This is a genomic window from Pseudomonas sp. UBA5568 (assembly GCF_002425525.1).
Taxonomy (GTDB): Bacteria; Pseudomonadota; Gammaproteobacteria; order Pseudomonadales; family Pseudomonadaceae; genus Aquipseudomonas; species Aquipseudomonas fulva.
The window spans coordinates 56,703-111,747 of the sequence record NZ_DIMK01000006.1 but is presented as its reverse complement, the minus strand read 5'-3'; the positions used below and the strand labels follow the sequence as shown (position 1 = coordinate 111,747).

The window sequence follows — 55,045 nt, the reverse complement described above, 5'->3', positions numbered from 1 at the left end:
AAAATCACACAGGGCTCGGCTGGCACGTTTTCAGCGCCGGTAATCTTGTAATCGATGCCTACGATGACGCGTGCCAGGAAAATAGCGCAGCGGCACCAGTACACATTGATGAATTTGTAGCGCTTGGGGAACGACAGAAACGGCGCAATGAAGAAGCTCAGCGAGCACCAGAGCAGCGAACTGGTACCCAGCAGCAGGTAAAAAAGAAAGACTCTGATCGCCTGCAGGATCGACATAGTGGTTTGTACCATTGCGGGACCTGCCCGCTTTTAGAAAAGTGCGCCCAAGGGCGCACCGTTTAGATAAGTGCCCTGGCGATGGCAGCCAGATCGTCATAAATCAGGGTTGAAGCCGGAACGCCCTTCTCAAGGGTACGTTCGCCTTTGCCTGTCTTTACCAGAACAGGTTGTGCATCGACGGCCAGCGCAGCCTGTAGGTCACTTTGGCTATCGCCCACGAACCAGATGCCCTCAAGGCTTGCCTGGTAGTGCTCGGCGATGGCCCGCAACAGGCCCGGCTTGGGCTTGCGGCAATCGCAGCCTTCATCGGGGCCATGCGGGCAATACACGATATGCCCCACCTCACCGCCCTGCTCGGCCACCAGCATGCGCAAGCGCGCATGCATGGCCTCAAGGGTCGCGAGCGGGTAATAGCCACGGGCGATACCGGACTGGTTGGTGGCCACGGCCACCGTCCAGCCCGCTTTGCTCAACTGCGCGATCGCCTCGATGGCGCCAGGGATGGGCACCCATTCATCCAGCGACTTGATGTAGGCGTCGGAGTCCTGGTTGATGACCCCGTCACGATCGAGAATCAGCAGTTTCAAGGCTTACCCCAGCAACGAAATGTCGGCCACGCCGAGGAACAGCCCACGCAGACGGCTGAGCAGGGCATATCGGTTGGCACGTACCTTGGCGTCCTCGGCATTGACCATCACAGCCTCGAAGAAGGCATCGACCGGATCACGCAGGGCGGCAAGGCGCGCCAGCGACTCGCTGTACTGACGTGCAGCAGCCATCGGTTGCACAGCCTGATCGGCTTGCTGGATGGCCGAGTACAGCGAGAACTCGTTGGCATTGTCGAAGTACTTGGGCTCGACCTGTTCGGCGATGGCGCCTTCTGCCTTGCTCAACAGGTTCGACACGCGCTTGTTGACGGCGGCCAGTGCCTCGGCTTCGGGCAGCTTGCGGAAGGCCTGGACCGCCTGGACGCGCTGATCGAAGTCCAGTGCGGAACCTGGCTGAAGCGCGCGAACCGAGAGGTAAGTGGCGACGTCGATGCCTTCGTCTTCGTAACGGGCACGCAGCCTGTCGAAGATGAACTCCAGCACCTGGTCAGCCAACCCGGCAGCCTTGACCTTGGCCCCGTACTGCTTGACCGCGAACTGCACGGCACCGGTCAGGTCCAGGTCCAGCTGCTTCTCGATCAGGATGCGCAGCACGCCCAGTGCGGCGCGGCGCAGGGCGTACGGGTCCTTGCTGCCGGTGGGCAGCATGCCGATGCCGAAGATGCCCACCAGGGTATCGAGCTTGTCGGCGATGGCGACGGCAGCACCGGTCAGGGTCTGAGGCAATTCGGCGCCTGCACCGCGCGGCATGTATTGCTCGTTCAGCGCCAGCGCCACATCCTGCGGTTCGTCGTCGTTGAGCGCGTAGTAGTAGCCAGCGACGCCTTGCATCTCTGGGAACTCACCGACCATTTCCGTAGCCAGGTCGCACTTGGACAGCAAGCCGGCACGCGCGGCTCGTTGCGCATCGCCGCCAATCAAGGGCGCAATGAACGCTGCCAGTTTCGATACCCGCTCGGCCTTGTCATAGACCGTACCCAGCTGGGCCTGGAACACCACGTTCTTCAAGCGCTCGTTGAAGGTTTCCAGCGGTTGCTTCTTGTCCTGCTTGAAGAAGAACTCGGCGTCGGTCAGGCGTGGACGCACGACCTTTTCGTTACCCTGCACGATCTGCTTGGGGTCGCGGCTCTCGACGTTGGCCACGGTGATGAAGCGCGGCAGCAACTTGCCTTCGCTGTCGAGCAGGCAGAAGTACTTCTGGTTGTCCTGCATGGTGGTGATCAAGGCTTCTTGCGGCACCTCCAGGAAACGCTCTTCGAACGAGCACACCAGCGGTACCGGCCACTCCACCAGCGCGGTCACTTCGTCCAGCAACGCGGGTGGCACGATGGCGGTGCCTTCCTGCTGCATGGCCAGCTCGGCGGTACGTTTGGCGATCAGGTCGCGACGCTCGCTGAAATCGGCCAGCACATAGGCCTTGCGCATGTCCTCGACATAGTTGGCCGGGGCGCTGATGGTGACGCTTTCCGGATGGTGGAAGCGGTGCCCGCGCGATTGGCGGCCGGCCTTCTGGGACAAGAGGGTGCAGTCGACCACCTGATCGCCCAGCAGCATCACCAGCCATTGGGTCGGACGCACGAACTCTTCACGGCTTGCCGCCCAGCGCATGCGTTTAGGGATAGGCAGGTCGTTGAGCGAGTCTTCGACGATGGTCGGCAGCAGGCCCGCGGTCGCTTTGCCGGGGATGTGCTGGGAGAAGCGCAGCTTGGGGCCGCTACGGTCGATGTCGGCCAGCTCCACACCGCACTTCTTGGCAAAGCCCAGTGCAGCCTGGGTCGGCTCGCCTTCTGCGTTGAAGGCCGCCTGCTGGGGCGGGCCGTCGATGTTGATGCTGCGGTCAGGCTGCTGCACATCGAGTTGGCGGATCAGCACGGCCAGGCGGCGCGGCGCGGCGTAGACCGATTTGCCGGTGTAGTTCAGGCCTGCAGCTTGCAGGCCTTTTTCGATGCCGGCCAGGAACGCGTCGCCCAGGGTCGCAAGGGCCTTGGGTGGCAGCTCTTCGGTGCCCAGTTCTACCAGGAAATCTTGAGCACTCATTGTGCAGCCTCCAGCTTAGCCAACACTTCGTCACGCAGTTCGGGGGTCGCCATCGGGAAGCCCATGCGCGCACGGGCCTGCAGGTAGCTTTGCGCCACGTCGCGGGCCAGGGTGCGCACCCGCAGGATGTAACGCTGGCGCTCGGTCACCGAGATGGCACGGCGGGCATCGAGCAGGTTGAACGTATGGGATGCCTTGAGGACCATTTCATAGGTCGGCAATGGCAGTTCCAGCTTGATCAGGCGGTTGGCTTCACTTTCGTAGAAGTCGAACAACTCGAACAGTTTCTCGACGTTGGCGTGCTCGAAGTTGTAGGTCGACTGCTCCACTTCGTTCTGGTGGAACACGTCGCCGTAGCTGACCTTGCCGAACGGACCATCGGCCCATACCAGGTCGTAGACCGAGTCCACGCCCTGGATGTACATGGCCAGGCGCTCCAGACCATAGGTGATTTCACCGGTCACCGGGTAGCACTCGATACCACCGACCTGCTGGAAGTAGGTGAACTGAGTCACTTCCATGCCATTGAGCCAGATTTCCCAGCCCAGGCCCCAGGCCCCGAGGGTTGGCGATTCCCAGTTGTCTTCGACGAAGCGAATATCGTGCACCAGCGGGTCCAGACCGATGGCTTTCAGCGAGCCGAGGTACAGCTCCTGGAAGTTGGCCGGGTTGGGCTTGAGCACTACCTGGAATTGATAATAGTGCTGCAGGCGGTTGGGGTTTTCGCCGTACCGCCCGTCGGCAGGGCGACGGCTTGGCTGCACGTAGGCGGCGTTCCAGGTTTCTGGACCCACCGCGCGCAGGAAGGTGGCGGTGTGGAAAGTGCCGGCGCCTACTTCCATATCGTAGGGCTGAAGCACCACACAACCTTGCTCGGCCCAGTAGTTCTGCAGGGCGAGGATCAGGTCTTGGAAGGTACGCACGGCTGGCGTAGGCTGGCTCACGAAATTCACCTGTATCTGGGGATGCGGATGTAAAGAGCGGGAGTATAACCTGATTCGCCTCGCCCTCTACTCATTGGAGCCTTATGCCACGCTGCTTTTGGTGTACCGACGATCCGTTGTACCAGGCCTACCATGACCAGGAATGGGGAACGCCCCAGCGTGACCCGGCGTTGCTGTTCGAGATGCTTTTGCTCGAAGGGTTCCAGGCAGGCCTTTCCTGGATCACCGTGCTGCGCAAGCGCGAGCGCTATCGTGAAGTGCTGGAGGGTTTTGATCCTGCGAAACTCGCGGTGATGAGCGACGAGCGCATCGAGGCGTTAATGCAGGATGCCGGCATCATCCGCAATCGGCTCAAGCTCAAGGCTGCCAGGCGCAATGCCCAGGCCTGGCTGGCTGTGGATAACCCGGCCGAGTGGCTGTGGTCGTTCGTCGGTGGCGCCCCGAAGATCAACCATTTCAGCACCCGCAGCGAAGTCCCGGCGGTCACCGAACAAGCCCAAGCCATGAGCAAGGCGTTGCGCAAAGCCGGCTTCACCTTCGTCGGCCCGACCATCTGCTATGCCTTCATGCAGGCGACCGGCATGGTCATGGACCACACCACCGACTGTGATCGCTACGCCGACTTGTCCCACTGAAGGGTTACAATGCCCGTCTTGCTGAAATAAGGAACTCGCCTGTGGAAAAGTTCAAGGGCGCCCTGATGGTCGGGGTGCTGCGACTGTTCGCCAAGTTGCCTTGGGGTGCGGTGCAACGCGTCGGGGCCGGCATCGGCTGGCTGATGTGGAAAATACCCAATGGCTCGCGCAACGTGGTGCGCATCAACCTGGCCAAATGCTTCCCCGAGATGGACCCGGTTGCCCGTGAGCAACTGGTCGGCCAGGCCCTGCGGGACATCGGCAAATCCTTCGTCGAAAGCGCCTGCGCCTGGATCTGGCCTCCACACCGCTCGTTGGAGTTGGTCAAGGAAGTGCATGGGCTTGAAGTGCTGGAGCAGGCCCTGGCTTCTGGAAAGGGCGTTGTGGGCATCACCAGCCATTTGGGCAATTGGGAAGTGCTGAACCACTTCTACTGCAACCAGTGCAAGCCGATCATTTTCTACCGGCCCCCCAAACTCAAGGCGGTGGACGACCTGCTGCGCGAGCAGCGTGTGCAGATGGGCAACCGTGTGGCGCCTTCGACCAAGGAAGGCATCCTCAGCGTGATCAAGGAAGTTCGGCGCGGCGGCCAGGTCGGCATCCCGGCCGATCCCGAGCCGGCCGAATCGGCGGGTGTATTCGTTCCCTTCCTGGGCACTGAAGCGCTGACCAGCAAGTTCGTGCCGAACATGCTCGCCGGCGGCAAGGCAGTCGGGGTTTTCCTGCATGCTCTGCGCCTGCCTGACGGGTCAGGCTTCAAGGTGTTTCTGGAAGCCGCGCCGGAGGCGATGTACAGCACCGACGTGAACGAGTCGGCGGCCGCGATGAGCAAGGTGGTCGAGCGCTATGTGCGCGAGTATCCCAGCCAGTACATGTGGAGCATGAAGCGCTTCAAGAAGCGTCCGGCGGGTGAGGCGCGCTGGTATTGAGGCGCGCATCGCCGGCAGCGGCTGTCTGGCAGCCGACGTGTCGGCGACAGCGCACTCAGCGTTTGTCGAGTTTCTTGAGAAACACCGTCATTTCTTTCTCGGCCTGCTTGTCGCCATGGGCCTGCGCCGCCGCGATGCCATCTTCCCAGGCCTTGCGCGCCGCTGGCAGGTCCCCCAGTAACTGGTAGGCCTTGCCCAACAGCTTCCAGGCTGCCGAATAGGTGGGGTCCTGCTCGACACAGCGAGCCAGGTGCACGGCAGCCTGGGCACCATCGCCTTCGTCGAGCCACGCCTTGCCCAGGCCAAAGCGCAACAACGGGTTATCCACACCCTTGGCCAGCATCTTTTCCAACGATTGGCGCATGTCCCGCCTCCTAGAAGAAACTCAAGCCGACGTGGAACAGCTTCTCCACATCCCGAATGTGTTTCTTGTCCACAACGAACAGGATCACATGGTCACCTGATTCGATGACTGTCGTGTCGTGCGCGATCAGCACACTGTCGTGGCGAATGATGGCACCGATGGTCGTCCCCGGGGGCAGGGTAATGTCCTCGATCGCCTTGCCCACCACCTTGCTCGACTTCGCATCACCGTGGGCCACAGCCTCGATGGCTTCGGCTGCACCACGACGCAGCGAGTGCACGCTCACGATATCGCCACGGCGCACATGCGCCAGCAAGGTACCGATGGTGGCCAATTGCGGGCTGATGGCGATGTCGATTTCACCGCCCTGCACCAGGTCCACATAGGCCGGGTTGTTGATGATCGTCATGACCTTGCGCGCACCCAGGCGCTTGGCCAGCAGGGACGACATGATGTTGGCTTCGTCATCGTTGGTCAGGGCCAGGAAGATATCGGTGTCGGCGATGTTCTCTTCCAGCATCAGGTCTTTATCCGATGCGCTGCCCTGCAGCACCACGGTACTGTCCAGCGTATCGGACAGGTACCGGCAGCGTGCCGGGTTCATCTCGATGATCTTCACCTGGTAGCGGCTTTCGATGGCTTCGGCCAGGCGCTCGCCTATCTGCCCGCCGCCGGCGATGACGACACGCTTGTTGGTTTCATCGATACGGCGCAGCTCGCCCATGACCGCCCGGATGTCCTTCTTGGCGGCGATGAAGAACACCTCGTCATCGGCCTCGATCACCGTATCACCGCGCGGTGTGATCGAACGGTCACGGCGGAAGATCGCCGCCACCCGGGTTTCCACATTGGGCATGTGCGCGCGTATCTGGCGCAGCTGCTGGCCGACCAGCGGGCCGCCGTAATAGGCCTTCACGGCCACTAGCTGCGCCTTGCCCTGGGCGAAGTCGATCACCTGCAACGAACCGGGCTGTTCGATCAGGCGCTTGATGTAGTGGGTGACGACCTGCTCCGGGCTGATCAGCACATCGACCGGAATGTGGTCGTTGTCGAACAGCTCTTCACGGGTCAGGTAGGCCGACTCGCGCACCCGGGCGATCTTGGTCGGTGTGTGAAACAGCGAGTAGGCCACCTGGCACGCGACCATGTTGGTCTCGTCGCTGTTGGTCACGGCAACCAGCATGTCGGCGTCCTCGGCGCCGGCCTGGCGCAACACCGTCGGCAGCGACCCGCGCCCCTGCACGGTGCGGATATCCAGGCGATCACCCAGGTCGCGCAGGCGGTCGCCATCGGTGTCGACCACGGTGATGTCGTTGGCCTCGCTGGCCAGGTGCTCTGCAAGCGTCCCGCCCACCTGGCCGGCGCCCAGGATGATGATCTTCATCCGCTACTCTCCAGTGTGCTCAACCGCGCGAGGCGGCAATCTTGATCAGCTTGGCATAGTAGAAACCGTCGTGGCCGCCTTCCTGAGCCAACAACTGGCGTCCATGCGCCTGGCGCAGGCCCGCTTCGGTGGCCAGGTCCAGCTCGCGTGCGCCTGGCGTGCGTGCCAGGAACGCGCCGATGACCTCGGTATTCTCGGTCGGGAGGCTGGAGCAGGTGGCGTACAGGAGCATGCCGCCCACCTCCAATGTCGGCCACAGGGCATCGAGCAACTCGCCTTGCAAGGCCGCCAGCGGCGCGATGTCTTCGGCCTGGCGGGTGAGCTTGATGTCTGGATGACGACGGATTACGCCAGTCGCCGAGCAAGGCGCGTCCAGCAGGATGCGCTGGAACGGTTTGCCGTCCCACCAGCTGGCCGTGTCGCGGGCATCGCAGGCGATCAGCTCGGCGTCGAGCTTCAGGCGGTCGAGGTTTTCGCGCACGCGTACCAGGCGCTTGGCTTCAAGGTCGATGGCCACCACGTGAGAGAGCCCGGCTTGGGCTTCAAGCACATGGCAGGTCTTGCCCCCAGGGGCGCAGCATGCGTCGAGCACGCGTTGACCGGGCGCCAGGTCCAGCAGGTCGGCGGCCAGTTGCGCGGCTTCGTCCTGGACGCTGATCCAGCCCTCGGCAAAGCCTGGCAGACCGCGTACGTCCCGCGGTTCGGCCAGCACGATACCGTCACGGCTGTACGCGCAGGCCTGGGCCTGGACGCCTGCATCGGCGAGCAGCTTCAGATAGCCGTCGCGGCTGTGGTGGCGGCGGTTGACGCGCAGGATCATCGGCGGGTGCGCATTGTTGGCGGCGCAGATGGCTTCCCACTGATCCGGCCAGAAGGCCTTGAGCGCCTTCTGCAGCCAGCGTGGGTGCGCCGTGCGCACCACAGGGTCGCGCTCCATGTCGGCCAGCATCGCTTCGCCGTCGCGCTGAGCACGGCGCAGCACGGCGTTCAGCAGCCCCTTGGCCCAGGGTTTTTTCAGCTTGTCGGCGCAGCCCACGGTTTCACCAATGGCGGCGTGAGCCGGGATGCGTGTATAGAACAACTGGTACAAGCCAATCAGCAACAATGCCTGCACGTCGGCATCGGCGGCCTTGAAGGGCTTTTGCAACAGCTGCGCTGCCAGCAGGTCCAGGCGCGGCTGCCAACGCGCGGTACCAAAGGCCAGGTCTTGGGTCAGCCCGCGGTCGCGGTCCTCGACCTTGTCCAGTTGCGCGGGCAGAGAGCTGTTCAGGGAGGCCTTGCCGCTGAGCACAGCGGCAAGGGCACGGGCGGCAGCCAGGCGTGGGTTCATTGGCCGAGCACCTTGCCGGGCGTGAATTTCTCTTTGCGGCTGTTGAACAGGTCAGCGAAGGCCAAGGCTTTACCGCCAGGCAACTGCAGGCGGGTCAGGCTGAGCGCCTGCTCGCCGCAAGCCACCACCAGGCCGTCTTTGCTGGCCGCCAGGATTTCACCGGGTGCGCCCTGCCCTGTGGCCAGGCACGCACCCAGCACCTTCACGGTTTCCCCGTCGAGCGTGCTGTGGCAAATCGGCCAGGGGTTGAATGCCCGGATCAGGCGCTCCAGCTGTTCAGCGGGCAGCGACCAGTCCAGACGCGCCTCGTCCTTGTTCAGCTTGTGCGCATAGGTGGCCAGGGCATCGTCCTGTACCTCGCCGTGCAAGGTGCCATCGGCCAGCCCGGCGATGGCCTGGATGACGGCCGGCGGTCCCATTTGCGCCAGGCGATCGTGCAGGCTGCCGCCGGTATCAATGGCGTTGATCGGGGTGACGACCTTGAGCAGCATGGGGCCGGTGTCCAGGCCCGCTTCCATGCGCATGACGGTTACGCCGCTTTCGGCATCGCCCGCTTGCACGGCCCGCTGAATCGGGGCCGCCCCGCGCCAGCGTGGCAGCAGGGACGCATGGCTGTTGATGCAGCCAAGGCGCGGGATGTCGAGCACCGCCTGGGGCAGGATCAGGCCGTAGGCAACCACGACCATCAGGTCGGGTTCCAATGCTGCCAATTGTGCCTGGGCCTCGGCATTGCGCAGGCTCGGCGGCTGCATCACCGGGATGTCATGGGTTACGGCCAGCGCCTTGACGGCGCTGGGCATCAGCTTTTGACCGCGGCCTGCCGGGCGATCGGGCTGCGTGTAGACGGCCACGACTTCGTAAGGGCTGTCGAGCAGGGCCTTGAGGTGTTCGGCGGCAAACTCGGGAGTGCCTGCAAAGACGATGCGCATGGTGTTCTCGCTGCAAAAAGAAAAAGGCTTGCCGGAGCAAGCCTTCTGGAAGGTGGGAATCAGGCTTGCTGGCGGTGCTGTTTTTCCAGCTTCTTCTTGATTCGATCCCGCTTGAGCTGCGACAGGTAGTCGACGAACAGCTTGCCATTGAGGTGATCGAATTCGTGCTGCACGCACACCGCCAGCAGGCCTTCGCATTCCAGCTCGAACGGTGTGCCGTCGCGATCCTGGGCCTTGACCCTGACACGCAGGGGCCGGTCTACGTTCTCGTAGAAGCCCGGCACCGACAGGCAGCCTTCCTGGTACTGGCCCATGTCATCGGTCAGTTCCTCGACCGACGGGTTGATGAAGACGCGTGGCTCGCTGCGGTCTTCGCTGAGGTCCATCACCACGACTTGCTGGTGCACGTTGACCTGGGTCGCAGCCAGGCCGATGCCAGGGGCTTCGTACATGGTTTCAAACATGTCGTCGATCAGCTGGCGCAGGGCGTCGTCGAACGCCGTCACCGGTTTGGCGATGGTGCGCAGGCGCGGGTCCGGGAATTCGAGAATGTTCAAAATGGCCATAAGGTCAGGCAGTCACTGTGCGTTTGGTTGAAAACTGAACACACATAATAAAGGGAAACGCGGACTTCGGCACCTGGCAAGCTCGTCTAGGGTGACTATTGGCGTGATAGCCCCCAGCCAATGGACAGCTTTTCAAAGTGTTACTCACAGAGTTATCCACAGGCTGCGCAGCCTGAATCAACCGTTTTGCATCAAGGATGATTGCCGATGTCTGATTGCTCCTTATCCACTTGCCCACCTGCGGAACTGGAGGCGCGCTTGCGCCTGCATTGCCTTCCCGAGACCGGCTTGCGACGCTTTTCTACGCTGATCGAGGCCTTCGGAAGTGCCTCATCGGCGCTCAGTGCCCCCGGCTCGGCCTGGCGCGCACTGGGCATTCCCCATGCCAGTATCGATGCAAGGCGCAGCCCTGAAGTGCGGGATGCGGCCAGTGCCGCAATGCGCTGGCTAGAGCGTCCGGGCCAGCAATTGCTGATGTGGGACAGCCCAGACTACCCCCCGCTGCTCGCCGAAATCGACGACGCCCCGCCGCTGCTGTTCGTGACGGGGAACGCATCGCTGCTCAGCCGCCCGCAGTTGGCGATCGTGGGCAGCCGCCGCGCGACGCCGCCGGCGGTAGACACGGCCGGAGCGTTTGCCAGGTACCTTGCCCAGGCAGGCTTCGTCGTCACCAGCGGCCTGGCAGTAGGCATTGATGGCGCCGCTCACCGCGCTGCGCTGCAGGCTGGAGGGGCCACGATAGGCGTACTGGGCACAGGGCTCGAAAAACTTTATCCACAGCGGCACAAGCAGTTGGCCGAGGCGATGATCGACAACGGCAGTGCACTGGTGTCGGAGTACCCGCTCAACGCCGGGCCGCTGCCGGCTAACTTCCCCCGGCGCAACCGCATCATCAGCGGTCTTTCGTTGGGTGTGCTGGTGGTCGAGGCCAGCTTGGCCAGTGGCTCGCTGATCACGGCGCGGCTCGCCGCCGAGCAGGGCCGCGAGGTCTATGCCATTCCCGGCTCCATCCACCACCCCGGCGCCAAGGGCTGTCACCAGCTGATCCGCGACGGCGCACTGCTCGTCGAAAGCGTCGGGCAGATACTCGAAACCCTGCAAGGCTGGCAGAACCTGCCCCCGGCCCCTGCGGACACGTTCGATCACCCGCTGCTGGCGCTATTGCACGCTGCACCGCAGACCACCGAAAGCCTGGCCCATTGCAGTGAGCAGCCGCTGGCAGAGGTGCTGGCGCAGCTCACCGAACTGGAGCTCGATGGCCGGGTCAGCAATCAAACGGGGCGTTGGTTTGCCCGCTCGGGCTGAGTAAACTGCGCCCAGGCAACATTCCCAGTGGAGAAACATCAATGGTGAGCAGTTTTCGTGTGCAACAAGCCGCACGTGAGATCCGGGCAGGCGCAGTGATCGCCTACCCGACGGAGGCGGTCTGGGGCCTGGGCTGCGACCCATGGAACGAGGATGCGGTCTATCGGCTGCTGGCACTGAAGTCGCGGCCTGTGGATAAAGGGTTGATCCTGGTCGCCGACAACATCCGCCAGTTCGACTTCCTGTTCGAAGACTTCCCCGAAGACTGGATCGACCGAATGGCCAGCACCTGGCCTGGGCCCAACACCTGGCTGGTGCCGCATCAGGATCTACTGCCTGAATGGGTGACCGGGCAGCACGACACCGTAGCGCTTCGCGTCAGCGACCATCCGGTGGTACGCGAGCTGTGCGCCTTGGTCGGGCCGCTGATCTCCACGTCGTGCAACCCTGGCGGGCGCCCTGCGGCGAAGACCCGGCTGCGGGTGGAGCAGTACTTCCATGGGCAACTGGATCTGGTACTGGGCGGGGCATTGGGTGGGCGGAAGAACCCGAGCCTGATTCGCAATCTGGCTACCGGCGAGGTAGTACGGCCGGGTTGATGCACTTGCTGACCAGGCTTGGGCCGAGTGCCTGAGCCATCCCCCACATGACCCCTTGGTTTTTTCTGATTTTTGCCAAGGCGGTTGTTTGATATTCGGTTTGGGAAATATCCTACGAGCCGCGTCCCCTGCCATCACCTTTTCAGTAGGAACCGCTGCCCGTAGGCTTCAACCGTCGCTGAATAACTTGGCGATCGGGTGTGGTAACCCGGGTTCAGGGTGATCTTGGCAGTCCATGGCGGCTGTTCGCAGGAGGCTTCGTGCCTGCTGGGTTTTAGATCTCCCACCCGGTTTACCACCCTGCGTACAGCTGCCACCCATTCGTGTGGTAACGACTGGTTGGGGCCATGAAGCGAGATCTAATGATGAAGAAGATCGTCCCCGATCCACCCCTTCCCTCCACTTCCACCCATCCATTCGGCCGCTGCGACGCAGGCCACCAGCCGCTGTTTGCGGTTAACCCAAACATCTCAGCCGAAGACGCCCTGGTGCATGTCGCCCTGTATCTGCGCTGTGCGTACGAAGCCGGCTACAAGGCCCTGGACCACATGCGCGAAGAAGGTCGTGGCCTGTTCTGGTCCAATCTGCACGCCGTTGAAATGGCAGAAGGCGTGGTCGAGGCCATCTTGAATGGCATCGAGTCGAATCCGCCGTCGCAGAAGAAGGTGTGAGGGCTGACAGGTGTCCGCCTTTAGGTTTTTAGCGCCTGTGAAATCGAGCGCCGCCCGCGCGGCGCTTCGCGGGACAAGCCCGCTCCCACATTTGTTGCAACGTGCCGAACCTGTCAGGCCATGGTTGCCCGCCTTGGTGTATGGCTTGAGGCAGGCGGCGGCATCAATGCCCGCCTTGAAATCCAGTCATGCCAGCAAGGCTGACAACCATGGACTTACAGGCGTGGTCGCGTTGCAACGGATGTAGGAGCGGGCTTGTCCCGCGAAGCGCCGCGTGGGCGGCGCTCGATCTGCGCAACACTGCAAAAACCAAGGCAAGCATCTGGTCGCCATAACGCGACCTTCTGCCAATCAAGGCAACAAAATAGTAGACCCCACGGTCCGCCGCGCCGACAGCTCGCTCTGGGCCTTGGCCGCTTCGCTGAGCGGGTAGCGTTGCTGGATATCCACCGTCAGTTGGCCGCTGGCAATCATGGCAAAGAGGTCATCGGCCATGGCCTGGGTGTTCTCGGCGTTGTTGGCGTAAGTCGCCAGCGTCGGCCGAGTGACGTACAGCGAGCCCTTCTGCGCCAGAATCCCCAGGTTCACCCCACTCACCGCGCCCGAGGCATTGCCGAAGCTCACCATCAACCCCCGCGGTTGCAGGCAATCGAGCGACGTCAGCCAGGTGTCGGCACCCACGCCGTCATACACGACTGGGCATTTCTTGCCGTCGGTCAGCTCCAGCACCCGTTTGGCGACATCCTCGTGGCTGTAGTCGATGGTGGCCCACGCGCCCAAGGCCTTGGCCCGCTCGGCCTTTTCGGCAGAGCTCACGGTGCCGATGAGCTTGGCGCCCAGTGCCTTTGCCCACTGGCAGGCCAGCGAACCAACGCCGCCTGCGGCCGCATGGAACAGGATCACATCGCCAGGCTGCACAGCGTAGGTCTGCTTGAGCAGGTACTGCACGGTCATGCCCTTGAGCATGACGGCGGCAGCCTGCTCGAAGCTGATGGCCTCTGGCAATTTGACCAGGTTGGCCTCAGGCAGCGTGTGCACCTCGCCATAGGCGCCCAATGGGCCCCCGCCATACGCCACACGGTCGCCGACCTTCAACCGTGACACGCCTTGGCCCACGGCCTCGACCACCCCTGCGCCTTCGGTGCCCAGGCCCGAAGGCAGGGACGGCGGCGCGTACAACCCGCTGCGGAAATAGGTATCGATGAAGTTCAAGCCCACAGCATGGTTGCGCACGCGCACGTGCTGAGGCCCAAGGTCGGCGGGTTCGAAGTCCACCCACTGCAGCACTTCGGGGCCGCCGTGCTGGCTGAACTGGATACGCTTGGCCATCTCGTACTCCTGGATTGGGGATCGGGAAAGGGGCTTCTATCGGACGCCTTTGCTTGACTGCCGTCAACTGCGGGGCGCTGGCAGGCGGTGTTATGCTACGCGCCACTTGTTTCCTGCCCGCTCCTGGTGACCCGATGATTAGCCGCACCGAGGCTGTGAAAGCCTATCTGCTCGATTTGCAAGACCGCATCTGCTCAGCCCTGGAACGCGAAGACGGCGGCGCCCGCTTCGTCGAGGACGCCTGGGTGCGCGAAGCCGGTGGCGGGGGCCGTACGCGGGTGATCGGCGAAGGCACCGTCATCGAAAAAGGCGGGGTGAACTTCTCCCATGTGTTCGGCACCGGGTTGCCGCCTTCGGCCAGCGCCCATCGGCCGGAGTTGGCTGGGCGCGGTTTCCAGGCGCTCGGGGTGTCGCTGGTGATCCACCCGCACAACCCGCACGTGCCTACTTCCCACGCCAACGTTCGGTTTTTCATTGCCGAAAAGGAAGGCGAAGAGCCGGTCTGGTGGTTCGGCGGTGGCTTCGATCTGACGCCGTATTACGGCGTGGAGGAAGACTGCGTGCACTGGCATCGAATCGCTGAACAGGCCTGCGCCCCCTTCGGCGCCGATGTGTACCCACGCTACAAGGCCTGGTGCGACCGGTATTTCCATCTCAAGCACCGGGGTGAGCCCCGTGGCATCGGCGGGCTGTTCTTCGATGACTTGAACGAGTGGGACTTCGATACCTGCTTCGCCTTCATCCGTGCCATCGGCGACGCCTACATCGACGCGTACCTGCCCATCGTGCAGCGCCGAAAAGGGACGGCCTATACCCCACAGCAACGGGAATTCCAGGAGTTTCGCCGGGGCCGCTACGTCGAGTTCAACCTGGTCTATGACCGTGGCACGCTGTTCGGGCTGCAGTCTGGTGGGCGCACCGAGTCCATCCTCATGTCGCTGCCACCGCAGGTACGCTGGGGCTACGACTGGAAACCCGCGCCAGGCAGCGAAGAGGCACGGCTGACCGAGTACTTCCTGCAAGACCGTGACTGGCTCGGCCAGTAAGCCTGTAACCATTCAAGGAGCCGTCATGGACCAGTACGTCGTTTTTGGCAACCCGATCGGCCACAGCAAGTCGCCGCTGATTCATCGCCTGTTCGCCGAACAGACCGGCCAGGACCTGGAGTACGCCACGCTGCTGGCGCCGCTGGATGACTTCAGTGACTGCGCGCGCGGCTTCTTCAAGCAAGGCAGCGGTGGCAACGTTACCGTGCCATTCAAGGAAGAAGCCTATCGCCTGTGCGACAGCCTTACCCCGCGCGCACGTCGCGCAGGTGCGGTGAACACGCTCAGCAAGCTGGCCGACGGTACCTTGCAGGGTGACAACACCGACGGTGCGGGACTGGTCCGTGACCTCACCGTCAATGCCGGTGTTGAACTGGCAGGTAAACGCATCCTTGTCCTCGGTGCCGGCGGCGCCGTGCGCGGGGTGCTGGAGCCGCTGCTGGCACACAACCCGCAGTCACTGGTGATCGCCAACCGCACGGTGGAGAAGGCCGAACGCCTGGCCGAGGCGTTCGATGAACTGGGGCCGGTGGTGGCCAGTGGGTTCGCCTGGTTGCAAGAGCCAGTGGACCTGATCATCAATGCAACCTCGGCCAGCCTGGCCGGTGAGCTGCCACCGATTGCCAGCAGCCTGATCGAACCCGGGCGCACGGTGTGCTACGACATGATGTATGGCAAGGCGCCAACGCCGTTCTGCCAGTGGGCCGCCCAACATGGCGCCGCCAAGGTGCTGGACGGCCTGGGGATGCTGGCCGAACAAGCAGCCGAAGCCTTTTATGTGTGGCGCGGCGTGCGGCCGGACACTGCACCGGTTCTCGCTGAACTGCGCCGCCAACTGGCGCGGGGCTGACCGCCAGCAGGGCTACTGAGCGGCGCTGGGTGTGGCTGCTCAGTCCTCGAACCGGATTGGGCAACGCGCCGGGCCTTCGAGCTTATGCAGCTCTTCGATCACCTGTGGCCTGGCGCCGCGCAAGGTCAGGCTACCGCCTGTTCGCGCCAGCCGCCTCGCCTCGCGGTGCAGCATGTCCACCCCTGAATAGTCGATGAAGTTCACCTGCCGCGCATCCATGACCACCTGCGGGCCTTGGCAACCTTGCAGGCGTACTTGCAGGTAATGCGCAGCACCGAAGAAGATCGACCCGCCTACACGCAAGATGTCCGCATCGCCTTCGCGGCTCTGGTGGATCCGCGGGCGCGAGGTGCGCTTGAGGTAGAAGAACAGGGAAACCAGCACACCGGCATAGATGGCCGTCTGTAATTCCAAGAGCAAGGTGGCCGCTGCCGTCAGCGCCATGACTGCGAACTCGGCACGGCTGACACGCAGCAATGCGCCGATGGCCTTGCGATCAATCAGCCCCCAGCAAATCAACAGGATGCTGCCTGCCATCGCCGGAATCGGCAGATGCGCGATCAGGCCGGCACCGGCGACAGCGAACACCGCTACCCACAGCGCCGAGAACACGCCGGCCATGGGCGAGCGTGCGCCTGCGTCATAGTTCAGGCCCGATCGGGTGAACGAGCCCGATGAGAGGTAGCCGGAAAAGAACGCACCGACGATGTTGGAGAGCCCTTGGGCACGTATTTCCTGGTCGGCGTCAATCAGTTGCTCGGAGCGCGCAGACAACGAACGTGCGATGGACAAGCTGGTCACCAGCCCCAGCATGCCAACGGCCACGGCGCTGGGGAGCAGGCGCAGTATCAGGTCCACGTCCAGCAGCGGCACGGCACTCAAGGGGGGCAGGCGCCCCTCGAACGCCGGTACACGCGGCACGTGCCCGAACACGCCGGGCAGCAGCCACGCCAGCAGGCTGACGGCCAACAGGCTTATCAACAGGCTGGGCCAGCGGGGACGCCATAGTTTCAGCGCTATGCCCATTACCACGGTGAGCGCTCCCAGTATCAAGGACGGCACGTCCATCTCACCGGCATGGCTGGCCAGGTCTTGAGCCGTCTTCAAGGCGGTGGCCTGGCTGGGCAAGTCCAGCCCAAGCAGGTTGGGCAGCTGCCCCAGCGCGATGACCACGGCGGCCCCAAGGGTGAAGCCGATCACTACCGAATGCGAGACGAAATTGACCAGGGCCCCGAAACGCAAAAGCCCCAGCAGTAGCTGGAAGACTCCGCCCAGAAAGGTCAGCAGCAGCACAAGGGTGATGTAGTCATCGCTTCCTGCTACCGCCAACGGGCTGACACTGGCGTATAGCACGATGGAAATGGCCGCCGTCGGCCCGCAGATCAGGTGCCAGGAGGATCCCCACAGGCAGGCGACCAGCACGGGGACGATGGCCGCGTACAGCCCATATGCTGCTGGCAGGCCGGCGATCAGGGCGTACGCGATGGATTGCGGCAGCGCAAGGATGGCGCCGCTCAAACCCACCAGCAGGTCCTGACGCAAACTGTGGCGCGTCTGGCGCGGCAGCCAGCCCAGAAAGGGCAGCAGACGTATGAGGCGATGCATAGTGCGGTCAAAATCCCCCGAATGGGTCTGTTCTGGAGAAGCGATCTGTTTCACGAATCAACCGCAGACAGACCCGCTCTCCATTAACGCGTTACAGCGTTCTTCTTACGGCCGCAACGGCGTCCGCACCCTCTTTGGTGGTCACGCCGGTCAGCCAACCATCCAGTGCTTCGGGATGTGCTCTCACCCAGGCCTTGGCGGCATCGTCGAAGCTGATCTTCTTATCCACAACCTCGGCCATGATGGTGTTTTCCATGTCCAGCGTGAAGCTCAAGTTGCTCAGCAACTTTGCCGCGTTCGGGCAGGCTTGTGGATAACCCTTGCGTGTCAGCGTGAACACGTCGCCTTTGCTGCCGAACCACTTCTCTCCACCGGTCAAGTAATGCATGTTCAGCTTCACGTTCATGGGGTGAGGCGTCCAGCCGAGGAAGGCGATGTACTGCTGTTTCTTGACCGCTCGGTCCACCTGGGCCAGCATGGCCTGCTCACTGGACTCCACCAGCTTCCATTTGCCCAGGCCGAAGGCATCATCCTTGATGATCGCTTGTAGCGAGAGGTTGGCCGGCGCGCCTGAGCCAATGCCGTAGAGCTTCCTGCCAAACTGATCGGCGTGTTTGTTCAGGTCTGCGAAATCGCGTACCCCGCCATTCCACACGTAGTCCGGCACCGCCAGGGTGAATTCGGTTCCTTGCAGATTGCGCGAGAGCTGCTGCACATCCCCGTTGGCGACGAATTTGTCATGGAAGCCTTGGTGCGCAGGCATCCAGCTTCCAAGAAAGGCATCGACCTGGCCGTCCTTGAGCCCGCCATAGATGATCGGCACCGCCAGGCTGTCCACCTTGACCTGATACCCCAAGGGTTCAAGCAGCAGGCGGGCCACTGCGTTGGTGGTGGCGATGTCACTCCACCCAGGGTCGGCCAGCTTGACGGTTGAGCACTGCGCGTTGTCATCGGCGGCCTGGGCGCTCAGTGTGCCCAGGCTGACGGCTAGCGCGAACAAGGTAGCAGCGAACGTATGCATGGCGGGCTCTCTTTTCAATCCAGTGGGGCGGGCTGTGGATAACGTGCCTTGCGCTCAAGGTCATCAAGATCGATGTGGTTGCGCATGTACTGCTGACTGGCGTCCACCCAAGGTTGGTGGTCCCAGCTGCTCAACTTGCCAATGGCAAGTGCCTGGGCCACCAGACGGCGACGTCGCTGGCTGGCCAGCACTTGCTGGCGCAGGCCGGGTATGTCCCAGCGCTGGCGCGCCTCGGTGACGAACGCCTGCATCGATGCCTGATGATCCGGGCTGGTAGCCAGATTCTCCCGCTCGTACGGGTCGCGGCTCAGGTCATAGAGTAGACAGGGGTCGTCCTCGCTGTACACGAACTTGTAGGAACCACGGCGAATCATCATGAGCGGGCCGACGGTACCCTCGGCCATGTATTCACCAATGACCTCGTCGTGACCGCCCTGCCCTTGCAAATGACCAAGCAGAGAGCGGCCATCCAGGTGAAGGGATTTATCCACAGCCCCACCTGCCAACTCGACCAGGGTGGGCAGCAAGTCGCAGGTCGAGACGGACGCACTGACGCGTCCGGGCGCGAAGCGCTGCGGGGCATGGATCAGTAGCGGTACACGGGCTGACATCTCGAACCAGTGCATCTTGTACCAGAGGCCACGCTCACCCAGCATGTCGCCATGGTCGCCCGAGAACACGATCAAAGTATCGTCGGCGAGGTTGCATTCCTCGAGGGTTTGCAGCAATTGACCGATATTGTCGTCGATATAGCTGCATGCGCCGAAGTAGGCCCGCCGAGCATCGCGGATTTTGTCCACAGGAAGCGGTTTGTTCCAAAGGTCGTAGACCTTGAGCAATCGCTGGGAGTGGGGATCGAGTGACGCCTGGCTATCTGTGTGCCTGGGCAACGGAATATCCACACCTTCGTAGCGATCCCAGTAGCGTTTGGGAATGGTGTAAGGGTCGTGGGGGTGGGTCATGGACACTGTCAGACAGAACGGACGGCCGTCGTTTTCACGGACATGGTCATACAAATACTGACGCGCCTTGAACACCACTTCCTCGTCGAAATCCAGCTGGTTCGTACGCACGCATGGCCCTGCCTGCAGCACCGAGGACATGTTGTGGTACCAGCTTGGTCGCACGTCAGGCTCATCCCAGTTCACGGCCCAGCCGTAGTCGGCCGGGTAGATATCACTGGTCAGGCGTTCCTCGTAGCCGTGCAATTGATCAGGCCCACAGAAGTGCATCTTGCCTGACAGTGCCGTTCGGTAACCCAGGCGGCGCAGATAATGGGCGTAGGTGGGGATATCGGCGGGGAAATCTGCTGCATTGTCATAGGCCCCAATGCGGCTGGGGAGCTGACCGCTGACGAGGGTGAAGCGCGAGGGCGCGCACAGCGGGCTGTTGCAGTAAGCCGAATCGAACACCACGGCCTGAGCGGCCAGGCGAGTGAGGTGAGGCATTTGAAGGGGTGAGTCAGCGTAGATGGGCAGCAGCGGCGCTGCCATCTGGTCGGCCATGATGAACAGGATATTAGGGCGTTTCATGCAAGCTTCCATCGTTGAAGGTTATGCGGAATGCTTGCCTACCACGATGAGGCGGTGCATAACGGGGGTAAAGCCCCTGTCGGGCAATGTGTGGGATTAGCCAGGCTTATGTTCGAGCACCTTGCGGGATTGTCGTTGGATACGTTGCGCGTGTTCGAGGCCGCCGCGCGCTTGCGCAGCTTTACGGCAGCTGCCTTGGAGCTGGGCACCACGCAGCCGGCGATCAGTCAGCAGATAAAACGCCTGGAGGCGCAGCTGGGCACGCGGCTGTTCGACCGTATCTACCGGGGCATCGAGCTGACCGAAGCGGGCCAGGTGTTGTTGGAATATGTCGGCCAGGGGCTGCACACCATGGACGATGGCGTGGCCCGCGCAAGCGGGCGCACACAGCGTGAAGTCCTACAGGTGGCAACGGATTTTGCGTTCGCTGCGTTCTGGTTGATGCCCCGACTGCAGCGCTTTCATGAAGCGTATCCTCAGGTCGATGTGAGCCTGGTGACAGGTGAGCGAAGCCAAGGCATGTTGCGCCCGGATATCGACGTGGCGGTGCTGTTCGGCGATGGGCGTTTTCATCAAGGCGAGAGCCGTTGGCTGTTCGACGAGGAAGTTTTCCCGGTATGCAGCCCTCGTCTGATCCATGGCAAATCCTTGTCTGCTGCGGCCTTGCAGCGTTTGCCGCTGCTGCATCTCAAGGGTGAACAGGCCAGCCGGTGGTTCGACTGGGCAGGTGTATTTCGCGGCTTAGGGGTGACCAGCGCACCGCCTGCGGGGCAGCTACGATTCGACAACTACACGTTGTTGATCCAGGCTGCCATCGCGGGCCAGGGCATGGCGATTGGCTGGCGGCATCTGGTGGATGGGCTGGTCGATCAAGGGTTGTTGTGTCGACCGTTGGAGGGCAGCTTACGGTCGGCGCGTGGCTATTACGCCGTACTGCCGCCGCGCAAGCGTCGCGGGGCGTTGATCGGACGCTTCGTGGATTGGCTTGAGCACGAGCGTAGCCTCTGAGATGCTGGGCCCGCTTGTGGCATGTTGTCAGAATCGACGCACATCAGGAGTAGCTGTGCAGAGAATCAAGGGTTATCACGCCCACGTGTACTACGATGCCTCGACCCAGGAGCAGGCGCGAGCCTTGTGCGAGGAGGCAGCGGCGCTGTTCCCGGTCGTCATGGGGCGTATGCACACCAGGGCGGTAGGGCCGCATCCCGACTGGAGCTGCCAGCTGGCGTTCGAGCCGGAGCTCATTGGCGTGGTGCTGCCCTGGTTGGCGCTGCACCGCAAGGGGCTGGTGGTGTTTCTGCACCCGCTGACCGGGGATGAGCTGGCAGACCACCGCGATCATGCGATCTGGATGGGAGCGTTGCGGCCTCTGGACTTGTCGGGCTTTGGCGAAGGGCGTTGATTGGGCGATCCCAATCTCAGGAACGTTCTTGCCGGGGCGCCGGACTGGCGCCGATGAGTCGCGGAGCGTGTCCGGAAACCTCTGTGGAAAGTTGAAATCCTGGGACTGCAAGCAGTCCCAGGATAGCTTCGGGCACCGAGCAACCCTTGAAGCGACAACCATCGGTTAGCGCCGAGCGCCACGTACCCCTTCTGCCAAGGCCGAGCACAGGCTCAACACATCGTCTACCGCCTGACCGGGGTTCTGCGCGTGGGCAATCTTGTCGACCAGGGCCGAGCCTACCACCACACCGTCGGCAAGGCGGGCGATGTTGGCCGCTTGCTCGGGGGTGCGAATACCAAACCCGACACTGATCGGCAAATCCGTATGGCGACGCAAGCGTGCAATGGCTTCGGTCACATGTTCGGTAGTCGCCGAGCCTGCACCGGTCACACCGGCCACCGACACGTAGTAGACGAACCCGGAGCTACGCTGCAGCACGCGGGGCAGGCGCGCGTCGTCGGTGGTCGGGGTCGTCAGGCGAATGAAGTCGATACCCGCAGCCTGGGCCGGGCTGGCCAGTTCGTCGTCATGCTCAGGTGGCAGGTCGACGATGATCAGGCCATCGACACCGGCTTCGTTGGCCTGGGCCACGAACGCTTCCACGCCAAAGCGGTGGATCGGGTTGTAGTAACCCATCAGCACGATCGGCGTGGTCTGGTCATCCACTCGGAATTCGCGGACCATCTGGAGCGTCTTGGCCAAGGTCTGGCCAGCCTCAAGCGCGCGCAGGGTGGCCAGTTGGATCGCTACACCATCGGCCATGGGGTCGGTGAACGGCATGCCCAGTTCGATCACGTCGGCACCTGCCGCCGGCAGGCCCTTGAGAATCTGGAGCGAGGCGTCATAGCCTGGATCACCTGCGGTGACGAAGGTGACCAGTGCTGCGCGGCCTTCGGTTTTCAGCTCGGCGAAACGTTGTTCAAGACGGCTCATGCCTGTTTCTCCTGGGCGGCCATGTGGTTCATGACGGTGTGCATATCCTTGTCTCCGCGCCCCGACAGGCAGATCACCATCAGGTGGTCCTTGGGCAAGGACGGAGCGCGCTTGATGGCTTCGGCCAGCGCGTGGGCACTTTCCAGCGCTGGAATGATGCCTTCGAGTCGGCAGGATGCGTGGAAGGCATCCAGGGCCTCGTCATCGGTGATGCTGACGTATTCGACCCGCTTCACTTCGTGCAGGTAGGCGTGCTCGGGGCCGATGCCCGGATAGTCCAGGCCTGCAGAGATCGAATGGGCATCGGTGATCTGGCCGTCGGCATCCTGCAGCAAGTAGGTACGGTTGCCGTGCAGTACCCCAGGCACCCCGCCGTTCAGGCTGGCAGCGTGCTTGTCGGTCTGCACGCCGTGCCCGCCCGCCTCGACACCGATGATCTGAACGCTCGGCTCTTCGAGAAACTCGTGGAACAGGCCCATGGCATTGGACCCGCCACCCACGCATGCCACCAGGCTGTCCGGCAGGCGGCCTTCCTTTTCCTGCATCTGGGCGCGGGTTTCCTTGCCGATGATCGACTGGAAGTCCCGGACCATGGCTGGATAGGGGTGCGGGCCGGCCACGGTGCCGATCAGGTAGAAGGTGTCGTCGACATTGGTGACCCAGTCGCGCAGAGCCTCGTTCATGGCGTCTTTCAAGGTGCCGGTGCCAGCGGTGACCGGCACGATTTCAGCGCCCAGCAGTTTCATGCGGAACACGTTGGCCTGCTGCCGCTCGATGTCGGTAGCGCCCATGTAAATCACGCAAGGCAACCCGAAACGCGCCGCCACGGTGGCGGTCGCGACGCCATGCATGCCGGCACCGGTTTCAGCGATCAGGCGCTTCTTGCCCATGCGCTTGGCCAGCAATACCTGACCGATGCAATTGTTCACCTTGTGCGCGCCGGTGTGGTTGAGTTCCTCGCGCTTGAAGTAGATTTTGGCGCCACCGCAGTGCTCGGTCAGGCGCTCGGCGAAGTACAACGGGTTGGGACGGCCGATGTAGTCGCGTTGAAAATAAGCCAGCTCTTCGAGAAATGCAGGGTCTGCCTTGGCCGCTTCGTATTCACGGGCCAGGTCCAGTACCAGTGGCATCAGGGTTTCGGCCACGTAGCGGCCGCCGAACGAGCCGAACAGGCCATTGGCATCGGGGCCGGGGCGATATTGGGACTGGGTCATGAGACGCTCCAAGGCATAACGAATGAGTGATGGGCTTTACTGTAACCATGACCTGCCCCGATGAAAACCGATAAGATTGCTCTGACTTGTCAGGAAAACTCACACGTAATGGCCAGTGATCTCCCTCCTCTCAATGCGTTGCGCGCCTTCGAGGCAACTGCCCGGCTCAACAGCGTCAGCCAGGCAGCCGAGGCGCTGCACGTCACCCACGGCGCAGTTAGCCGGCAAATCAAAGCGCTCGAAGCGCACCTTGGCGTGGCCCTGTTCGCCAAGGATGGGCGAGGTGTCAAACTCACAGATGCAGGCGCCAGGTTGCGTGACGTCAGTGGTGAGGTCTTTGATCGGCTGCGTGGGGTATGCCGGGAGCTGACCCGCGAAGTGGAGCACGCCCCTTTCGTGCTTGGCTGTTCCGGAAGCTTGCTGGCGCGTTGGTTCATCCCGCGCCTGGGACGGCTGAATGCCGACTTGCCTGAGCTTCGCCTGCATCTTTCTGCCGGTGAGGGTGACCTGGACCCGCGTCGCCCTGGGCTGGATGCGTTGCTGGTCTATGCCGAACCGCCGTGGCCAGCGGACATGCAGGTTCATGTACTGGCGCAGGAACGTATCGGTCCAGTCGTCAGCCCGCACTTCGAGGGCGCTGGGCGACTGCGCAAAGCGGCTGTCAGCCAGCTATTGGAAGAATCCTTGCTGCACACCACCTCGCGCCCGCAAGCCTGGCCTACCTGGGCGTTGGCCAATGACCTCGATGCCCAGGCAGTAAAGTATGGGCAGTCGTTCGAGCACCTGTATTACTTGTTGGAAGCCGCAGTCGCAGGATTGGGGGTGGCCATCGCGCCGGAGCCACTGGTGGCCGATGACTTGCGTGCAGGGCGCCTGATCGCGCCATGGGGCTTTAGCGCAACGCCTGCAGCGTTGGCGCTGTGGGTGCCACGGCGCGCCGCGGATGGGCGCGCCGAGCAGCTGGCGCAGTGGTTACGCGCCGAGTTGGCTGGGCAGAGCGTTTAGTTGCGCTTGCACAGCAGGTAGGCAGCCAGCAGGCCCAGTGCGCCTACTGCCACGCCAGCGGTGGTGTAGGGGTGTTCCTGGGCATAGTCGCGAGTAGCGATGCTGGTCTTGACCGTGCGGTCTTTGACTTCTTCGTAAGCGTCGCTCAGTAGGCTGCGCGAGTGCTTCAGGGCCGTCTCGGCATTGCTGCGGATAGCCTTGAGGGACTTCTGGGATTCCTCGGAGGCATCGTTCTTGAGGCTTTCCAGGCTCTTCAGGAGGCTCTCGATCTCGGCTTCCATGCTTTCCAGTGATGTTTTACGCAGCGAGTTGCGGGGCATGTTGACTCTCCTTCGCGTTATGGGCTCTAGAGAGTGCGACTATCAAGCGAAGCGAAAGTGCGATCGAACTTTCTGCCGCTGCGCCTGCTCGCAGGTAAACCAGCACTGCGCTGCTAGGCTCAACGTTATCGCCATCCAAGGAGTCAACACATGTCCGATCACCACACGTACAAAATGCTCGAACTGGTAGGTTCTTCCACCACCGGTATCGAAGATGCAATCCAGAATGCCCTGGCCGAAGCCTCCAAAAGCGTGCAGATGATGGAGTGGTTCGAAGTCGTCAGCACCCGCGGCCATATTCGCGACAACAAAGTCGAGCACTTCCAGGTGACCCTGAAGGTCGGCTTCCGTATCACCAACAGCTGATACAGGTCCGGGCTGGATGTGCCTGGCGCGATGGGGTAAGACTTAGACGAGGCGCCTGATGGGCGCCTTTTGCGATTTCATCTGCACAAGGAAAGCAAGTGATGAACAAAGTGGTTCTGGCGTTGGGCCTGATGACCCTGGCGGGCGGCGCGATGGCGGCCGGCAAGCCGTGCGAAGAGCTGAAAGCGGAAATCGCTGCCAAGCTCGATGCCAAGGGCGTGCAAAATTACACGCTGACGGTCGTGGACAAGGGTGATCCCGCTGGCAAGGTGGTGGGCAGTTGTGAAGGCGGTACCAAGGAAATCGTTTACAGCCGCAACTAAGGGCCACCGAACCCCGTGGGTTGACCACGGGGTTCGGGCATACGGCCGTTTGCTCGGCTACCGGCCACCCATCAAGAGGCCAGCCCAGCCCAGTTTCGCTCCACGGCGCGCCCTGCTCAACCGCTAGGCTGGCTGCAGTGCCTGAGCCAGCAACTCGTAGGAGCGTATCCGGTCTGCGTGCTCGTACAGGTCGCAGGTAAAGATCAGTTCATCGGCCCCTGTCTGCTCCAGCAACACGTCGACCTTGGCACGGACCTTGTCTGGGCTCCCGATCATCGCCAGCCCCATGAAGCTGCCCACTGCATCGCGCTCATGCGGCAACCACAAGCCATTCATGGTTTCTACCGGGGGCTTCTGCATCAGGCTCTGACCGCGAATTAGGGCCAGGATGCGTTGATAAACCGACGTGGCCAGGTACTCGGCTTTCTCATCGGTCTCGGCCACTACCATGGGGATGCCGAGCATGACGTAGGGCTTGTCCAGCGTGGTAGAGGGCTTGAAGTGGTTGCGGTAGACCCGAATGGCCTCGTGCATGTAGCGCGGCGCAAAATGCGATGCGAAGGCATAGGGCATACCACGCATGCCGGCCAGCTGGGCACTGAACAAGCTAGAGCCCAGCAACCAGATAGGCACTTCGGTGTCGTATCCCGGTACGGCAATCACCTTCTGATCATCGGTGCGTGGGCCCAGGTAGCGCGACAACTCTTCGACGTCATCCGGGAAATCATCCGCACTGCCGGCGCGGTCGCGGCGCAGTGCATGGGCGGTCATCTGGTCGGACCCTGGAGCGCGGCCCAGGCCCAAGTCGATACGGCCGGGGTAGAGGCTGGCCAGGGTGCCAAACTGCTCGGCCACAACGAGCGGCGCGTGGTTGGGCAGCATGACGCCCCCGGAACCTACCCTGATACGCGATGTACCGCCTGCGAGGTAACCGATCAGCACTGAGGTGGCCGAGCTGGCGATGCCGTCCATGTTGTGGTGCTCGGCTACCCAGAAACGGTTGTAACCGAAACGCTCGACCTGTTGCGCCAGGTCCAGCGAATTGCGCAGTGATTGCGCGGGCCCTTGGTCGGCGCGCACTGGCACCAGATCAAGGGTGGATATTTTCAGATTTCGCAACTGCGTCATGAAGCCTCCGCAATGATGGTTGGCCTGAGGCCTTTTGACTCTGTATGGGCGCAATCGTTGGATTCAATGTCCCCTGTCGGATTGAGCTGAACTCTCATCAGGCTACCAGCCTCTGAATAGATAGGTACTTAACCAATGACCGGGAGGCATCATGAAGAAGACAGCATCGGCAATCTGGGAAGGTGGTCTCAAGGACGGCAAGGGCCAGATCTCCACTGAAAGCGGCGCGCTCAAGAACAATCCTTATGGGTTCAACACCCGTTTCGAAGATACGCCGGGCACCAACCCGGAAGAACTGATCGGCGCCGCCCACGCTGGGTGCTTCTCGATGGCGCTGTCGATGATGCTGGGCGAAGCCAAGCTGACGCCCGAGCGTATCGACACAGCGGCAGAAGTCACCTTGGACAAGCAAAGCGATGGTTTTGCCATCACCGCAGTGCACTTGGTGCTCCGCGCCAAGGTACCAGGGGCGAGCGAAGAGCAGTTCCAGGAAATCGCCAATAAGGCCAAGCAAGGCTGCCCCGTGTCCAAGGTGCTCAACGCCGACATTACCCTGGATGCCAAGCTGGTAAGCTGATCGCTCCAGCCGTGGGCGGTTTGCGGTAATCTGAAAACCCGGCAGCCTCGCTGCCTTTACTGGAGCCGCCCATGATTCGCATCGCTACAACTTTACTGGTCTCCCTGATGACAACTTCGGCACTGGCAGCAATCAAGCCATGCGAGGAGTTGAAGGCAGAAATCGAGGCCAAGATCCAGGCCCAGGGCGTGCCGTCCTATACCCTTGAAATCGTGCCCAACAGCGAAGTGCAGGACCCTAATATGGTGGTCGGCAGCTGCGATGGCGGTGCCCGCAAGATCATTTATCAGAAGAATGATCAGTAAGCCTGCCAACAGCGGGTCATTAAGGAAACCTAAGGAATGCAGAAGACCCTGCTAGGTTCGTTGACGACCACGGTCCTGGCTGAGTCATACAGCAGCACCTGTGGCTCCATCACCGGCGCTCTTGCCTCAAGCCGATAACGCTCCCCTGCCTCGAAGTGATCGTAACGCACCGTCAGGTAGCACGTACGGTCCCTGGGGTCGGTAGAGAACCCGCCCGCGTAGATCTCATAGTCGAAACGTACGATCAGTTCGTGCTTGCCGGGCGTCACCTGAAAATAACGGCCATCGTCCAGGCGCTTGCCATCGAGGCGATCGGCCATGATGACCCTGCCGGGTGTCATGGTGTATAGGTCTACCCAGGCCTGTTTGGGATCTTTGGGCGGTAGGGGGCTGGCACAAGCTCCCAGTGCACTGAGGGCGATCAGCATCATGGGCTGGCGCATGGCAGGGTTTTCCACTTGCAGTGAATATGTGACAAGCATAGCGCTGTTTTGGATGCTTTACGTCCGTTGGCAGCCTGCCGGTTCGCCCTGGCTGACCAGTTTCTGTTGCTGATCATAGAGCTTGATCCAGGGACGGAAGCCGATGCTGCCAGCCTGCAGTTGGTAACGCTCGCCAGCATCGAAGCCCTTGAAGGCTACCTTGACCTGGCAATCACGCCATAGCGGGGCGTCGACGGGACCGATGTTGCTGGGCGCCACCGGGAATTGATAGCGCACGGTCAGCTCATGGTTGCCAGGCGGTACCTGGAAATAACGGTTGTCGTCCCAGTCGCGTGCGTCGACTTTCACCGCGTCCAGGGAGGTCTGCTGGCCTGGTTCAAGGTCGACCCACGCCTGAGAGGGGTCGGGGTCGGGCAATGTCGAACAGGCCGTTGTCAGCAGCAAGGAACCGGTAACCCACAAGGCGCGCATGGCGAAACTCCCCTTCGGCACGATAATCGTTAGGCGAATGGGGTTGAGCGAATAAGACGGTAAACGATGCTTGGAATAGTGCTTGCGCAGCGCTCAGACCCTGGGGCACTCGACCGTGTTTTCACCCGGTTTGTTCCGCTACTGGTCGCCGCGCTGCTCAACGGTTGCAGCAGCGCTGGCTACTATGGCCAGCTGGCAGCCGGCCAGTGGGAGCTGCTGCAGGCGCGTCGGCCCGTGACGAAGGTGATGGCTGATCCTGCCACGTCTGTGCCATTGCGCGCTCGGCTGGAGTACGCCCAACAAGCGCGAGCGTTCGCCACCCAGCAGCTGAAATTGCCCGACAACCGAAGCTACACGATGTACGCCGACTTGGGCCGCCCCTACGTCGTGTGGAATGTTTTCGCCACCCCCGAGTTGTCGCTTCAGCCAGTCACCCACTGTTTTCCCATTGCCGGGTGCGTGGCTTACCGCGGCTATTATCGTCAGGGCGCAGCACGGGGTGCAGCGGCGTTGATGCGCCAGCAGCACCTTGACGTCTATGTGGGCGGCGTTGAAACCTATTCGACCCTGGGCTGGTTCGATGACCCCATCCTGTCATCGATGATGGGCTGGGGTGAAGAGCGCCTGGCCACACTGATCTTTCACGAGCTGGCTCATCAGCGTGTCTATGTGCAAGACGATACGGCCTTCAACGAGTCATTCGCGTCGTTCGTGGAGCAGCAAGGCACGCGGCAATGGCGGCTCAGCCGTGGGCTGGCGGCCACCGGCGACGACCATGGTCCGCAGCGCGAGCAGTTCATTCGCTTGGTGCTGGCCACGCGGGCACGGCTACAGGCCCTTTATGCGGCGCCCACCGATGATCAAACCAAGCGCTTGGCCAAGCGGGCCGAGTTCGAGCGGTTGCGGCGCGATTACCATTCGCTGCGCGATGGCCCATGGGGAGGCGACAGGCGTTACGACGCTTGGGTCTATGGGCCGATGAACAATGCGAAATTGCTGCCATTCGGACTGTACGACCAGTGGGTGCCTGCTTTTTCGGTTTTGTTTCGCCAGGTCGAAGGTGACTGGGAACGCTTTTATGAGCGCGTCGGGCAACTGGCTTCATTGCCCCTCGCAGCGCGTACTGCAGCCTTGCAAGGGTTGATGCCCAAGGGCTAGGTCGCGCTAGCCGGTTGCCCAGCCCTTCAGCGAGGTTGCCTGTTGAACGCCTCGTGCATCTCGGCCAGGGAGGCGAAATGGAACGCCGGCGTTTCTGCCATCAGTTCCTCGCGGCTTCCGAACCCATACCCTACTGCCACGGCCTGCAAACCGTTGCTACGGGCTCCGATCAGGTCATGCTTGCGATCGCCGATCATGAGCGTGTGCGCCGGGTCCAGCCCTTCTTCGTCCAGCAAGTGGCGAATCAGCTCGACCTTGTTGGTTCGCGTACCGTCCAGCTCGCTGCCGTAGATCATTTTGAAATGCTGATCGAAGGCGAAGTGGCGGGCAATTTCGCGCGCGAATTCCCACGGCTTGGAAGTCGCTATGTAGAGCGTGCGGCCTTGGCCATTGAGGGTCTCGAGCAGCTGCGGCACCCCGTCGAACACCAGGTTTTCGTACAGGCCCGTGACGCGAAAGCGCTCACGGTAGAAGTTGACCGCCTCCCAGGCCTTGGCTTCGTCGAAACCGTAGAACTGCATGAACGCTTGCAACAACGGCGGGCCGATGAAGTGTTCAAGGCGTGAGAGGTCTGGCTCGTCGATACCCAGTTTCGCCAAGGCGTACTGGATGGAGCGGGTGATACCCAGGCGTGGGTCGGTCAGGGTGCCATCAAGGTCGAACAGAATGTTTTGCTGGTGCATAGGGAAGGTTTCCGCTTGAGTGCTGCGCCGCATGCTGGCGGGCAAGCCGTGCCCGCATGGCTGTGGAAAAACGATCAGTCTGGCTGATCGAAGCCCTCGGCCAGGTGCTGGTCCTTGAGCTTCACATAGTTGCCAGCGCTGTAGGCGAAGAAGGCACGCTCCTGGTCGTTCAACAACCGGACCTGCCTGACTGGGCTGCCCATGTACAGGTAGCCACTGACCAGGCGCTTGCCCGGTGGCACCAGGCTGGCGGCGCCAATGATCACCTCGTCCTCGACGATGGCGCCGTCCATGACGGTACTGCCCATGCCGACCAGGATGCGGTTGCCCAATGTGCAGCCGTGCAGCATGACCTTGTGCCCGATGGTGACTTCGTCACCGATGATCAGCGCAAAGCCATCAGGGTTGAACGGGCTGGCGTGGGTGATGTGCAGCACACTGGCGTCCTGCACACTGGTCCGCGCGCCGATACGGATGCGGTGCATGTCGCCTCGCACGACCACCAATGGCCAGACCGAACTGTCTTCGCCGATCTCCACATCGCCCAGTACCACCGCCGAGCGGTCGACGAAGGCCCGCGCTCCGAGCTTGGGATGGTGTTGCTGGAAGCTTCGAATGGCCATGATAGTGTTCCTCATGTGTGCCGATAGGCTGGCTGCCTGCTGCGGTCGGCGTCGATTGTAATTAAGATGGGGCTGTGTTTCTTCTGCCAAGGTATCCAAACCGTGACTGCGAACAACCCGCTTCTGCAATCCCACGATCTGCCGCCCTTCTCGCAAATCCGTGCAGAGCACGTGCTGCCGGCGATCGAAGCGATCCTGGCCGACAACCGTAAAGCCATTGCCAGGATTCTTGAAGAACAAGGCGCAGCGCCTACATGGGCAGGCCTGGTGCTGGCGATGGACGAACTGAACGACCGCCTCGGGGCCGCCTGGAGCCCGGTGAGCCACCTCAATGCGGTGTGCAATAGCCCAGCGTTGCGTGAAGCCTATGAGGCCTGCCTGCCAGCGCTGAGTGCCTACTCCACGGAGCTTGGGCAGAACCGCGCGCTGTTCGATGCCTACCAGGCACTGGCTGCAAGCCCTGAAGCTGCCTCGTTCGATGTGGCGCAAAAGACCATCCTTGAACATGCATTGCGCGACTTCCGCCTGTCGGGCATCGACCTGCCCGCCGCAGAACAGCAGCGCTACGCTGAGGTGCAGAGCAAACTCAGCGAGCTGGGCAGCCGTTTCTCCAACCAGCTGTTGGATGCCACCCAGGCATGGAGCAAGCACGTCACCGACGAAACCACGCTCGACGGCCTGCCCGACTCGGCCAAGGCCCAGATGGCCGCCGCTGCCGCCGCCAAGGACCTCGAGGGCTGGCTGATCACGCTAGAGTTCCCCAGCTATTACGCGGTGATGACCTACGCCAGCGACCGCGCGCTGCGCGAAGAGCTGTATGCGGCCTACTGTACCCGCGCTTCGGATCAGGGCCCGAACGCGGGGCAGTTCGATAACGGTCCGGTGATGCAGCAGATTCTCGATCTGCGCCAGGAGCTTGCCGAATTACTGGGCTACAAGAACTACGCCGAGCTCAGCCTGGCGACCAAGATGGCCGAGTCCAGCGACCAGGTGTTGAGCTTCCTGCGCGATCTGGCCAAGCGCTCCAAGCCCTTCGCCGCCCGCGACCTGGCCCAGCTCAAGGCCTATGCTGCCGAACAGGGTTGTCCCGAGCTGGCCAGTTGGGATGCCGGCTACTTTGGCGAGAAGCTGCGAGAGCAGCGCTACAGCGTGTCCCAGGAAGCACTGCGCGCCTACTTCCCCATCGACAAGGTGCTAGGCGGCCTGTTCAGCATCGTGCAGCGCCTGTACGGCATCGAGATCAACGAGCTCAAGCAGTTCGATGCCTGGCACCCGGATGTACGCCTGTTCGAGATCAAGGAGAACGGCCAGCATGTGGGGCGTTTCTTCTTCGACCTCTATGCCCGCGCCAACAAGCGTGGCGGTGCCTGGATGGACGGTGCGCGTGACCGTCGCGTAACGGCTCAGGGCACACTGCAAAGCCCGGTGGCCAACCTGGTGTGCAACTTCACCCCTGCCGCGCCGGGCAAACCTGCCTTGCTGACCCATGACGAGGTCACGACGCTGTTCCATGAGTTCGGCCATGGCTTGCACCACCTGTTGACCCGCATCGACCACGCTGGAGTGTCCGGCATCAACGGCGTGGCATGGGATGCGGTAGAACTGCCCAGCCAGTTCATGGAGAACTGGTGCTGGGAGCCCGAAGGCCTTGCCTTGATCTCCGGCCATCACGAAACTGGCGAGGCACTGCCGAAGGACCTGCTGGACAAGATGCTGGCTGCGAAGAACTTCCAGTCGGGCATGATGATGGTGCGCCAGCTCGAGTTCTCGCTGTTCGACTTTGAGCTTCACGCCAGCCACGGTGACGGCCGTACGGTACTGCAGGTGCTCGAAGGGGTGCGCGATGAAGTGTCGGTCATGCGCCCACCGGCCTATAACCGCTTCCCCAACAGCTTTGCGCACATCTTCGCGGGCGGTTATGCCGCAGGCTACTACAGCTACAAATGGGCTGAAGTGTTGTCGGCCGATGCCTTCTCGCGGTTCGAGGAAGAAGGCGTGTTCAATGCCGAAACAGGCCGGGCGTTCCGCGAAGCGGTGCTGGCACGCGGCGGCTCGCGTGCGCCGATGGTATTGTTCGTCGACTTCCGCGGTCGCGAGCCGTCCATTGACGCCTTGCTGCGCCACAGCGGTCTGGCCGAAGAATCGGCAGCATGAGCGAGGATGCCGTGAACAAGACCAAGAAGCGCTTCATCGCCGGCGCGGTATGCCCGGCGTGCAGTGAAGCTGACAAGCTGACGATGTGGAACGAAGACGGTGTGCCGCACCGCGAGTGCGTGGCGTGTGGTTTTACCGATACGCTCAATGAGCAGGGCTTGTCGGTACCCAGTGAACTGGGCACGCGGGTCAACCAACAAGCGCCCAAGCCGGCAGCGGCGAAAGTGCAGACCGTGCAGTTCTTTCCCAATCCGAAGCTGAAGAAACCGGCCGATTGACCACCGCACCGCCCGGGTGCAAGGCCCGGGCGGTGGCGGCTGGTGGTAATTAAGAGCGACCTGCACGCTTGCGCAGTCGTCCACGCTTGCATGCTCCCATCATTGAGCAAGGTAACGCGTGATGAGCAACCCGCTTCTGCAAGACGGCAATGTGCCCGTCGACTACCCCTCCATTACAGTCGAAAGCATGCAGGATGCGTTCGACCAGGTCCTTGAGCAGTATGCACAGGGCATTGAGCGCGTGATCAACAGCCAGCCATCGATGCCAACATGGGATGACCTGGTGCTGGCCATGGATGATCTGGACGCCCAGGTGTACGCAGTGCTTTATGGGGTAATGCCCTTTCTGGGCAAAGGGCAGACCTGGAGTGACTCTATCCTGGCGTTTCATATCGCGGCCAGCGCTGCGTTGGACTCAAGGTTTAGCAACGAGCAGCTTCAGTCGCTGTATGAACAGCTGGCGCACAGCGATATCGGCCTTAACCTCGATGATCGCCAGCGGGCAACACTGCGCTGGCACTTGGAAAGGTTTCGCGTGAGTGGCGCTTCCCTGCCCACGAGCGACAAGACGCGGCTGCTCGACCTGCAACGTCGGATAACCGAGCTTGAAGAGCAGTATCTGATTAATCTCGACCAGCCGGACATGATCGTCGATGACGTCACTCAGCTGCGTGGTCTGTCCCAACGCAGTCTCGATGAGTTGAGCGAGCGAGCAAGGCAGCGTGGCAGTAACGGATGGTCCATACCTTGCGAAAGCTGGGCTGCCGAGCGTGTGCTGGAAGAGGCCGAGCTGGGTGCTCTCCGTGAGCAGGTGTATCAGGCTTTTCATGGACGTGGCGTCAATACCGACCTGTCGCAAGATAATGGTCAAGTGCTGCAGCAACTGGCCCTTCTGCGCCATGAACGAGCGACGCTATTGGCGTTCTCCGATCACATGACCCTGAGCTTGGCGCGTAAAAGTGCTGGTTCGCCAGACCAGGTTCGCGCCTTCCTGCAAAGCTTGGCTGCTGGCATGAAGCCCGTAGTGCTGCAGTGGCGCTCAGACTTTGAGCGTGACGCTCAGGCATTGGGTCTGGAAGACATGCAGCCCTGGGACCTACGCTTTGCCCAAAAGCAACTGCGAGACGCGGCCAAGATAGTGCCAAAGGACGCGCTGCGCGAATTTTTCCCGATGGCTGCCGTCATCGACGCGTTGGTCCAGCTGGCCAAGCGGCTCTTTGACCTGGAGTTGAGGCCCACCCCTGCCCCCGTATAGGCACCCTCGGTCCTGGTGTTCGAGGCATTCCAGGACGACGCACGGATTGGCTTGCTCTACCTCGATGCCGTGCAGCACGCCGGTAAGCAGGCAGAGGCGGTGTTCACAACGTATGTGCGTAACCGCCGGATCGACGCGGAAGGGATTTTCCAGCAAGCGGTGGTGATCGTCTTCAGCGATGTGCCCGAAGGTAGTGCAGGTGCGCAGCCACTGTTGGATCACCTCGCGTTGCGCAAGCTGTACCACGAGTTCGGCCATGCCTTGCACCACCTCTTGGTGCGCACGGACAATCAGATCCAGTCGGGCGTAGTCGAACTCGGTACGGACGGTACGGAGCTCTTCGGCAAGCTGTTCGAACGTTGGGTGTGGAACGCCGCCTATCTCGTCAGCATTTCCTCGCACTATTCGGATGGGCGTCAGATTGACAGGGCGCAGGTCGAGCAGTGCGTCGAGCGCTACAGACGCGAAGCCATCGGCGAAGCCGCGCTTGAGCTGAGCAAGGCCTTGTTCGATGTGGATCTGCACACGAACCCAGCTGACGGGAAAACCCTTCGCCAGCGATTTACTCGATCGCGCGAGCAATGTGGTTACTGGCCTTTGAACGCCCTAGAGCACCCAGCCCACGCCTTCGACCACCTGGTTACCGGCTATGACGCCGGTTATTACGCGTACCTCTGGGCAGATGTATGTGCTGTGGATATCTTCACCCGCTTCGAGCAAACAGGGCTACTTGATCGTGCACTTGGACAGGCGCTGTTCGAGTCATTGATTGCCCCCGGAGCATCGCGCCCATTGCGTGAAGGAGTGATGCAGTTTCTTGGCCGTGAGGCAAACCTACACCCCTACCTCCAGTGGCTTCAGGCCGTCGGATGATCGGGCTGGCAATTAGTCGCCAGGCCCTTTACTGTACATGCATACAGTAAAGGGTGTAGCCATGTCATATTCACCTCCGTTGAAGGGCCGCGGCACTGCGCATAACCCGCATAACCGCTTCGGCCCTACCCACTCTTCGCATGAGGACGATGGCTGGTACCAAGATGTACCGGTCACGCAAGGGACCGAAGTGCGGATCGAGACGGCCAAGACGGTTATCAGCCGCAATACCTCACCCGATTTGCCCTTCGACCGGTCGATAAACCCTTATCGCGGTTGCGAGCACGGGTGCATCTACTGCTATGCACGCCCTTCGCACGCCTATTGGGATTTGTCGCCTGGTCTGGATTTCGAAACCAAGCTGATTGCCAAGACCAATGCAGCCGATGTGCTGGCGCAGCAGCTGAGCAAACCTGGGTACGTGTGTGCGCCAATCAACCTGGGGGCGAACACCGACCCTTATCAGCCCATAGAGCGCGAATACATGCTGACCCGGCGTTTGCTGGAGGTGCTGCTGAAGTTTCGCCACCCAGTGACCATCGTTACCAAGGGCGCCTTGGTTCTGCGTGACCTTGACCTGTTGACCGAAATGGCCAGCTTGCGGCTCGTGCGCGTGATGATCAGCCATACCACCCTTGATGCCGGCCTCAAGCGCATTCTGGAGCCCCGTGCCGCTTCGCCTGCTGCACGCTTGCGGGCCATACGCCTGCTGCGCGATGCCGGCGTACCCGTAGGCGTCCTGTGCTCGCCGATCATTCCCATGATCAACGACTGTGAACTGGAGCAGTTGCTGGAGTCGGCGCAAGAGGCTGGGGCGCAAAGCGCAGCCTACATGATGCTTCGCTTACCGCTTGAGGTGGCCCCTCTGTTTGAGCAGTGGTTGCACGATCACTACCCGCAGCGTGCAGCCCATGTAATCAGCCTTATTCGGCAAAGCCGGGGTGGAGCGCTTTATGACAGCCGTTTCGGTGCTCGTATGCGGGGCGAGGGTATTTTTGCGCAGTTGTTGGCGCAGCGTTTTGACAGGGCTGTACGCAAGCTGAACCTGGAGGGCCGTGAATCTCTGCAACTTGATTGCTCATTGTTCAGCCCACCCGGCAGACAACTTCAATTGCTTTGAACCAATTAACGTAGATGCTGTCTGGCTTGCTCGTTGATATCTAAGTGCCATCATCGGATGGCTGTCTTATATCAACTCACAGCCAACAGAAGCGATGTTTGCGCGGGAGGCAATTGTGAACTGGGCCACAAAAAAAAGTTTTGGCTAATTGTGAATTGCCTCTCATTTTTTGTGAAAGGCGATCAGTCAGCGGTAGTGGCGTTTAGCTGCCAGCATTACTGGCGCTCATGGTAGAGACCAGCTACGGCGCGGGTTTCAGAGGCACGCGTGCGGTCAATTCGAAGAACGCTCGTACCAATTTTGTAGGAAAAGACTTACATGGCTGTAAGAGATTTACCATTTCGTTAGCAATTGTTGCTCCGGTAACCTCCGCGCCATTGTGGATCGCCTCTCGTAACTTGAAAGCATCTGGTCAGCCCAGGTGGATATTTCGAGCGAGGCGCGTTTTGCCCCTCATCAGTAGTTGAAGATCTGTAACACACGCTCGGTGGAATACCTTGCGATTGGGTCAGCGTTTAATTCATGGACGAATAGTGTGGATATTGCAGAAACTGTCAGCCTGAAAGATCGCGCCAAGAAAAAACTTGAACGCGATGCCGGCCCGCTGATTATCGACGCGCTCAACCATCCGCAGACCGTCGAGTTGATGTGTAACGGCGACGGTAAGCTGTGGCTCGAACAATTGGGCCAACCGATGAGGCACATTGGCGACCTGCGCCCGGCGCAGGCCGAGTCCATCATCAAGACCGTGGCCGGCTTCCATGGCAAGGAAGTGACCCGCAGCAAACCGCTGCTCGAAGGCGAATGGCCCCTCGACGGGTCGCGCTTCGCGGGCCAGCTTCCGCCAGTGGTGCGCGCCGCCACGTTTGCGATCCGAAAAAAAGCGGTCGCCATCTACACCCTGGACCAGTATGTGGAGTCGGCGATCATGACGCCGGCCCAGTGCGATGCCATCAAGCGGGCCATCCGCGATCACCGCAATATCCTCGTTATCGGCGGTACGGGTACCGGCAAGACCACCCTGGTCAACGCGGTCATCAACGAGATGGTCATCGAGTTTCCCAGTGAGCGGGTATTCATCATCGAGGACACCGGTGAGATTCAGTGCGCTGCCAAGAACTTCGTGCAGTACCACACCACCGTCGACGTAAGCATGACCCACCTGCTCAAGACCTCCTTGCGCATGCGGCCTGACCGCATCTTGGTCGGTGAGGTGCGTGGCGAAGAGGCACTCGACCTGATCGACGCCTGGAACACTGGTCACCCTGGCGGTGCTGCGACCCTGCATGCCAACAGCGCCAGTGAAGGGCTGACCCGTCTTAAATCCCTGGTTTCTCGCAACAAGTCGGCCCCGGCCGACATCGAGCCGCTGATTGGCGAAGCGGTTCACGTCGTCATCTCCATCGCCAGAACCCCAGAAGGCCGCCGCATCCAGGAAATCCTCGAGGTTTCCGGGTACGAAAACGGCCGTTACATCATGCGCAACCTCTAGGAAAACATCGCACATGCAAGCCAACATTTCTCTGTCCCGCATCAATGCCCAAACGTTTGGCTACCTGGCGCTCTGCCTGTTGATGCTCTACGTAATGGTCACCCCGGAAAATGCATTCGCCTCTACTGCCGGTAGCGGCAGCTTGCCCTACGAGAGCTGGTTGGAGTCTCTGCAGAAATCGGTGACTGGCCCAGTCGCCTTTGCCCTGTCGCTGATCGGCATCGTGGTCGCAGGCGGCGTGCTGATCTTCGGTGGCGACCTCAACGGCTTCTTCCGCACGCTGATCTTCCTGGTGCTGGTTATGGCACTGATCGTGGGCGCCAACAACATCATGCAGAAATTCTTCGGCACCTCGGCTGAACTGGCCCAATCGGTACCGATGATGACTGCCCACTCGGTACAAGGGCAGGTCTGAACCATGGCGCTGCGCACCATCCCTATTCGCCGTGCGGGAAACCGCGACAATCTGTTCATGGGTGGCGACCGCGAGCTGGTGATGTTCTCCGGCCTGCTGGCATTCGCCCTGATCTTCAGCGCCCAGGAATTGCGCGCCACGGTAGTCGGGCTGGTGCTGTGGTTTGCCGCACTTTTCATTCTGCGGGTCATGGCCAAGGCCGACCCGAAGATGCGCCCGGTGTACCTGCGTCATCGACGCTACAAGTCTTACTACCCGGCGCGTAGTACCCCGTACAGGGACAACCCGCCAAGTCAGGGAAATCAATACAAATGATCGAAGGTATTGCGTATGCCATCGCAGCCCTCGGTGCGTTGCTGGTCCTGCTGCTGGTCCAGCGTCTCCTGCAGGTCGATGCCGAGCTCAAGCTCAAAAAGCACCGCTCCAAAGATGCGGGCCTCTCAGATCTGCTGAACCATGCGGCGCTGGTCGACGACGGTGTGATCGTCGGCAAGAACGGCGCATTCATGGCTGCGTGGTTGTATCGAGGTGACGATAACGCCAGCAGCACCGACGCCCAGCGCGAGTTGGTATCGCTGCGTATCAACCAGGCCTTGGTTGGGTTGGGCAGTGGGTGGATGATCCACGTCGATGCCGTGCGGCGTCCTGCGGTCAATTATTCCAGCAAGGGTTTCTCGCATTTCCCGGATCGGCTCACCGAAGCGATGGACGAAGAGCGACGCAGCTTCTTCGAGTCATTGGGATCGTTGTATGAAGGTTATTTCGTCCTGACGCTGACTTACTTCCCGCCCATGCTGGCGCAGCAGAAGTTCGTCGAGCTGATGTTCGACGATGACACGCCGCCGCCAGACCACAAGGCGCGCACGCGTAACCTTATCGAGCAATTCAAGCGCGATTGCACCAGCGTCGAGGGCAGCCTGTCGTCGGTGCTCAAGATGACACGTTTGAAGGCCAATACGCTTGTGACAGAGGAAGGCGCACAGATCACCCATGAGGATCTGCTTAGCTGGGTCCAGTTCTGCGTGACCGGTATAAGCCAACCCGTACAGTTACCAAGCAACCCCATGTACCTGGATGCCATTCTTGGCGGCAAGGAACTGTGGGGGGGCGTGGTACCGAAGATCGGCCGCAACTTCATTCAGGTGGTGGCGATAGAGGGTTTTCCGCTGGAGTCTGCGCCCGGCATCCTGGCCGCGCTTGCCGAGCTGCCCTGCGAATACCGGTGGTCCAGTCGCTTCATATTCATGGATACCCATGAGGCCGTGCGACACCTGGATAAATACCGCAAGAAATGGAAGCAGAAGGTTCGTGGCTTTTTCGATCAAGTCTTCAACACCAACAGCGGCAATATCGACCAGGACGCGCTCTCGATGGTGCAGGATGCGGCTGACGCGATCGCCGAGGTCAACAGTGGCTTGATCGCTCAGGGCTATTACACCAGCGTCGTCGTCTTGATGGATGAGGACCGCCAGCAACTTGAAGAAGCCGCCCGTGGTGTGGAGAAGGCCATCGAGCGGCTTGGCTTTGCCGCTCGTATCGAGACCATCAATACGCTGGACGCGTATCTGGGAAGCCTGCCGGGCCATGGCGTTGAAAACGTCCGTCGCCCGTTGATGAATACGCTGAACCTGGCTGACATGCTGCCCACCAGCAGCATCTGGACAGGCAGCGCCGAAGCCCCCTGCCCACTCTACCCGCCGCTTTCGCCGGCGCTGATGCACTGTGTAACCAGCGGTGCCACGCCGTTCCGTCTGAATCTGCACGTGCGCGATCTGGGTCACACATTCATGTTCGGCCCCACGGGTGCGGGTAAGTCCACGCACCTGGCGCTGATCGCTGCACAACTGCGCCGCTACCAGGGCATGTCGATTTTCGCCTTCGACAAAGGCATGTCCATGTACCCCCTCGCAGCAGGTATCCGGGCAGAAAGTGCCGGGAGCTCCGGGCTTCACTTCACCGTAGCGGCCGACGACGAGCGTCTTGCCTTCTGCCCGCTGCAGTTCCTGGAAACCAAGGGTGACCGCGCGTGGGCGATGGAATGGCTCGATACCATCCTGGCGCTGAACGGCCTTGAGACCACCGCTGCACAGCGTAACGAAATTGGCCATGCGGTGATGAGCATGTACCGCGACGGTTCGCGCACCCTTTCCGAGTTCTGCCTGGTGGTGCAGGACGAGAACGTGCGTGAAACCCTGCGCCAGTACACCGTCGACGGAACCATGGGGCACCTGCTCGATGCCGATGAGGATGGTTTGACACTGTCCGACTTCACCGTCTTCGAGATCGAAGAACTGATGAACCTGGGCGACAAGTACGCCTTGCCAGTGCTGCTTTATCTGTTCCGCCGTATCGAACGCGCGCTCAAGGGGCAGCCGGCGGTGATCATTCTCGACGAAGCCTGGCTGATGCTTGGCCACCCCGCTTTCCGCGAGAAAATCCGTGAGTGGCTCAAAGTGTTGCGTAAGGCCAACTGCCTGGTACTGATGGCTACCCAGAGCCTGTCGGATGCCGCCAACTCCGGCATTCTCGATGTCATCGTCGAGTCGACGGCCACCAAGATCTTCCTGCCTAACGTCTATGCACGCGATGAAGACACTTCGTTGCTGTACCGGCGCATGGGCTTGAACGCCCGGCAGATCGAAATCCTCGCCACCGCCGTACCCAAGCGTCAGTACTACTACGTCTCGGAAAACGGCCGCCGGTTATATGACCTTGCCCTGGGTCCGCTCGCCCTGGCGTTCGTCGGCGCCTCCGACAAAGAGTCGGTGGCCGCCATCAAGCGACTGGAAGCCAAGTATGGCAACGGTTGGGTGGACGAATGGCTGGCCGCCCGTGGCCTCAGACTGAATGATTATGGAGTGGCCGCATGAGCTTCGCTGAACGCATGAAAGCGATGGTGCGCAAACGCCCCGCTGAATCTGTCGATACCGTTACCGGCGCCCCGTCGCCGCAAGGCGCAGTACTCGACAACCCCTACCTGACGGCCCGCCGTACCTGGAATGACCATGTCGGCAGCGTCGTGACCTCGCGCCTGATGTGGCAGGTGGTTGCGATCCTGTCGATGATGATCGCCCTGGCCTGTGTGGGCGGGCTGATTCATATCGGCAGCCAGTCCAAGTTCGTGCCCTACGTGGTTGAAGTGGACAAGCTTGGGCAGCCATTGGCGGTAGCGCCGGCGCAGGTGGCGCAGCCAGTCGATCAACGCGTTGTGAAATCGCAAATCGCCAGTTTCATTGCCGATGCCCGCACCGTCACGCCGGACGTGGCGCTGTTGCGCAAATCGATCTTCCGCATTTATGCGCTGCTCAGCCAGAACGATCCGGCTACGCAGAAAATGAACGAATGGCTCAACGGCACCAAGGACTCGAGCCCGTTCGTGCGCGCTGCAGAGGAAACCGTCAGCGTCGACATCCGTTCGGTCATGCAGCAGACCCCGGAGACATGGCAGGTGGACTGGGAAGAAGTCACTCGTGATCGGCAAGGCTTGGTCAAGAGCAAAGTCAACTGGCGTGCCCTGGTAACCACCTATACCGCCGAACCCACTACTCAAACCAGCGAAGAGCAACTGCGGATGAACCCGATCGGGACCTATGTGCGCGACTTCTCCTGGTCTAAGCAACTCTGAAGGACCGACCATGAACCGTTATCTTTGCGCTTTGCTCGCCGCCGCACTGCCTGCGTTCGTTCAGGCCGCGCCCGGCACCAGTCAGGCCGACCTGTACTTCTCGGACGCCAACCCCACCTTGACCCCGCAGGAAAAGGCCGCCCTGGCCATTTCCCAGCGTTGGCAGCAGGCCAGTGCCACTGGCATCAAGCCGGTCGATGGCGGCGATGGTACTGCCCGCTTCATCTTCGGTGCCCAGCAGCCGAGCATCGTCTGCGCCGTGTTGCAGGTGTGCGACATCGCCCTGCAAGCCGGTGAGCAGGTCAACTCGATCAACCTGGGTGACACTGCACGCTGGACCGTCGAGCCGGCCATCACCGGTGTGGGCCCGAGCGAAGTACAACACCTGATCATCAAGCCCATGGACGTGGGGCTGGAGACGTCGCTGGTGGTCACCACCAACCGCCGCACCTACCACTTCAAGCTCCGCTCGCACCGCACCCAGTACATGCCGCAGGTGGCCTTCACCTATCCGGAAGAAGCGCTGGCGAAGTGGAACATGATCAAGCAGCGCGAAACCACCGAGCGCAAGCGCGCGACCATCCCCGAAACCGGCGAATACCTGGGTAACCTGAGCTTCGACTACACCGTCGAAGGCGACACTGCCTGGAAACCCGTGCGGGTTTATAACGATGGCAGCAAGACCATCATCCAGATGCCGCAAACCGTAGCCCAGACCGAGGCCCCGTCGCTGATGGTGGTGCGCAAGGACGGCGGCTGGTTCCGGGATGATGAGACCGTGATGGTCAACTACCGCATCCAGGGCGACCGTTACATTGTTGACACCGTGTTCGACAAAGCCATCCTGATTGCCGGCGTGGGCAAGTCCCAGGACCGTGTCACCATCCAGCGGGGTAAATGAGCATGCGCGCTTGTCTAGCACTGTTCGCCACCCTGTGGCTGGCCGCCTGTGCCAACGGGCCTTATGGCAACTTCGCCGAGCGCACATCGCCTGCGGTCAACCAGCAGCTGGCGCAGGCCACCGTTCGCCAGTTGGCGGTGGTGCACCCGCCTGCCAGCACCCGCTTGCGGTTTGCTCAGGAAACCCGTGATGGCTTCGGTACTGCCCTGTTGAGCACTCTGCGCGCCTCGGGCTATTCCGTGCAGGAGTTCGACACCAAGGCGCAGCCAGCGCCTGCTGCGCGCGGCGTGGTACCTGCGCTGCCGCTGAACTACGTGGTCGACACCCCCAAAGACACCCAGCTACTGCGGGTGATCCTGCGGGTCGGCCCTGAAACCCTGAGCCGTGCCTATGGCGTACAGAACGATCGCCTGCTGGCTGCTGGCGTCTGGGTTCGCAAGGAGTGACATGGGATGAGTAAAGCTAACGATGCCATGTCCCCGGATGCCTCCCCTGGCAAGCTGAACCGCAGCAGCGGTGTGCGTCGCGTGAACAACTGGCCGATGTACATCATCGGTGCTGCGACCGCTATCTTCCTGCTGATCATGATGCTGGTGGCAGCGGATCGGTCGGGTGAGCAGAGCGAGCCGAAGGACAAGAAGAGTGAAAAAACGGGCAACAGTAGCCTGTTTGCCAGTCAGATCAGCGGTATGGACTCGGACGGGATCATCCCAAGCAAGGCAGAACCGCCAAAAGTGCCAGTGCTCGACAACGCGCCCGCGCGCGAACCTGAGCGGCTTCAGGTGGTGCGCCCGGACAACCTTGATGCGCCGCCATTGCCTCCGCGTGCGTCGCAGCCAGATGTGAATGCGGACGAGTTGCAACGCATTCGCGTAATGAAGGCGCAGCAGTTCCAGGAGGCAGTGCGGGCCAGGAGCACCGTTCAGGTGCAAGCACCGCGTAGCGCAGCATCCTCTCAACCGACTCATGGTCCGCTGGGCCCTCAGGACGCGCTCGCAAACATTGCGGCTGCACGCCAACGGTTGGATGAACAGGCGCGAAGTGATCCAAACAGCGCCTTCAAGGCCCGCATGGCCGAACTGCGTCGTGCAGGCATGGGCGGCGTCGGTGGTGGCGCTGACGGCGACGATGACTCGCCGTTTAGAGTAACGCCTTCATCCGCTCGCAATGCGGGCTACGACCAGTTCGCCGCAGGTGGGAGCGAAGACCGTTGGGCACTGAATTCGAAAGTGGAGGCACCGAGAAGCCCTTACGAGTTGCGCGCCGGCTTCATTATTCCCGCGATGCTGGTGTCTGGGATCAACTCCGACTTGCCAGGGCAGATCATTGGGCAGGTCACTCAGGGCGTCTATGACACTGCGACCGGCAAGCACTTGTTGGTGCCTCAGGGCGCGCGACTGGTGGGGTCGTACTCCAGCGAGGTGGCCTATGGTCAGGCGCGAGTGCTGGTTGCCTGGCAGCGCATCATTTTTCCAGATGGCAAGGCGATGGATATCGGCGCGATGCCTGGAGCGGACGGCCTGGGCTATTCCGGTCTGAGCGATCAAGTCAATAACCACTATGTGCGACTCTTCGGGTCTGCCTTCCTGATGTCCGGCGTAGTGGCCGGGATCAGCTTGAGCCAAGACCAGAACAACAGCAGCAGTTTTGGTGGCGGCAATCAGCGCGAGAGTGCCAGCAGCGCCATGAGCGAAGCACTGGGTCAGCAGTTGGGTCAGGTGACGGCCCAGATGATCGCCAAGAACCTGAATATCGCCCCCACCCTCGAGATTCGCCCTGGATTCCGTTTCAACGTGATGGTCACCAAAGACCTTACGTTTTCCAAGCCTTATCAATCGTTTGACTACTGATGGACTAAGTCAAGGAGAGGACTATGAACAGACCTACCGCGTTTAAATCGGCTCTGGGCTTAGTGGCTGGTATCGGGCTCGCCCTGCAAGCCCATGCTGGGATTCCAGTCTTTGATGGTGTGAGTGTGGCTGAGAGCGTTAAGCAGACATTGCAGCAGCTTGAAGACTATAAAATGCAGGTGAGCCAATACACGGCGCAACTTGATCAATACGAAAACATGCTCAAGAACACTGCCGCACCTGCAGCCTATATCTGGGATGAAGCAAACAACACGATCAACAAACTGATGCGTGCGCAAGACATGCTCGACTATTACACCAAACAGGCAGGTAGCTTCGACTCGTATCTGGATAAATTCCAGGACACTAGCTATTACAGAAACTCTCCCTGCTATGGGAGTGGTGGGTGCACAGCGGCAGACGAGGCGGCCATTCAGAAACAACAGGACATGGCCACTGCATCCCAGAAAAACGCAAACGATGGGATGTTCAAGAGCATCAAACAGCAGCAAGAAAACCTGAAAGCGGACGCTCGGCAGCTTGAGAGGCTCCAACAGGCCGCCACCACTGCCGATGGACAAGTGAAGGCCATTCAATATGCCAACCAACTGTCTAGCCAGCAGGCCAATCAGCTACTTCAACTGCGTACCTTGATGCTGGCGCAGCAAACCGCCGAAGCCAACCGTCATGCTGCAGAGCTCGATGAGCGAGCACGTGGCGAAGCCCAGAATCGCAGGCTCACCGATTGGACTTATAAAAAGAGCCCTAAAGATGATTTTTAATGGAGAAGTTATGAAAGTGTTTAGCGTAAAAGCTGCCCTCGTGCTGGTTACTGCCGGGTTGCTGGCAGGTTGCTTTGGCGAAGACGTACCGCAGGCTACGGCTGAAAACTGCTCGCCCGTTATGTACGAAAAAGTCCTTGCAGAACTTTCGAAAGAGGCCAGTAAAAATGAGTTCAAAGCCAACTGTGATAGTTTCTTGTCTTCCAAAAAAATGACGGATTGGGAATTTAAGAAAAGTCCGAAAGACGATTTCTAGTAAGGAATGAGTTTTATGCTTGGCAAACGTCGGGATTTGTTCGTAAACGCCTTGGCTATCCTCGCCATTCTGTCAATCCCGGCGGTGGCTCAAGCGGCGGGCCCCGGGTTAGGCAGCTCGGGAATCATGAACGAAGTGCTCCATCGCTTCCGTGATGCCACCCAGGAATGGTTGCCCGCCATTCAGGCTGCTGCTGAACGGCTGTTTTTGGCACTGACCGTGATTTCCATGGTGTGGACGTTTGGGCTCATGCTGCTCAAAAAAGCCGACATTGGCGAGTTTTTCGCAGAGCTGATCCGGTTTCTGGTGGTGTTCGGGTTGTTTTGGTGGTTACTGAGAAATGCCATGCAGGGCCTCCAATTGGCTGAGAGCATCGTGAGATCATTGAGCGAACTGGGATCGACAACCGGTAATATTGGTACTACTGATCTCCAGCCGTCTACCATTGTCGACATAGGGTTCGAACTCTATGACCGGACAGTTAAAGCGACTGATAAGCTGAGCTGGTACCAAATGGGCCGGCAGATCACTATGGAACTAATGGCAATCGTTGTTCTGGTCGTCCTGGCCGTAGTGGGTATCAACCTGCTAATACTTCTGGCATCGAGTTGGTTCTTATTGTATGCCGGTGTGTTTTTCTTGGGCTTCGGCGGCTCGCGATGGACTTCTGATATCGCCTTGAACTATTACCGAGCGGTATTAGGTGTCGGGGCCCAGCTGTTTTCGATGGTCCTTCTTGTCGCCATTGGCAAACGTTTCATTGAAGACTTCGCTAACCGCATCAGCGACAAAATGGCAGTGCAAGAGCTGGCTGTGATGCTCGTAGTCTCTGTGCTGCTACTTTTACTTGTTCACAAAATTCCGCCCATGATTGCAGCGCTGGTAGGTGGCGCAGGCAGTGCTTCATCGGGCATCGGAAACTTTAGCGCAGGCGCGGTAGTGGGTGCGGCAACTACCGCTGTTTCGATGGCTGGAAAGGGTGCATCTGCAGTCGCCAGCGGCGGGGCAAACCTGATAGGTGGTGCGCAGGCTGTGCATGCCGCATTCAAAGGAGCGCAATCAAGCGTCGCATCTGGCTCCGACATTGGCTCGCGCATGGCTAGCGGTCTTTCCGGCATGTTGGGTGGCGGCACCAATGGGGGCCAAGCGGGTTCACCTGGCGGCAAAAGTAGTAGTTCGGAATCAAGTCCTCTCAGCTCAGTGATGGGCTTGTCCTCCTCATCGAGTGCGGGAAGCGTACAAAGCGCCTCCTCTAGCGGAGGCGAACAGTCCTTGACCAGTGCAGGTGCAGAGTCGTCTGGTTCATCTGCTGGCGGGGCGCAAGAGAGTGTCGCTGACGCTGGAGGTGGAAGCACAGCAGGGGGCAGTAACGACTCTGCAACCGCCGCTGGCGCTGCGGGTGCTCAGGGGGGTAGCACCTCTTCCGCCTCAAAAGACGCTGCAGGCAGCACCGCTGGCAGCGGTTCAGCTCAGACCTCCTCAAGTAAGTTGGGTAATGCGGGACGTGTCGCTTTGCAAACAACAGCGAATCTAATCTCAGGTTCAGGCCGTGTGGCGCAGGCGCGCGTAGACAAAAGCTCGGGCGGTAAGCTGGCTCAGGCAGTGAGCAATAGCGGCCAGCGTACATCAGGCAACTTGGACACGCAGTCAAAAAGCCGTGACTTCAACCCCGACGCAGAAGTGAAGAGCTTCAGCGAGCGCAAACAAGATTTGTCCTGACCTGGAGGTCGTTGTGAAGAACTCAATACGCTCAACTCAAATACTGTTGGCCGCCACGCTTGCACTGGCTGTTGTGAGCCCAGCCCAAGCCGGTGACCCATGCGCCACAGTACTGTGCATGTTCGGCAAGCTCAAAGGCGCCGGTGTCGTTGAAGGCTGCGAGGGTCCAGTAGCCGACTATTTCAATATCGTTAAGAGAAAAAAGCATGGTGGTATCAAGTGGAACGATACCGCTAACGCCAGGCAGTCTTTCCTGGATAGCTGCCCAGCAGCTGACTCGGATAAGACCAAAGAAATTAACAACAAATTTGGCAAAGTGATCTAGGCCTACGCGCATGCCCATCGACGCCCCGCCTCCGCTCCCGCCACTCGAAGAGCCGATCGTGTGCTCGGTCATGGCCGCCGTTAAGTACGAGCTGCCCGTGAACATCGTGCTCGCGGTGGCAGCTCAGGAAGGCGGCAAGCCGGGCCAATGGGTGCGCAATACCAATGGCACCTACGACGTAGGCCCCATGCAGTTCAACACCAGCTACCTACGCGAGCTCGCCCGTTACGGCATCACTGCCCAGGATGTGGAGCAAGGTGGCTGCTATGCCTACGACTTGGCGGCTTGGCGCTTGCGCGGCCATGTGCGCAACGACCGTGGCGACTTGTGGACGCGGGTCGCCAACTACCACTCGCGCACCCCCGCCATCAATGCCCGCTATCGCCAGCAATTGATGCGTCGGGCGGCCTGGTGGGCCGATTGGCTGGATGAGCGCTTCGCCACGCAGCAAGTAGCACAAGGCGCCGTCTTGTCTACTGCCCCGGGCCAAGCGCCTGTCGTTGCGGCGAGCACCTCTTTTGAAGCGACGCCGGTCGTTGAAACGCAGCCAGCCGTGGCCCAGCCTAAGGCAGCGACCGCGTATGTGCCGCGAGGTCTGGTGCTGGGCGGCAAATGATAGTGAATGTACTGTGCGGTGACATTTCAATCAGCGCAAACCGTGAGTTGTTCACGTTGTTGGATACGCGTGTAGTGGCCCCAATCTCGGGATTTATCAGTATTCTTCGATCAACTTAGCCGGATGACCCATGCGAATACAACCTGTCAAGAGCCATCCGGAGACGGAGGTCACGGAGGATAAATGAGTAGAACCGACAACCTGAGTACATGGGTTCCCGCCGCTGCAAATAGCGCCATTCAAGGCTGCTGGTCTCGCCTGCGTCTGAGCCGGCTCGCCACGCTGGTCCTGGGAGCGTTCGTGCTCCTGCCGGCTACTTCCTCTGCACTCCAAGCCAAGGAGATTTCCATGCAAGACAATCAAGGCCAATACCAACCCTACACACCTGGCATGAAGCTACCAGAGGGTGTGTTCCCACCTATGCAGGGTTATACACACGAAGATTTGGTAGGCGCTGCCGCCAAGCGTGCCGAGGCCGTGCTCAAGCGTGGTGGCGTGGATCCAACACTCATACGCGAATCGTTGATAGCGCTAGCCAAGCACTTTAACCAGGCGCTTGAAGCCCAGAATGTCGAGTACCAGATATCGACCTGGTATCAGAAACCTTATGCAAACCCTGCCGATCGCGACAAAAGCGTCGCTGACATGGCGGAGACCTTCGGCGCACTGGCCGTCCGGGCCGCAACTGAATCTCTCAAGGGGTCGCCGTTGCTGGACCAAGACAGGGAGCTGCTTGGTGAATACATCAGCAGTGCCGGGGATGGCGTTCACGATTTGATCGCTGGCCTGGAAAAGCCAGGCGCCTGATCGTTATCCAGAGCGGTACCGAGAGCCCGTACCGCGCTACGAGCACCATAGGGACATGAAATGAGTGATGCCAAGCGCTTTACGGTGTACTTCGATGGCACCGGGAATAACAAAGACCTGAATACGCCGGAAGGTACGCAGACTAACGTCGCGCGCCTTTTTGAACTTGATACGGCCAAGGGCACCAACTTGGCACGCAACTCAGGGCATGTTCCGCAGCAGTACGACACGCAGGAGCGTTCGGGCCAGTCTGAGAAAATCTATTTCGATGGCGTGGGCAGCCAAGGCCAGACATCAGGGCGCTCGCTCATCGAAGGCGCTACCGGGCGCGGCGCACAGGAGCGCGTTGACCAGGCCTACGACGCTATCGTGGCCTTTCATAACAAGTATCCCGGTGAGCAGGTTGACGTAAATATCGTTGGCTTCAGCAGGGGTGCATCGCAGTCCAGGGCGCTCGCTAACAAATTCATTGAAAGCGGCGTGCCTAAGCTCGACGGGCAAGGCAAGCCTACTGGGGATTTTCTGATTCCCCCAGGGCAAGCGCACGTCAACAAGCTGGGGATCTTCGACACTGTGGCCACCGATGGCCTGTCCATTACAGACACGCACCTGGGCAAGAATCTCGAAATCGGCAAGAACGTCGATTCGACTACCCACTTGGTGGCCATGAACGAATACCGAGATACGTTCAGGTTGACCAGTGCGCTGCGCAATGACAATAACGGCAAAATCGAGGAGCTGAAGTTCGCAGGCGCCCACTCGCAGGTCGGTGGTGGCTATCAGAATGACGTGCTGGCCGCGGGTCCTCTTGCCGTGATGTACGATCGCTTGCAGTCGGCAGGCATCGAACTCAAACCGATGCACCAGGAAGATGTGCAACGCGTCGAGCAGTACAATGAATTGATAAAGGATCCGCAGAAGGTCCAAGCAGCGCTCATTGATTCACGCCTGATAAAAGGTGAAAAGGCATTTTCCCAAGACGAGAACGGCGCCTACAAAACCCTCGACAATCAGCCCTTTCCTCTGGAAAGAGGGACGCTCAATGTCTTTGATCGCCAAAGCCGGCCTTTCGATCACGAACCCGATGGCAGGGGCGTGATTTTCGAGAACGACGACAGCCTGAGCCGCAGCAGCGTCACCCGTGGCCTGGAAGGGCTTGGTGGCAGTCTTAAGGCGTTGGGCCAGAATGCGCTGGAAGCCACATCGCGTTTTGTCGGGCTTGATACGCGCAAGCAGGCCAAGCAAGACGGGCTTGACGTCATTGATCAGCTGCAGGCGGAAAGAGCAGCGGCTGCGCAGAAGCAAGTTTCTGATTTGACGGGCGACCTGAAGGCATCGCGCCCCAACGCGACTTACATCGAAGGCATAAAATTACAACCTGTCCCAATTCCCAAAACTGCTTCGCACGCCCAGGAACTGGATCCTCTCTCGCAGCCACGTAACGAGTCGTTCAAAGCGATGGAAGATAAGGCTCGTGCCATGAGCCCATCCGCAACTATCAATGAGGCATCCCAATCCGGGCGCAAGGCTACCAGCGGTATGGTCGTTGGCATGGACGAACACCATATCCTTCAAAAGGTCGGTCAGACTGATCAATTCGTGATCCATGACCGGCGTGACGTCGACCCTAACCGAAACTTCCAGGTAGGCAAAAGTACAGCCATCGTCAACGAGAAAGGTATTGGTGAGCTGGGGCGTAGTACCCCACCCAAGATCGAACTTGATGTGGGGCTAGGTCAGGCGATGCGTAGATAAATCCATCTCGACCTGCAGACCTTGCCAGTTCACGTGTTGTACGCGTCGCTCGGCAGTCAGTTGCCGGCCTGATCGCAGGCGCTACCCCACAAACCTGAGAGTCCAAAATGACTGAAAAAAACGATGCCTATTCGTGCGATACACGCGGCATGAAGCTGCCCGATGGGGTCTTCCCCCCTATGCAGGGATATACCCATGAGGACTTGATAAGCGCGGCGGCAGTCCGTGCCGAAGCGGTACTGACCAAGGATGGTATGGACCCCACGCTGATTCGGGAGTCGCTATTGGCAATGGCAAACTACCTCAAGCCAGCATTCGAGGCCCAAAACGTCGAGTACCAGATCTCGACGTGGTACCAAAAACCATATGCGGACCCGGCGGATCGTGGCAGAAGCGTTGCTGACATGGCCGAAACCTTTGGCGCTCTCGCGGTGCGAGCCACCACCGAATCTCTGCGAGGCTCTGCGTTATTGGACAAAGACTGGGATTTTATCCGTGAGTACATCAGCAACGCGGGGGACGGCGTGCACGACCTGATCGCTGGCTTGGAACGGCCAGACGCCACACCGGATGTGTAGGGTCACCAGGCCGAGTGAATGAGGACACCAAGCTCTTCGAACGTTCTCTCACGACTTAGTCGAGATAGGCACCCTGTTCTGGTGCAACATTGGTCTGCTGAGCCTCATAACTTCTCGGCTTCGCCTGTCTTGTGAGGCCAACGCATCAACAGAAAAACACTTCAGAAGGACGCAGGCCACTCAACGACCAAACTTCAACCATGGAAAATACCATTGAATTTCATTCCTCATTATGGAGGAGAGTGATGAACCAAAAAAAACGTTGGCCTCAAGGACGCTGTGGACTAATGCGCGGCGGCCTACTGGGCTTTGCACTGACTACCAGTCTGGTAGCGCTGCTGATCAATTCCCCTGTTCAAGCAAAGGAGCCAACCATGGCTGATAAAGACTACACCTACCACCCCTACACCCCTGGCATGAAGCTCCCCGACGGTGTCTTCCCGCCCATGGAGGGTTACACCCATGGTGACCTGATCGCAGCCGCTCAGGTCCGCGTTGAGGCGTACATGAAAGCGCACGATATCGACCCGACGCTGATACGTGAGTCGTTGATCGCACTGGCGGCGCACATGAATGAAAAGTTCGAACGTGAAGGCGTCGAATACCAAGTGTCGAGCTGGTATCAGAAACCCTACGACGATCCTGCCGCACGAGCGCGCAGTGTCGAGGCGATGAGCGAAGAGTACGGTTCTGCGACCGTCGAAGCCGCCGCAGAATCGATGGACGGTTCGCCATTACTGCATCAGGGCAGGGAGTTCTACAAAGGTTACATCGGGGCGGCAGGTGATGCAGTTCGTGATCTCATCATCACGCTGAACAAACGAGACGCCTGACCGCGTACCGGCGTGGTATGCACGCCGGCTCGCGAACACTCAAGCCTTACAACTGCATAGGGACGTGACATGAGCGACGCTCTGCGATTTTCGGTCTTTTTTGATGGCACCGGTAATAACAAAGACCTGGACCAACCTAAAGGCATGCACACGAACGTGGCTCGCCTGTACGACCTGGATAATGCCCAAGGTACCAACTTGGCCAGAAACTCCGGTCACGAGCCCGCTCAGTACGACAGTACCTTGCGTACGGGACAGTCCGAGAAGGTGTACTTCGACGGCGTCGGCAGTCAGGCACAGACGTCCGTTCGCTCGGCACTGGAAGGTGGGACGGGCCTGGGCGGGCAGGAGCGGGTTGAGCAGGCGTACAACGCCATCGTGGCGTTCCACAACAAATACCCGGATCAGAAAGTCGATGTAAACATCGTCGGTTTCAGCCGTGGTGCTGCCCAGTCGCGTGCCTTGGCCAACGAGTTCATTGATCGTGGTGTGCCCAAGCTCGATGACCAAGGCAAAAGCACGGGCGAATATCTGATTCCTCCCGGACAAGCTCACGTTCACAAGTTGGCGATCTTCGATACCGTTGCTTCCTATGGGAACGCCTTGTCCGACGAGCACTTGGGCAAGAACCTGGAAATCAGCAAGAACGTCGACTCCACCACTCATCTGGTGGCCAGTAACGAATACCGCGGTACGTTCCGGTTGACCAGTGCACTGCGCAATGATGACAACTCCAAGATCGAAGAGGTGAAATTCCCTGGTGCGCATTCGCAGGTGGGTGGCGGGTACAAGGATGACGACCTAGCGGCTGGGCCACTTGCCCATATGTACAACAGCCTTGAGGACGCCGGCTTTGATCTCAAGCCAATGTTGCAAGAGGACCTCCAGCGCGTCGGACGCTATAACGACATTATTCAAGATCCTGCCAAGGTTCAGGAGGCCCTGATCGATTCTCGACTCAAGGATGGGAATCTGGCATTCGGACGGGGTGAAGACGGCTCGTATATTGTCTTGGACAATACGCCGTTCATCGGTGAGCGAGGCACGGTGCTGAGCTCTAATCGCCAGACTCGGCCGTTCGATCACGAGACGAATGGTCGAGGCGTGATTTTTGAAAACGACGACTCGCTGAGCAAAACGCGGATCCAGCGTGGCGTGGAGACGGTCGGGACATGGTTTGAGAAAGCCGGCGATCAACTCAAGAACCGGGCTGCGGAATTCGTGGGTAAGCGTCCCGAAGTCAGTCAAACTGTCGACAAGATGGGCGACGACCTCTTCGACAAGCAGCTCAAGCAGTTGAATGCGCAGTCTACGGCGCAGAGCCAAGCCATGAAGGCTGCGATGACGCAGTCCAGGCCCGACCAGGCCTACATCTCTAGCCTGAACCTGCAACCTGTTCCCATACCCGGTCAGAAAAACCGCCCGGGCGAGGAAGATACTCAGGCCCGCCAACGTGGTGAATCCCACAAAGCAATGGAGGAAAAGGCTAAGTCGCTAAACCCTGGGGCCAGTATTCGCGACGCTGGGCAAGAGGGCCGCTCTGCCACCAGTGGCATGGTCGTGGACATGGATGATCACCACATCTTGCAGAAGGTGGGGCGCTCCGATCAATTCGTGATTCACGACCGTCGTGATGTGGACCCCAACCGTAATTTCCAGATTGGTAAAAGCACGGCCATCGTCAACGAGAAGGGGCTCGGCGAGGTCGCGCGCGACATGACACCCAAACTCTCCCTCGAAACAGGACTAGGCCAGGCGATGCGCAGATGACGCACACCAGCGCACATTGCGCCCCTGCACCTGCCGATCAGGTGGCAGCGCCGGGCGTTCGATTTCAGACCGGTGCGCTTGAAGCGTTGAAGTGGCTGGCATTGTTGTTGATGACCGGCGATCACGTGAACAAGTACCTGTTCAACGAGACGCTCCCCTATCTGTTCGAGGCTGGCCGTGTCGCGATGCCGCTGTTCGTGATGGTGCTGAGCTACAACCTGGCGCGCCCGACGACTTGGCACAAGGGCGGCCACCGGCGTACCGCCTGGCGCCTGCTGGGCGCCGGCCTGCTCGCCACGCCGCCGTTCATCGCCTTGGGCGGGCTGTGGTATGGCTACTACCCGTTGAACATCCTCTTCACCCTGCTGGTCATCACGCTTACCCTGGCCGCCTGCGAGCGCGCCTTGGCAGGCCAACGCTGGGCGTGGTTCGTGGCACTGATGGTGTTCGTGCTCGGCGGCGCACTGGTGGAGTTCTGGTGGCCGGCGGTACTGCTGGGGCTGTGTACGACTTGGTTCGTCCGTCGTCCCAATCCGATAGCCGCACTGGGCGCAGTGCTCTCGTTGGCATCGCTTACCTATGTCAATGGCAATGCCTGGGCCATGGCTGCCCTGCCCATCGTGCTGCTGGCGCGCGGCCTGTCACTGAACGTACCGCGGTGGCGCTGGCTGTTCTATGCCTATTACCCCCTGCACCTTGCGGCGCTTTGGCTGATCCGTATCCCC

58 protein-coding genes and 1 pseudogene (2 of these 59 only partly in view) are annotated in these 55,045 nt (G+C 60.6%); 38 read left to right on the top strand and 21 right to left on the bottom strand.

The window, feature by feature from the left end; translation table 11 throughout:
• The 4 genes in view from B2S33_RS03105 to glyQ are tightly spaced (at most 47 nt apart) and all read right to left on the bottom strand, a layout consistent with a single transcriptional unit that may run on beyond the window.
• Window positions 1–251 carry the 5' end (the start) of a lysophospholipid acyltransferase family protein gene (locus tag B2S33_RS03105; protein WP_027913295.1) on the bottom strand. 532 nt of this gene lie to the left of the window's left edge, so the window shows 251 of its 783 coding nt (coding positions 1–251); the start codon lies at window positions 249–251; its stop codon lies off the left edge, out of view.
• 47 nt (window positions 252–298) lie between these two features.
• Entirely contained in the window at window positions 299–826 is a 528-nt protein-coding gene (gene gmhB / locus B2S33_RS03100) for a D-glycero-beta-D-manno-heptose 1,7-bisphosphate 7-phosphatase (RefSeq protein WP_027913294.1), read from the bottom strand.
• A gap of 3 nt (window positions 827–829) precedes the next feature.
• Window positions 830–2,884, bottom strand: a complete 2,055-nt coding sequence (gene glyS / locus B2S33_RS03095) for a glycine--tRNA ligase subunit beta (protein WP_288649802.1) — start codon at window positions 2,882–2,884, stop codon at window positions 830–832.
• Window positions 2,881–3,828, bottom strand: coding sequence for a glycine--tRNA ligase subunit alpha (glyQ, locus tag B2S33_RS03090; protein WP_023532379.1), 948 nt, complete (start codon window positions 3,826–3,828; stop codon window positions 2,881–2,883). Before glyQ ends, glyS begins: the two co-directional genes overlap by 4 nt.
• An 83-nt stretch (window positions 3,829–3,911) precedes the next feature.
• Between glyQ and B2S33_RS03085 the strand changes: the two genes are divergently transcribed.
• On the top strand, window positions 3,912–4,463 hold the full coding sequence (locus tag B2S33_RS03085) for a DNA-3-methyladenine glycosylase I (protein ID WP_027913291.1): 552 nt from the start codon (window positions 3,912–3,914) through the stop codon (window positions 4,461–4,463).
• 41 nt (window positions 4,464–4,504) lie between these two features.
• Window positions 4,505–5,392 (top strand): lysophospholipid acyltransferase, encoded by an 888-nt coding sequence (locus B2S33_RS03080; RefSeq protein ID WP_027913290.1) that lies wholly within the window; start codon window positions 4,505–4,507, stop codon window positions 5,390–5,392.
• Window positions 5,393–5,447: 55 nt separating this feature from the next.
• On the opposite strand, the gene B2S33_RS03075 is transcribed toward B2S33_RS03080, so the two are convergent.
• Genes B2S33_RS03075 through def form a run of 5 tightly spaced genes read right to left on the bottom strand, consistent with a single transcriptional unit; the run spans window position 5,448 to window position 9,965 of the window.
• Window positions 5,448–5,756, bottom strand: coding sequence for a tetratricopeptide repeat protein (locus B2S33_RS03075; RefSeq protein WP_027913289.1), 309 nt, complete (start codon window positions 5,754–5,756; stop codon window positions 5,448–5,450).
• 10 nt (window positions 5,757–5,766) lie between these two features.
• Window positions 5,767–7,140 carry a Trk system potassium transporter TrkA gene (trkA, locus tag B2S33_RS03070; protein ID WP_027913288.1) on the bottom strand — a complete coding sequence of 458 codons (1,374 nt, stop codon included), beginning with the start codon at window positions 7,138–7,140 and terminating at the stop codon, window positions 5,767–5,769.
• 19 nt (window positions 7,141–7,159) lie between these two features.
• The gene (gene rsmB / locus B2S33_RS03065; RefSeq protein ID WP_028686818.1) at window positions 7,160–8,470 is read right to left on the bottom strand and encodes a 16S rRNA (cytosine(967)-C(5))-methyltransferase RsmB; all 1,311 of its coding nucleotides are present in this window, start codon (window positions 8,468–8,470) and stop codon (window positions 7,160–7,162) included.
• The gene (gene fmt / locus B2S33_RS03060; RefSeq protein WP_027913286.1) at window positions 8,467–9,399 is read right to left on the bottom strand and encodes a methionyl-tRNA formyltransferase; all 933 of its coding nucleotides are present in this window, start codon (window positions 9,397–9,399) and stop codon (window positions 8,467–8,469) included. The genes rsmB and fmt overlap by 4 nt, the downstream gene beginning before the upstream one ends.
• A gap of 59 nt (window positions 9,400–9,458) precedes the next feature.
• Window positions 9,459–9,965 carry a peptide deformylase gene (gene def / locus B2S33_RS03055; RefSeq protein ID WP_023532616.1) on the bottom strand — a complete coding sequence of 169 codons (507 nt, stop codon included), beginning with the start codon at window positions 9,963–9,965 and terminating at the stop codon, window positions 9,459–9,461.
• 207 nt (window positions 9,966–10,172) lie between these two features.
• Between def and dprA the strand changes: the two genes are divergently transcribed.
• The 3 genes from dprA to B2S33_RS03040 all read left to right on the top strand — a co-directional run bounded on the left by dprA (window position 10,173) and on the right by B2S33_RS03040 (window position 12,540).
• Window positions 10,173–11,270: a DNA-processing protein DprA gene (dprA, locus tag B2S33_RS03050; protein WP_280076433.1), complete on the top strand. Its 1,098-nt coding sequence runs from the start codon at window positions 10,173–10,175 to the stop codon at window positions 11,268–11,270.
• Between the two features lie 41 nt (window positions 11,271–11,311).
• On the top strand, window positions 11,312–11,869 hold the full coding sequence (locus B2S33_RS03045) for an L-threonylcarbamoyladenylate synthase (protein ID WP_027913284.1): 558 nt from the start codon (window positions 11,312–11,314) through the stop codon (window positions 11,867–11,869).
• 362 nt (window positions 11,870–12,231) lie between these two features.
• A complete protein-coding gene (locus B2S33_RS03040) occupies window positions 12,232–12,540 on the top strand; it encodes a DUF3077 domain-containing protein (protein WP_145278981.1) in 309 nt (102 codons plus the stop codon).
• 351 nt (window positions 12,541–12,891) lie between these two features.
• Here B2S33_RS03040 and B2S33_RS03035 read toward each other — a convergent pair whose 3' ends face one another.
• Window positions 12,892–13,869, bottom strand: coding sequence for an NADPH:quinone reductase (locus B2S33_RS03035; RefSeq protein ID WP_028687744.1), 978 nt, complete (start codon window positions 13,867–13,869; stop codon window positions 12,892–12,894).
• 134 nt (window positions 13,870–14,003) lie between these two features.
• On the opposite strand from B2S33_RS03035, the gene hemF reads away from it, so the two are divergent.
• Window positions 14,004–14,915 (top strand): oxygen-dependent coproporphyrinogen oxidase, encoded by a 912-nt coding sequence (gene hemF, locus B2S33_RS03030; RefSeq protein ID WP_023532527.1) that lies wholly within the window; start codon window positions 14,004–14,006, stop codon window positions 14,913–14,915.
• 25 nt (window positions 14,916–14,940) lie between these two features.
• Window positions 14,941–15,765 carry a shikimate dehydrogenase gene (gene aroE, locus B2S33_RS03025; protein ID WP_028687745.1) on the top strand — a complete coding sequence of 275 codons (825 nt, stop codon included), beginning with the start codon at window positions 14,941–14,943 and terminating at the stop codon, window positions 15,763–15,765.
• A 39-nt stretch (window positions 15,766–15,804) separates the two neighbouring features.
• Here aroE and B2S33_RS03020 read toward each other — a convergent pair whose 3' ends face one another.
• The 3 genes from B2S33_RS03020 to betC all read right to left on the bottom strand — a co-directional run bounded on the left by B2S33_RS03020 (window position 15,805) and on the right by betC (window position 19,923).
• A complete protein-coding gene (locus B2S33_RS03020; protein ID WP_027913280.1) occupies window positions 15,805–17,370 on the bottom strand; it encodes a SulP family inorganic anion transporter in 1,566 nt (521 codons plus the stop codon).
• A gap of 91 nt (window positions 17,371–17,461) precedes the next feature.
• A complete protein-coding gene (gene choX, locus B2S33_RS03015; protein ID WP_027913279.1) occupies window positions 17,462–18,391 on the bottom strand; it encodes a choline ABC transporter substrate-binding protein in 930 nt (309 codons plus the stop codon).
• Window positions 18,392–18,405: 14 nt separating this feature from the next.
• The gene (gene betC, locus B2S33_RS03010) at window positions 18,406–19,923 is read right to left on the bottom strand and encodes a choline-sulfatase (RefSeq protein ID WP_145278719.1); all 1,518 of its coding nucleotides are present in this window, start codon (window positions 19,921–19,923) and stop codon (window positions 18,406–18,408) included.
• A 108-nt stretch (window positions 19,924–20,031) separates the two neighbouring features.
• On the opposite strand from betC, the gene B2S33_RS03005 reads away from it, so the two are divergent.
• Both B2S33_RS03005 and B2S33_RS03000 read left to right on the top strand, forming a co-directional pair.
• A complete protein-coding gene (locus tag B2S33_RS03005) occupies window positions 20,032–20,931 on the top strand; it encodes a choline sulfate utilization transcriptional regulator (protein WP_027913277.1) in 900 nt (299 codons plus the stop codon).
• A gap of 55 nt (window positions 20,932–20,986) precedes the next feature.
• On the top strand, window positions 20,987–21,325 hold the full coding sequence (locus B2S33_RS03000; RefSeq protein ID WP_027913276.1) for a DOPA 4,5-dioxygenase family protein: 339 nt from the start codon (window positions 20,987–20,989) through the stop codon (window positions 21,323–21,325).
• Window positions 21,326–21,490: 165 nt separating this feature from the next.
• On the opposite strand, the gene trpA is transcribed toward B2S33_RS03000, so the two are convergent.
• Both trpA and trpB read right to left on the bottom strand, forming a co-directional pair.
• Window positions 21,491–22,300 carry a tryptophan synthase subunit alpha gene (gene trpA / locus B2S33_RS02995; protein ID WP_027913275.1) on the bottom strand — a complete coding sequence of 270 codons (810 nt, stop codon included), beginning with the start codon at window positions 22,298–22,300 and terminating at the stop codon, window positions 21,491–21,493.
• Window positions 22,297–23,514, bottom strand: a complete 1,218-nt coding sequence (trpB, locus tag B2S33_RS02990; RefSeq protein ID WP_023532832.1) for a tryptophan synthase subunit beta — start codon at window positions 23,512–23,514, stop codon at window positions 22,297–22,299. The genes trpA and trpB overlap by 4 nt, the downstream gene beginning before the upstream one ends.
• A gap of 108 nt (window positions 23,515–23,622) precedes the next feature.
• Here trpB and B2S33_RS02985 point away from each other — a divergent pair, with 108 nt between their 5' ends.
• Window positions 23,623–24,519 (top strand): LysR family transcriptional regulator, encoded by an 897-nt coding sequence (locus B2S33_RS02985; RefSeq protein WP_027913274.1) that lies wholly within the window; start codon window positions 23,623–23,625, stop codon window positions 24,517–24,519.
• Here the strand turns inward: B2S33_RS02985 and B2S33_RS02980 are convergent.
• Window positions 24,516–24,839 carry a DUF883 family protein gene (locus B2S33_RS02980; protein ID WP_023532474.1) on the bottom strand — a complete coding sequence of 108 codons (324 nt, stop codon included), beginning with the start codon at window positions 24,837–24,839 and terminating at the stop codon, window positions 24,516–24,518. The genes B2S33_RS02985 and B2S33_RS02980 overlap by 4 nt on opposite strands.
• 150 nt (window positions 24,840–24,989) lie before the next feature.
• On the opposite strand from B2S33_RS02980, the gene B2S33_RS02975 reads away from it, so the two are divergent.
• On the top strand, window positions 24,990–25,205 hold the full coding sequence (locus B2S33_RS02975) for a dodecin (protein WP_023532741.1): 216 nt from the start codon (window positions 24,990–24,992) through the stop codon (window positions 25,203–25,205).
• A 101-nt stretch (window positions 25,206–25,306) separates the two neighbouring features.
• The gene (locus B2S33_RS02970; protein ID WP_023532365.1) at window positions 25,307–25,528 is read left to right on the top strand and encodes a DUF1161 domain-containing protein; all 222 of its coding nucleotides are present in this window, start codon (window positions 25,307–25,309) and stop codon (window positions 25,526–25,528) included.
• A 123-nt stretch (window positions 25,529–25,651) separates the two neighbouring features.
• Here the strand turns inward: B2S33_RS02970 and B2S33_RS02965 are convergent, their stop codons facing one another.
• Complete coding sequence (locus B2S33_RS02965) at window positions 25,652–26,656, bottom strand: LLM class flavin-dependent oxidoreductase (protein ID WP_059183497.1); 1,005 nt, start codon at window positions 26,654–26,656, stop codon at window positions 25,652–25,654.
• Between the two features lie 151 nt (window positions 26,657–26,807).
• Here B2S33_RS02965 and B2S33_RS02960 point away from each other — a divergent pair, with 151 nt between their 5' ends.
• Both B2S33_RS02960 and B2S33_RS02955 read left to right on the top strand, forming a co-directional pair.
• A complete protein-coding gene (locus tag B2S33_RS02960; protein ID WP_027913272.1) occupies window positions 26,808–27,233 on the top strand; it encodes an OsmC family protein in 426 nt (141 codons plus the stop codon).
• A 71-nt stretch (window positions 27,234–27,304) separates the two neighbouring features.
• Window positions 27,305–27,538, top strand: coding sequence for a DUF1161 domain-containing protein (locus B2S33_RS02955; RefSeq protein ID WP_027913271.1), 234 nt, complete (start codon window positions 27,305–27,307; stop codon window positions 27,536–27,538).
• Between the two features lie 29 nt (window positions 27,539–27,567).
• Here B2S33_RS02955 and B2S33_RS02950 read toward each other — a convergent pair whose 3' ends face one another.
• A complete protein-coding gene (locus B2S33_RS02950) occupies window positions 27,568–27,981 on the bottom strand; it encodes a hypothetical protein (protein ID WP_023532343.1) in 414 nt (137 codons plus the stop codon).
• Window positions 27,982–28,038: 57 nt separating this feature from the next.
• Window positions 28,039–28,452 (bottom strand): hypothetical protein, encoded by a 414-nt coding sequence (locus B2S33_RS02945; RefSeq protein ID WP_027913270.1) that lies wholly within the window; start codon window positions 28,450–28,452, stop codon window positions 28,039–28,041.
• A 66-nt stretch (window positions 28,453–28,518) separates the two neighbouring features.
• Here B2S33_RS02945 and B2S33_RS02940 point away from each other — a divergent pair, with 66 nt between their 5' ends.
• Window positions 28,519–29,610: an aminopeptidase gene (locus B2S33_RS02940; RefSeq protein ID WP_028687750.1), complete on the top strand. Its 1,092-nt coding sequence runs from the start codon at window positions 28,519–28,521 to the stop codon at window positions 29,608–29,610.
• A gap of 26 nt (window positions 29,611–29,636) precedes the next feature.
• On the opposite strand, the gene B2S33_RS02935 is transcribed toward B2S33_RS02940, so the two are convergent.
• On the bottom strand, window positions 29,637–30,293 hold the full coding sequence (locus B2S33_RS02935; protein WP_028687751.1) for an HAD family hydrolase: 657 nt from the start codon (window positions 30,291–30,293) through the stop codon (window positions 29,637–29,639).
• A 74-nt stretch (window positions 30,294–30,367) separates the two neighbouring features.
• Window positions 30,368–30,916, bottom strand: coding sequence for a gamma carbonic anhydrase family protein (locus B2S33_RS02930; RefSeq protein ID WP_023532446.1), 549 nt, complete (start codon window positions 30,914–30,916; stop codon window positions 30,368–30,370).
• A gap of 102 nt (window positions 30,917–31,018) precedes the next feature.
• Between B2S33_RS02930 and prlC the strand changes: the two genes are divergently transcribed.
• From prlC to B2S33_RS02815, 23 genes and pseudogenes are all read left to right on the top strand, one after another.
• Entirely contained in the window at window positions 31,019–33,070 is a 2,052-nt protein-coding gene (gene prlC / locus B2S33_RS02925) for an oligopeptidase A (RefSeq protein ID WP_288649796.1), read from the top strand.
• Window positions 33,067–33,348, top strand: a complete 282-nt coding sequence (locus B2S33_RS02920) for a YheV family putative zinc ribbon protein (RefSeq protein WP_027913266.1) — start codon at window positions 33,067–33,069, stop codon at window positions 33,346–33,348. The genes prlC and B2S33_RS02920 overlap by 4 nt, the downstream gene beginning before the upstream one ends.
• Before the next feature lie 121 nt (window positions 33,349–33,469).
• Window positions 33,470–35,476: pseudogene (locus B2S33_RS02915) on the top strand (M3 family metallopeptidase).
• Window positions 35,477–35,537: 61 nt separating this feature from the next.
• The gene (locus B2S33_RS02910; protein WP_059183494.1) at window positions 35,538–36,596 is read left to right on the top strand and encodes a PA0069 family radical SAM protein; all 1,059 of its coding nucleotides are present in this window, start codon (window positions 35,538–35,540) and stop codon (window positions 36,594–36,596) included.
• Window positions 36,597–37,137: 541 nt separating this feature from the next.
• Entirely contained in the window at window positions 37,138–38,088 is a 951-nt protein-coding gene (trbB, locus tag B2S33_RS02905) for a P-type conjugative transfer ATPase TrbB (RefSeq protein ID WP_305955236.1), read from the top strand.
• Window positions 38,089–38,101: 13 nt separating this feature from the next.
• A complete protein-coding gene (locus B2S33_RS02900) occupies window positions 38,102–38,503 on the top strand; it encodes a TrbC/VirB2 family protein (RefSeq protein WP_050587287.1) in 402 nt (133 codons plus the stop codon).
• A gap of 3 nt (window positions 38,504–38,506) precedes the next feature.
• Window positions 38,507–38,818, top strand: coding sequence for a conjugal transfer protein TrbD (locus tag B2S33_RS02895; RefSeq protein ID WP_023532470.1), 312 nt, complete (start codon window positions 38,507–38,509; stop codon window positions 38,816–38,818).
• Window positions 38,815–41,373, top strand: a complete 2,559-nt coding sequence (locus B2S33_RS02890; RefSeq protein ID WP_027913263.1) for a VirB4 family type IV secretion/conjugal transfer ATPase — start codon at window positions 38,815–38,817, stop codon at window positions 41,371–41,373. The genes B2S33_RS02895 and B2S33_RS02890 overlap by 4 nt, the downstream gene beginning before the upstream one ends.
• Window positions 41,370–42,128 carry a VirB8/TrbF family protein gene (locus tag B2S33_RS02885; RefSeq protein WP_027913262.1) on the top strand — a complete coding sequence of 253 codons (759 nt, stop codon included), beginning with the start codon at window positions 41,370–41,372 and terminating at the stop codon, window positions 42,126–42,128. Before B2S33_RS02890 ends, B2S33_RS02885 begins: the two co-directional genes overlap by 4 nt.
• A 10-nt stretch (window positions 42,129–42,138) precedes the next feature.
• Window positions 42,139–43,029, top strand: a complete 891-nt coding sequence (gene trbG / locus B2S33_RS02880) for a P-type conjugative transfer protein TrbG (RefSeq protein ID WP_023532808.1) — start codon at window positions 42,139–42,141, stop codon at window positions 43,027–43,029.
• A gap of 2 nt (window positions 43,030–43,031) precedes the next feature.
• Window positions 43,032–43,475 (top strand): conjugal transfer protein TrbH, encoded by a 444-nt coding sequence (locus B2S33_RS02875; RefSeq protein ID WP_288649793.1) that lies wholly within the window; start codon window positions 43,032–43,034, stop codon window positions 43,473–43,475.
• A 6-nt stretch (window positions 43,476–43,481) separates the two neighbouring features.
• Window positions 43,482–44,879, top strand: a complete 1,398-nt coding sequence (locus B2S33_RS02870) for a TrbI/VirB10 family protein (RefSeq protein WP_027913260.1) — start codon at window positions 43,482–43,484, stop codon at window positions 44,877–44,879.
• A 23-nt stretch (window positions 44,880–44,902) separates the two neighbouring features.
• A complete protein-coding gene (gene trbJ / locus B2S33_RS02865; RefSeq protein ID WP_288649792.1) occupies window positions 44,903–45,661 on the top strand; it encodes a P-type conjugative transfer protein TrbJ in 759 nt (252 codons plus the stop codon).
• Between the two features lie 10 nt (window positions 45,662–45,671).
• The gene (gene trbK, locus B2S33_RS02860) at window positions 45,672–45,917 is read left to right on the top strand and encodes an entry exclusion lipoprotein TrbK (protein ID WP_111475819.1); all 246 of its coding nucleotides are present in this window, start codon (window positions 45,672–45,674) and stop codon (window positions 45,915–45,917) included.
• A gap of 15 nt (window positions 45,918–45,932) precedes the next feature.
• Window positions 45,933–47,636: a P-type conjugative transfer protein TrbL gene (gene trbL, locus B2S33_RS02855; RefSeq protein WP_206419507.1), complete on the top strand. Its 1,704-nt coding sequence runs from the start codon at window positions 45,933–45,935 to the stop codon at window positions 47,634–47,636.
• A gap of 118 nt (window positions 47,637–47,754) precedes the next feature.
• Window positions 47,755–47,961, top strand: a complete 207-nt coding sequence (locus B2S33_RS21510) for a TrbM/KikA/MpfK family conjugal transfer protein (RefSeq protein WP_144435207.1) — start codon at window positions 47,755–47,757, stop codon at window positions 47,959–47,961.
• Between the two features lie 10 nt (window positions 47,962–47,971).
• Entirely contained in the window at window positions 47,972–48,577 is a 606-nt protein-coding gene (locus B2S33_RS02845) for a muramidase (RefSeq protein WP_288649788.1), read from the top strand.
• Window positions 48,578–48,760: 183 nt separating this feature from the next.
• A complete protein-coding gene (locus B2S33_RS02840) occupies window positions 48,761–49,384 on the top strand; it encodes a hypothetical protein (protein WP_288649787.1) in 624 nt (207 codons plus the stop codon).
• Between the two features lie 60 nt (window positions 49,385–49,444).
• A complete protein-coding gene (locus B2S33_RS02835) occupies window positions 49,445–51,139 on the top strand; it encodes a T6SS phospholipase effector Tle1-like catalytic domain-containing protein (protein ID WP_059183493.1) in 1,695 nt (564 codons plus the stop codon).
• A gap of 107 nt (window positions 51,140–51,246) precedes the next feature.
• Window positions 51,247–51,717, top strand: coding sequence for a hypothetical protein (locus B2S33_RS02830; protein WP_027913255.1), 471 nt, complete (start codon window positions 51,247–51,249; stop codon window positions 51,715–51,717).
• A 245-nt stretch (window positions 51,718–51,962) separates the two neighbouring features.
• Entirely contained in the window at window positions 51,963–52,550 is a 588-nt protein-coding gene (locus B2S33_RS02825; protein WP_231977362.1) for a hypothetical protein, read from the top strand.
• 69 nt (window positions 52,551–52,619) lie between these two features.
• Window positions 52,620–54,320, top strand: a complete 1,701-nt coding sequence (locus tag B2S33_RS02820; protein ID WP_288649784.1) for a T6SS phospholipase effector Tle1-like catalytic domain-containing protein — start codon at window positions 52,620–52,622, stop codon at window positions 54,318–54,320.
• On the top strand, window positions 54,317–55,045 hold the 5' portion of the coding sequence (locus B2S33_RS02815; RefSeq protein ID WP_242809968.1) for a TraX family protein. The gene runs 33 nt beyond the window's last position; only the first 729 of its 762 coding nucleotides appear in the window; it begins with the start codon at window positions 54,317–54,319; the stop codon falls past the right edge of the window. Before B2S33_RS02820 ends, B2S33_RS02815 begins: the two co-directional genes overlap by 4 nt.

What these genes read in the sequence shown, in the direction of transcription:
- glyS (WP_288649802.1), bottom strand. Translation starts at nt 2,884, where the DNA reads ATGAGTGCTCAAGATTTCCTGGTAGAACTGGGCACCGAAGAGCTGCCA.
- B2S33_RS03085 (WP_027913291.1), top strand. Translation starts at nt 3,912, where the DNA reads ATGCCACGCTGCTTTTGGTGTACCGACGATCCGTTGTACCAGGCCTAC.
- B2S33_RS03075 (WP_027913289.1), bottom strand. Translation starts at nt 5,756, where the DNA reads ATGCGCCAATCGTTGGAAAAGATGCTGGCCAAGGGTGTGGATAACCCG.
- trkA (WP_027913288.1), bottom strand. Translation starts at nt 7,140, where the DNA reads ATGAAGATCATCATCCTGGGCGCCGGCCAGGTGGGCGGGACGCTTGCA.
- rsmB (WP_028686818.1), bottom strand. Translation starts at nt 8,470, where the DNA reads ATGAACCCACGCCTGGCTGCCGCCCGTGCCCTTGCCGCTGTGCTCAGC.
- fmt (WP_027913286.1), bottom strand. Translation starts at nt 9,399, where the DNA reads ATGCGCATCGTCTTTGCAGGCACTCCCGAGTTTGCCGCCGAACACCTC.
- def (WP_023532616.1), bottom strand. Translation starts at nt 9,965, where the DNA reads ATGGCCATTTTGAACATTCTCGAATTCCCGGACCCGCGCCTGCGCACC.
- dprA (WP_280076433.1), top strand. Translation starts at nt 10,173, where the DNA reads ATGTCTGATTGCTCCTTATCCACTTGCCCACCTGCGGAACTGGAGGCG.
- B2S33_RS03045 (WP_027913284.1), top strand. Translation starts at nt 11,312, where the DNA reads ATGGTGAGCAGTTTTCGTGTGCAACAAGCCGCACGTGAGATCCGGGCA.
- B2S33_RS03040 (WP_145278981.1), top strand. Translation starts at nt 12,232, where the DNA reads ATGATGAAGAAGATCGTCCCCGATCCACCCCTTCCCTCCACTTCCACC.
- B2S33_RS03035 (WP_028687744.1), bottom strand. Translation starts at nt 13,869, where the DNA reads ATGGCCAAGCGTATCCAGTTCAGCCAGCACGGCGGCCCCGAAGTGCTG.
- hemF (WP_023532527.1), top strand. Translation starts at nt 14,004, where the DNA reads ATGATTAGCCGCACCGAGGCTGTGAAAGCCTATCTGCTCGATTTGCAA.
- aroE (WP_028687745.1), top strand. Translation starts at nt 14,941, where the DNA reads ATGGACCAGTACGTCGTTTTTGGCAACCCGATCGGCCACAGCAAGTCG.
- B2S33_RS03020 (WP_027913280.1), bottom strand. Translation starts at nt 17,370, where the DNA reads ATGCATCGCCTCATACGTCTGCTGCCCTTTCTGGGCTGGCTGCCGCGC.
- choX (WP_027913279.1), bottom strand. Translation starts at nt 18,391, where the DNA reads ATGCATACGTTCGCTGCTACCTTGTTCGCGCTAGCCGTCAGCCTGGGC.
- betC (WP_145278719.1), bottom strand. Translation starts at nt 19,923, where the DNA reads ATGAAACGCCCTAATATCCTGTTCATCATGGCCGACCAGATGGCAGCG.
- B2S33_RS03005 (WP_027913277.1), top strand. Translation starts at nt 20,032, where the DNA reads ATGTTCGAGCACCTTGCGGGATTGTCGTTGGATACGTTGCGCGTGTTC.
- trpA (WP_027913275.1), bottom strand. Translation starts at nt 22,300, where the DNA reads ATGAGCCGTCTTGAACAACGTTTCGCCGAGCTGAAAACCGAAGGCCGC.
- trpB (WP_023532832.1), bottom strand. Translation starts at nt 23,514, where the DNA reads ATGACCCAGTCCCAATATCGCCCCGGCCCCGATGCCAATGGCCTGTTC.
- B2S33_RS02985 (WP_027913274.1), top strand. Translation starts at nt 23,623, where the DNA reads ATGGCCAGTGATCTCCCTCCTCTCAATGCGTTGCGCGCCTTCGAGGCA.
- B2S33_RS02980 (WP_023532474.1), bottom strand. Translation starts at nt 24,839, where the DNA reads ATGCCCCGCAACTCGCTGCGTAAAACATCACTGGAAAGCATGGAAGCC.
- B2S33_RS02975 (WP_023532741.1), top strand. Translation starts at nt 24,990, where the DNA reads ATGTCCGATCACCACACGTACAAAATGCTCGAACTGGTAGGTTCTTCC.
- B2S33_RS02970 (WP_023532365.1), top strand. Translation starts at nt 25,307, where the DNA reads ATGAACAAAGTGGTTCTGGCGTTGGGCCTGATGACCCTGGCGGGCGGC.
- B2S33_RS02965 (WP_059183497.1), bottom strand. Translation starts at nt 26,656, where the DNA reads ATGACGCAGTTGCGAAATCTGAAAATATCCACCCTTGATCTGGTGCCA.
- B2S33_RS02960 (WP_027913272.1), top strand. Translation starts at nt 26,808, where the DNA reads ATGAAGAAGACAGCATCGGCAATCTGGGAAGGTGGTCTCAAGGACGGC.
- B2S33_RS02955 (WP_027913271.1), top strand. Translation starts at nt 27,305, where the DNA reads ATGATTCGCATCGCTACAACTTTACTGGTCTCCCTGATGACAACTTCG.
- B2S33_RS02950 (WP_023532343.1), bottom strand. Translation starts at nt 27,981, where the DNA reads ATGCGCCAGCCCATGATGCTGATCGCCCTCAGTGCACTGGGAGCTTGT.
- B2S33_RS02945 (WP_027913270.1), bottom strand. Translation starts at nt 28,452, where the DNA reads ATGCGCGCCTTGTGGGTTACCGGTTCCTTGCTGCTGACAACGGCCTGT.
- B2S33_RS02940 (WP_028687750.1), top strand. Translation starts at nt 28,519, where the DNA reads ATGCTTGGAATAGTGCTTGCGCAGCGCTCAGACCCTGGGGCACTCGAC.
- B2S33_RS02935 (WP_028687751.1), bottom strand. Translation starts at nt 30,293, where the DNA reads ATGCACCAGCAAAACATTCTGTTCGACCTTGATGGCACCCTGACCGAC.
- B2S33_RS02930 (WP_023532446.1), bottom strand. Translation starts at nt 30,916, where the DNA reads ATGGCCATTCGAAGCTTCCAGCAACACCATCCCAAGCTCGGAGCGCGG.
- B2S33_RS02920 (WP_027913266.1), top strand. Translation starts at nt 33,067, where the DNA reads ATGAGCGAGGATGCCGTGAACAAGACCAAGAAGCGCTTCATCGCCGGC.
- B2S33_RS02910 (WP_059183494.1), top strand. Translation starts at nt 35,538, where the DNA reads ATGTCATATTCACCTCCGTTGAAGGGCCGCGGCACTGCGCATAACCCG.
- B2S33_RS02900 (WP_050587287.1), top strand. Translation starts at nt 38,102, where the DNA reads ATGCAAGCCAACATTTCTCTGTCCCGCATCAATGCCCAAACGTTTGGC.
- B2S33_RS02895 (WP_023532470.1), top strand. Translation starts at nt 38,507, where the DNA reads ATGGCGCTGCGCACCATCCCTATTCGCCGTGCGGGAAACCGCGACAAT.
- B2S33_RS02890 (WP_027913263.1), top strand. Translation starts at nt 38,815, where the DNA reads ATGATCGAAGGTATTGCGTATGCCATCGCAGCCCTCGGTGCGTTGCTG.
- B2S33_RS02885 (WP_027913262.1), top strand. Translation starts at nt 41,370, where the DNA reads ATGAGCTTCGCTGAACGCATGAAAGCGATGGTGCGCAAACGCCCCGCT.
- trbG (WP_023532808.1), top strand. Translation starts at nt 42,139, where the DNA reads ATGAACCGTTATCTTTGCGCTTTGCTCGCCGCCGCACTGCCTGCGTTC.
- B2S33_RS02875 (WP_288649793.1), top strand. Translation starts at nt 43,032, where the DNA reads ATGCGCGCTTGTCTAGCACTGTTCGCCACCCTGTGGCTGGCCGCCTGT.
- B2S33_RS02870 (WP_027913260.1), top strand. Translation starts at nt 43,482, where the DNA reads ATGAGTAAAGCTAACGATGCCATGTCCCCGGATGCCTCCCCTGGCAAG.
- trbJ (WP_288649792.1), top strand. Translation starts at nt 44,903, where the DNA reads ATGAACAGACCTACCGCGTTTAAATCGGCTCTGGGCTTAGTGGCTGGT.
- trbK (WP_111475819.1), top strand. Translation starts at nt 45,672, where the DNA reads ATGAAAGTGTTTAGCGTAAAAGCTGCCCTCGTGCTGGTTACTGCCGGG.
- trbL (WP_206419507.1), top strand. Translation starts at nt 45,933, where the DNA reads ATGCTTGGCAAACGTCGGGATTTGTTCGTAAACGCCTTGGCTATCCTC.
- B2S33_RS21510 (WP_144435207.1), top strand. Translation starts at nt 47,755, where the DNA reads ATGTTCGGCAAGCTCAAAGGCGCCGGTGTCGTTGAAGGCTGCGAGGGT.
- B2S33_RS02845 (WP_288649788.1), top strand. Translation starts at nt 47,972, where the DNA reads ATGCCCATCGACGCCCCGCCTCCGCTCCCGCCACTCGAAGAGCCGATC.
- B2S33_RS02840 (WP_288649787.1), top strand. Translation starts at nt 48,761, where the DNA reads ATGAGTAGAACCGACAACCTGAGTACATGGGTTCCCGCCGCTGCAAAT.
- B2S33_RS02835 (WP_059183493.1), top strand. Translation starts at nt 49,445, where the DNA reads ATGAGTGATGCCAAGCGCTTTACGGTGTACTTCGATGGCACCGGGAAT.
- B2S33_RS02830 (WP_027913255.1), top strand. Translation starts at nt 51,247, where the DNA reads ATGACTGAAAAAAACGATGCCTATTCGTGCGATACACGCGGCATGAAG.
- B2S33_RS02825 (WP_231977362.1), top strand. Translation starts at nt 51,963, where the DNA reads ATGAACCAAAAAAAACGTTGGCCTCAAGGACGCTGTGGACTAATGCGC.
- B2S33_RS02820 (WP_288649784.1), top strand. Translation starts at nt 52,620, where the DNA reads ATGAGCGACGCTCTGCGATTTTCGGTCTTTTTTGATGGCACCGGTAAT.